Annotated in this window: 50 protein-coding genes (2 of these 50 cut by a window edge); 23 read left to right on the top strand and 27 right to left on the bottom strand. The window is 67.7% G+C overall.

Annotation, left to right across the window (positions count from 1 at the left end; all coding sequences use genetic code 11):
- From CRT60_RS31670 to CRT60_RS31690, 5 genes are all read right to left on the bottom strand, one after another.
- Positions 1-53, bottom strand: partial view of a galactosyltransferase-related protein gene (locus CRT60_RS31670; RefSeq protein ID WP_098740387.1) — the 5' portion only. 745 nt of this gene lie to the left of the window's left edge; the window shows 53 of its 798 coding nt (coding positions 1-53); the start codon lies at positions 51-53; its stop codon lies beyond the left edge, outside the window.
- A complete protein-coding gene (locus CRT60_RS31675) occupies positions 50-2,695 on the bottom strand; it encodes a tetratricopeptide repeat protein (protein WP_098740388.1) in 2,646 nt (881 codons plus the stop codon). Before CRT60_RS31675 ends, CRT60_RS31670 begins: the two co-directional genes overlap by 4 nt.
- A gap of 67 nt (positions 2,696-2,762) precedes the next feature.
- A complete protein-coding gene (locus CRT60_RS31680) occupies positions 2,763-3,485 on the bottom strand; it encodes a hypothetical protein (RefSeq protein ID WP_098740389.1) in 723 nt (240 codons plus the stop codon).
- 31 nt (positions 3,486-3,516) lie between these two features.
- Positions 3,517-4,494: a glycosyltransferase family 10 domain-containing protein gene (locus CRT60_RS31685; RefSeq protein WP_098740390.1), complete on the bottom strand. Its 978-nt coding sequence runs from the start codon at positions 4,492-4,494 to the stop codon at positions 3,517-3,519.
- Positions 4,495-4,732: 238 nt separating this feature from the next.
- Positions 4,733-5,605: a hypothetical protein gene (locus CRT60_RS31690; protein ID WP_143273431.1), complete on the bottom strand. Its 873-nt coding sequence runs from the start codon at positions 5,603-5,605 to the stop codon at positions 4,733-4,735.
- A gap of 521 nt (positions 5,606-6,126) precedes the next feature.
- Here CRT60_RS31690 and ileS point away from each other — a divergent pair.
- The 5 genes from ileS (at position 6,127) to CRT60_RS31720 (ending at position 13,236) form a co-directional block, all read left to right on the top strand.
- Positions 6,127-8,970, top strand: a complete 2,844-nt coding sequence (gene ileS / locus CRT60_RS31695) for an isoleucine--tRNA ligase (protein ID WP_098740392.1) — start codon at positions 6,127-6,129, stop codon at positions 8,968-8,970.
- Between the two features lie 148 nt (positions 8,971-9,118).
- Complete coding sequence (lspA, locus tag CRT60_RS31705) at positions 9,119-9,622, top strand: signal peptidase II (protein WP_098740393.1); 504 nt, start codon at positions 9,119-9,121, stop codon at positions 9,620-9,622.
- A gap of 107 nt (positions 9,623-9,729) precedes the next feature.
- Positions 9,730-10,323 (top strand): DUF3035 domain-containing protein, encoded by a 594-nt coding sequence (locus CRT60_RS31710; RefSeq protein WP_098740394.1) that lies wholly within the window; start codon positions 9,730-9,732, stop codon positions 10,321-10,323.
- Positions 10,324-10,445: 122 nt separating this feature from the next.
- Complete coding sequence (locus CRT60_RS31715) at positions 10,446-11,843, top strand: M16 family metallopeptidase (protein WP_098740395.1); 1,398 nt, start codon at positions 10,446-10,448, stop codon at positions 11,841-11,843.
- Positions 11,844-11,937: 94 nt separating this feature from the next.
- On the top strand, positions 11,938-13,236 hold the full coding sequence (locus CRT60_RS31720) for a M16 family metallopeptidase (RefSeq protein ID WP_244592865.1): 1,299 nt from the start codon (positions 11,938-11,940) through the stop codon (positions 13,234-13,236).
- 41 nt (positions 13,237-13,277) lie between these two features.
- Here the strand turns inward: CRT60_RS31720 and CRT60_RS36560 are convergent, their stop codons facing one another.
- On the bottom strand, positions 13,278-13,445 hold the full coding sequence (locus tag CRT60_RS36560; RefSeq protein WP_167421843.1) for a hypothetical protein: 168 nt from the start codon (positions 13,443-13,445) through the stop codon (positions 13,278-13,280).
- Positions 13,446-13,651: 206 nt separating this feature from the next.
- On the opposite strand from CRT60_RS36560, the gene pgi reads away from it, so the two are divergent.
- Together pgi and CRT60_RS31730 are read left to right on the top strand one after the other, a co-directional pair.
- Positions 13,652-15,304 carry a glucose-6-phosphate isomerase gene (pgi, locus tag CRT60_RS31725; protein ID WP_098740397.1) on the top strand — a complete coding sequence of 551 codons (1,653 nt, stop codon included), beginning with the start codon at positions 13,652-13,654 and terminating at the stop codon, positions 15,302-15,304.
- Between the two features lie 151 nt (positions 15,305-15,455).
- A complete protein-coding gene (locus CRT60_RS31730) occupies positions 15,456-15,707 on the top strand; it encodes a hypothetical protein (RefSeq protein WP_098740398.1) in 252 nt (83 codons plus the stop codon).
- Between the two features lie 4 nt (positions 15,708-15,711).
- Here the strand turns inward: CRT60_RS31730 and CRT60_RS31735 are convergent, their stop codons facing one another.
- The 5 genes from CRT60_RS31735 to CRT60_RS31755 all read right to left on the bottom strand — a co-directional run bounded on the left by CRT60_RS31735 (position 15,712) and on the right by CRT60_RS31755 (position 23,908).
- Positions 15,712-16,602, bottom strand: coding sequence for a LysR family transcriptional regulator (locus CRT60_RS31735; protein WP_098740399.1), 891 nt, complete (start codon positions 16,600-16,602; stop codon positions 15,712-15,714).
- 110 nt (positions 16,603-16,712) lie between these two features.
- A complete protein-coding gene (locus CRT60_RS31740; protein ID WP_098740400.1) occupies positions 16,713-17,897 on the bottom strand; it encodes an acetate/propionate family kinase in 1,185 nt (394 codons plus the stop codon).
- A gap of 14 nt (positions 17,898-17,911) precedes the next feature.
- Positions 17,912-19,300: a bifunctional enoyl-CoA hydratase/phosphate acetyltransferase gene (locus CRT60_RS31745; protein ID WP_098741128.1), complete on the bottom strand. Its 1,389-nt coding sequence runs from the start codon at positions 19,298-19,300 to the stop codon at positions 17,912-17,914.
- Between the two features lie 556 nt (positions 19,301-19,856).
- Positions 19,857-22,142 carry a sensor histidine kinase gene (locus tag CRT60_RS31750; RefSeq protein ID WP_098740401.1) on the bottom strand — a complete coding sequence of 762 codons (2,286 nt, stop codon included), beginning with the start codon at positions 22,140-22,142 and terminating at the stop codon, positions 19,857-19,859.
- Between the two features lie 302 nt (positions 22,143-22,444).
- Positions 22,445-23,908, bottom strand: coding sequence for a hybrid sensor histidine kinase/response regulator (locus tag CRT60_RS31755; protein ID WP_098741130.1), 1,464 nt, complete (start codon positions 23,906-23,908; stop codon positions 22,445-22,447).
- A 260-nt stretch (positions 23,909-24,168) separates the two neighbouring features.
- Here CRT60_RS31755 and CRT60_RS31760 point away from each other — a divergent pair, with 260 nt between their 5' ends.
- The 3 genes from CRT60_RS31760 to CRT60_RS31770 all read left to right on the top strand — a co-directional run bounded on the left by CRT60_RS31760 (position 24,169) and on the right by CRT60_RS31770 (position 27,280).
- Positions 24,169-25,779 (top strand): PAS domain-containing sensor histidine kinase, encoded by a 1,611-nt coding sequence (locus CRT60_RS31760; RefSeq protein ID WP_244592866.1) that lies wholly within the window; start codon positions 24,169-24,171, stop codon positions 25,777-25,779.
- A gap of 156 nt (positions 25,780-25,935) precedes the next feature.
- Positions 25,936-26,427 carry an MmcB family DNA repair protein gene (locus tag CRT60_RS31765; protein ID WP_098740402.1) on the top strand — a complete coding sequence of 164 codons (492 nt, stop codon included), beginning with the start codon at positions 25,936-25,938 and terminating at the stop codon, positions 26,425-26,427.
- An 85-nt stretch (positions 26,428-26,512) separates the two neighbouring features.
- Positions 26,513-27,280 (top strand): response regulator, encoded by a 768-nt coding sequence (locus CRT60_RS31770; RefSeq protein WP_167421845.1) that lies wholly within the window; start codon positions 26,513-26,515, stop codon positions 27,278-27,280.
- A 133-nt stretch (positions 27,281-27,413) separates the two neighbouring features.
- On the opposite strand, the gene CRT60_RS31775 is transcribed toward CRT60_RS31770, so the two are convergent.
- The gene (locus CRT60_RS31775) at positions 27,414-28,679 is read right to left on the bottom strand and encodes a D-alanyl-D-alanine carboxypeptidase (RefSeq protein ID WP_098740403.1); all 1,266 of its coding nucleotides are present in this window, start codon (positions 28,677-28,679) and stop codon (positions 27,414-27,416) included.
- 475 nt (positions 28,680-29,154) lie between these two features.
- Between CRT60_RS31775 and CRT60_RS31780 the strand changes: the two genes are divergently transcribed.
- Entirely contained in the window at positions 29,155-29,916 is a 762-nt protein-coding gene (locus tag CRT60_RS31780; RefSeq protein ID WP_244592867.1) for a hypothetical protein, read from the top strand.
- 38 nt (positions 29,917-29,954) lie between these two features.
- Here CRT60_RS31780 and CRT60_RS31785 read toward each other — a convergent pair whose 3' ends face one another.
- Positions 29,955-30,716: a proteasome-type protease gene (locus tag CRT60_RS31785; RefSeq protein WP_098740404.1), complete on the bottom strand. Its 762-nt coding sequence runs from the start codon at positions 30,714-30,716 to the stop codon at positions 29,955-29,957.
- Between the two features lie 511 nt (positions 30,717-31,227).
- Between CRT60_RS31785 and CRT60_RS31790 the strand changes: the two genes are divergently transcribed.
- Positions 31,228-31,752, top strand: coding sequence for a phasin family protein (locus tag CRT60_RS31790; RefSeq protein WP_098740405.1), 525 nt, complete (start codon positions 31,228-31,230; stop codon positions 31,750-31,752).
- 331 nt (positions 31,753-32,083) lie between these two features.
- Positions 32,084-32,557 carry a phasin family protein gene (locus tag CRT60_RS31795; RefSeq protein ID WP_098740406.1) on the top strand — a complete coding sequence of 158 codons (474 nt, stop codon included), beginning with the start codon at positions 32,084-32,086 and terminating at the stop codon, positions 32,555-32,557.
- A 135-nt stretch (positions 32,558-32,692) separates the two neighbouring features.
- Here CRT60_RS31795 and CRT60_RS31800 read toward each other — a convergent pair whose 3' ends face one another.
- Together CRT60_RS31800 and CRT60_RS35945 are read right to left on the bottom strand one after the other, a co-directional pair.
- The gene (locus CRT60_RS31800; RefSeq protein WP_143273432.1) at positions 32,693-33,373 is read right to left on the bottom strand and encodes a hypothetical protein; all 681 of its coding nucleotides are present in this window, start codon (positions 33,371-33,373) and stop codon (positions 32,693-32,695) included.
- A gap of 154 nt (positions 33,374-33,527) precedes the next feature.
- Positions 33,528-33,761: a hypothetical protein gene (locus CRT60_RS35945; protein ID WP_143273433.1), complete on the bottom strand. Its 234-nt coding sequence runs from the start codon at positions 33,759-33,761 to the stop codon at positions 33,528-33,530.
- A 562-nt stretch (positions 33,762-34,323) separates the two neighbouring features.
- On the opposite strand from CRT60_RS35945, the gene clpS reads away from it, so the two are divergent.
- From clpS to CRT60_RS31815, 3 genes are all read left to right on the top strand, one after another.
- Entirely contained in the window at positions 34,324-34,650 is a 327-nt protein-coding gene (gene clpS / locus CRT60_RS31805; RefSeq protein ID WP_014246998.1) for an ATP-dependent Clp protease adapter ClpS, read from the top strand.
- 8 nt (positions 34,651-34,658) lie between these two features.
- Positions 34,659-36,974, top strand: a complete 2,316-nt coding sequence (clpA, locus tag CRT60_RS31810) for an ATP-dependent Clp protease ATP-binding subunit ClpA (protein WP_098740408.1) — start codon at positions 34,659-34,661, stop codon at positions 36,972-36,974.
- A 173-nt stretch (positions 36,975-37,147) separates the two neighbouring features.
- Positions 37,148-38,014 (top strand): NAD kinase, encoded by an 867-nt coding sequence (locus CRT60_RS31815; protein ID WP_425290421.1) that lies wholly within the window; start codon positions 37,148-37,150, stop codon positions 38,012-38,014.
- A gap of 16 nt (positions 38,015-38,030) precedes the next feature.
- On the opposite strand, the gene CRT60_RS31820 is transcribed toward CRT60_RS31815, so the two are convergent.
- The 3 genes from CRT60_RS31820 to CRT60_RS31830 all read right to left on the bottom strand — a co-directional run bounded on the left by CRT60_RS31820 (position 38,031) and on the right by CRT60_RS31830 (position 40,401).
- The gene (locus CRT60_RS31820; RefSeq protein ID WP_098740409.1) at positions 38,031-39,218 is read right to left on the bottom strand and encodes a PP2C family protein-serine/threonine phosphatase; all 1,188 of its coding nucleotides are present in this window, start codon (positions 39,216-39,218) and stop codon (positions 38,031-38,033) included.
- A gap of 10 nt (positions 39,219-39,228) precedes the next feature.
- Positions 39,229-40,032 (bottom strand): ATP-binding protein, encoded by an 804-nt coding sequence (locus CRT60_RS31825; protein ID WP_098740410.1) that lies wholly within the window; start codon positions 40,030-40,032, stop codon positions 39,229-39,231.
- Between the two features lie 63 nt (positions 40,033-40,095).
- Positions 40,096-40,401, bottom strand: coding sequence for an STAS domain-containing protein (locus CRT60_RS31830; protein WP_098740411.1), 306 nt, complete (start codon positions 40,399-40,401; stop codon positions 40,096-40,098).
- A 303-nt stretch (positions 40,402-40,704) separates the two neighbouring features.
- On the opposite strand from CRT60_RS31830, the gene CRT60_RS31835 reads away from it, so the two are divergent.
- Genes CRT60_RS31835 through CRT60_RS31845 form a run of 3 tightly spaced genes read left to right on the top strand, consistent with a single transcriptional unit; the run spans position 40,705 to position 47,152 of the window.
- Entirely contained in the window at positions 40,705-43,119 is a 2,415-nt protein-coding gene (locus CRT60_RS31835) for an ATP-binding protein (protein WP_098740412.1), read from the top strand.
- Positions 43,116-45,770, top strand: coding sequence for a response regulator (locus CRT60_RS31840; RefSeq protein WP_098740413.1), 2,655 nt, complete (start codon positions 43,116-43,118; stop codon positions 45,768-45,770). The genes CRT60_RS31835 and CRT60_RS31840 overlap by 4 nt, the downstream gene beginning before the upstream one ends.
- On the top strand, positions 45,767-47,152 hold the full coding sequence (locus CRT60_RS31845) for a DUF1329 domain-containing protein (protein ID WP_098740414.1): 1,386 nt from the start codon (positions 45,767-45,769) through the stop codon (positions 47,150-47,152). The genes CRT60_RS31840 and CRT60_RS31845 overlap by 4 nt, the downstream gene beginning before the upstream one ends.
- 45 nt (positions 47,153-47,197) lie before the next feature.
- Here CRT60_RS31845 and CRT60_RS31850 read toward each other — a convergent pair whose 3' ends face one another.
- Positions 47,198-47,845 carry a hypothetical protein gene (locus CRT60_RS31850; protein WP_098740415.1) on the bottom strand — a complete coding sequence of 216 codons (648 nt, stop codon included), beginning with the start codon at positions 47,843-47,845 and terminating at the stop codon, positions 47,198-47,200.
- 72 nt (positions 47,846-47,917) lie between these two features.
- Positions 47,918-48,061: a hypothetical protein gene (locus tag CRT60_RS36565; RefSeq protein WP_167421847.1), complete on the bottom strand. Its 144-nt coding sequence runs from the start codon at positions 48,059-48,061 to the stop codon at positions 47,918-47,920.
- A 121-nt stretch (positions 48,062-48,182) separates the two neighbouring features.
- Between CRT60_RS36565 and CRT60_RS31855 the strand changes: the two genes are divergently transcribed.
- From CRT60_RS31855 to CRT60_RS31865, 3 genes are all read left to right on the top strand, one after another.
- Positions 48,183-48,758, top strand: a complete 576-nt coding sequence (locus CRT60_RS31855; protein ID WP_098740416.1) for an ankyrin repeat domain-containing protein — start codon at positions 48,183-48,185, stop codon at positions 48,756-48,758.
- Positions 48,759-48,792: 34 nt separating this feature from the next.
- Positions 48,793-49,776: a cobalamin biosynthesis protein gene (locus CRT60_RS31860; RefSeq protein ID WP_098740417.1), complete on the top strand. Its 984-nt coding sequence runs from the start codon at positions 48,793-48,795 to the stop codon at positions 49,774-49,776.
- Between the two features lie 204 nt (positions 49,777-49,980).
- Positions 49,981-50,868 carry a DMT family transporter gene (locus CRT60_RS31865; protein ID WP_244592868.1) on the top strand — a complete coding sequence of 296 codons (888 nt, stop codon included), beginning with the start codon at positions 49,981-49,983 and terminating at the stop codon, positions 50,866-50,868.
- A 4-nt stretch (positions 50,869-50,872) separates the two neighbouring features.
- Here the strand turns inward: CRT60_RS31865 and CRT60_RS31870 are convergent, their stop codons facing one another.
- From CRT60_RS31870 to htpX, 3 genes are all read right to left on the bottom strand, one after another.
- Positions 50,873-51,592 (bottom strand): hypothetical protein, encoded by a 720-nt coding sequence (locus tag CRT60_RS31870; protein ID WP_098740419.1) that lies wholly within the window; start codon positions 51,590-51,592, stop codon positions 50,873-50,875.
- A gap of 25 nt (positions 51,593-51,617) precedes the next feature.
- Positions 51,618-52,550: a DHH family phosphoesterase gene (locus tag CRT60_RS31875; protein ID WP_098740420.1), complete on the bottom strand. Its 933-nt coding sequence runs from the start codon at positions 52,548-52,550 to the stop codon at positions 51,618-51,620.
- 112 nt (positions 52,551-52,662) lie between these two features.
- Complete coding sequence (gene htpX, locus CRT60_RS31880) at positions 52,663-53,673, bottom strand: zinc metalloprotease HtpX (protein WP_098740421.1); 1,011 nt, start codon at positions 53,671-53,673, stop codon at positions 52,663-52,665.
- A gap of 116 nt (positions 53,674-53,789) precedes the next feature.
- On the opposite strand from htpX, the gene CRT60_RS31885 reads away from it, so the two are divergent.
- A complete protein-coding gene (locus tag CRT60_RS31885) occupies positions 53,790-53,978 on the top strand; it encodes a DUF1674 domain-containing protein (RefSeq protein ID WP_098741134.1) in 189 nt (62 codons plus the stop codon).
- A 21-nt stretch (positions 53,979-53,999) separates the two neighbouring features.
- Here CRT60_RS31885 and CRT60_RS31890 read toward each other — a convergent pair whose 3' ends face one another.
- The 4 genes from CRT60_RS31890 to ugpB form a co-directional block, all read right to left on the bottom strand.
- Positions 54,000-55,076: a sn-glycerol-3-phosphate import ATP-binding protein UgpC gene (locus tag CRT60_RS31890; RefSeq protein WP_098740422.1), complete on the bottom strand. Its 1,077-nt coding sequence runs from the start codon at positions 55,074-55,076 to the stop codon at positions 54,000-54,002.
- 25 nt (positions 55,077-55,101) lie between these two features.
- Complete coding sequence (gene ugpE / locus CRT60_RS31895) at positions 55,102-55,950, bottom strand: sn-glycerol-3-phosphate ABC transporter permease UgpE (RefSeq protein WP_098740423.1); 849 nt, start codon at positions 55,948-55,950, stop codon at positions 55,102-55,104.
- Positions 55,947-56,831 (bottom strand): sn-glycerol-3-phosphate ABC transporter permease UgpA, encoded by an 885-nt coding sequence (ugpA, locus tag CRT60_RS31900; RefSeq protein ID WP_098740424.1) that lies wholly within the window; start codon positions 56,829-56,831, stop codon positions 55,947-55,949. Before ugpA ends, ugpE begins: the two co-directional genes overlap by 4 nt.
- Before the next feature lie 203 nt (positions 56,832-57,034).
- Positions 57,035-57,334: the 3' end of a sn-glycerol-3-phosphate ABC transporter substrate-binding protein UgpB gene (gene ugpB, locus CRT60_RS31905; protein ID WP_098740425.1), read on the bottom strand. It continues 1,056 nt past the right edge of the window; only the last 300 of its 1,356 coding nucleotides appear in the window; the start codon falls outside the window, past its right edge; the stop codon is at positions 57,035-57,037.

Raw genomic sequence — 57,334 nt, forward strand, 5'->3', positions numbered from 1 at the left:
CGGTAGGGGACGACGATGTGCAGCCGCGCTGCTGTGCTCTCGCCGGTGGTCATGCGCTCTCCCCTTCTCCCTCCATGGCGGATGCCGGACCGCCGGCGTCCTCAGCCGTGACGGCAATCGGGCGCGGCTCCCCGCCGGCCCGGTGAATGTCCCACATCGCCCGGTAGGCCGCCTCCAGATGCCGGGTGAAGCGCGGCGTGTCGAACAGCGGGCAGACCGGCCGGTTGAGCGCCAGCCGCTGCCGCAGGTCGCGGAGCCGTCCGGGCGACCGGGCGAGTGCCACCGCCTCCGCCTCGTAGTCTTCCTGCCCGTCGACGATCAGTTCCGGCAATCCGCCCGCCCGCAGCAGGCTGGCCGCAACGCGCCCGGCGAAGGTCGTCCCGCGCCGGGTCAGCACCGGCAGGCCCGCCCACAGCGCGTCGCTGGCCGTCGTGTGGGCGTTGTAGGGAAGCGTGTCGAGGAACAGGTCGGCCAGCCGGTGCCGCGCCAGATGCTCCGCGTGCGGCAGGGGTTGGGCGAAGACGAGCCGGTGGGGATCGAGGCCGCGGGCCTCGCCCTCGCGGCGCAGGTTGACCGCCACCTGGCGATTGCCGGCATAGAGCCACAGCACGCTGCCCGGCACCGCCGCCAGGATGCGCGCCCAGCCGTCGAACAAAGCGGGCGTCAGCTTGTAGGCGCTGTTGAAGCAGCAGAAGACGAAGCCATCCTCGGGCAACCCGCAGTCCCTGCGCGTCGGCGTGGCCTCGGCGATGGCACGGCGGCGGTCGTTGGGCTGATAGCAATCCGGCAGCCGCACCACCCGCTCGCTGAAGAAGCCGTCCTCGCCCGGCGCGATCACCGTGGGATCGGCGACGATGTAGTCGACATAGCCCGCCCCCAGCGTCCCGGGATAGCCCAGCCAATTGACCTGCACCGGGGCGGGACGGGCCGCCAGGATCGAGGTGCGCGAGAAGGAGGTGAAGCCGGTCAGATCGACCAGGATGTCGATGCCGTCCGCCGCGATTGTCCGCGCCGCGTCGGCGTCGGTGTGGCGGCGCAGGTCGACGAAGCGCTCGATCCCGCGTTGGAACCGCTGGCGCAGCGCGCTGCCGTCGTCGAGGCCGGTCGAATAGGCGGTCACGGCGAAGCGGGACCGATCATGGGTTTCCAGCGCATCGACCATCAGGTGGCCCATGGCATGCTCACGGAAATCCGACGACAGATAGCCGATCCGCAGCCGCCCATCGCCTGCGGCCGCCATCGCCACCGTCGCCGCCGGCCGGGTGGCGGTCAGGGCGCCGCGGGCCTTCGCCGCCGCCCAGCGGGCCGCGGCGGATTGCTGGTCGGCGAGGGTCGAGGCGCAGGACAGGACGTCGAAGGGCGACACCCCCTCCGCCCCGGCGCGCACCTGCCGGAGAAGCTGCGCCTCCAGCCCGTCCAGATCGCGCCAGTCGCACAGAAGCCTCTGCTGATGCACGAGCTGGCCGAGGGCTGCGGCATGGCCGGGAACCAGCCGGAGGACCCGCCGGCAGGCATCCGCCGACTGCGTGCTCCAGCCGGCCATCGCGGCGGCCATCGCCAGATCGGCCTGGGCATCCGGCTCGCCGGGGGCCAGCGCCACCGCCTTGCGCAGAACGGCCACCGCGGCATCGGGGCGGACAGCCTCCGCCAGCACACTGCCCAGCCGCCGCCAGGCCTCGCCGTTCGCCGGCTGGCGGGCCAGCAGGGCCCGCAGGACCGTCAGCGCGCCGTCCGCCTCGCGCAGCCCCGACAGAGCCTGGGCCAGATTGATCTCGGCCACCGGAAAGTCCGGTTGCAGTTCCAGCGCCGCACGGTATTCGGCCACCGCTTCGCGCCAGCGTCCGAGTTCCTGCAATGCACTGGCGAGATTGTTGCGCGCCGCCGGGCTCAACGGCTCCAGCCGGGCCGCGGCCGACGTGGCGCGCCATGCCTCCTCCAGGCGCCGCGCGGCACCGGCGGCATTGCCCAGGGCCAGCCAGTTGCGGGCGCTCCCCGGATCGAGCGCGACCGCAAGACGGCCGGCGGCGAGCGCCTCCGCCGGGCGACCGCAGGCATCGAGCAGGCCGCTCAGGTTGTGCCAGCAGTCGGCATCCTGCGGCGCAAGGCCGAGCGCGTTGCGGAAGGCGGCTTCCGCCTCGGCCCCCTGTCCGATGGCATGGAGCGCCACGCCCAGCTTGGACCAGGACGCCGCGTCGGTGGGATCGATCCGCGCCGCCTCGCGATGGGCGGCGGCGGCCTCCGCGAACCGGCCGAGGTCCTGAAGGGCGACGCCGAGGTTGTTGTGGACCTCTCCCAGATGGGAAAATGCCGCCAGCACCTTGCGGTAATGGGGCTCGGCATCCTGCGGGCGCCCCTGCCGGTGCAGGGCCATCGCCAGACCGTAATGGGCGTCGGCCGATGCGGGGGCGACCCGCAGAGCGGCGGCATAGACCGTCGCCGCCGCATCCCAGCGGGCCATGCCGGCCATCGCCGCGCCGAAATCGAGATAGACCTCCAGGTCCTTGGCGATGGCCAGCGACTTCTGGAACAGCACCACCGCGTCGCGCGGGTTGCCCAGCCGCAACTCCACCACCCCCAGCCGGTGCAGGGCCGCCGGATTCCGCGGCTCGGTCCGCAGGACGTCGAGGTAGCGGGCCCTGGCCTCCTCCAGCCTGCCGGCGTTTTCCGCCGCCACGCCACGGGCAAAACTGGTCATGCGCTGCTGCCGATCGCCGCTGGCGGTTGAGGGAAACGGACCGGGCTTCTGTCTGCCACAACCGGCCCTAGTCGCGCCAGCGCGTGTGTTCCATGATGCGGGGAATTTCGGGCGGACGGCTCCCGTCCCCCCATTGAGAGATGTCGGGAATGGTTGTCACGCGATGGCGGCGGCCGAGCAGGCTGAGGATGCTCTGGTCGTGGCGATGGCCGCGGAACTCCGGATAGTTCGGCAGGCCGCATTCGTTGGGCGCGTCGGTGATCAGCCGGGCATCCTGGGAAAGCCGCAGCCATTGCGCGACGAAGTCCATGGTTTCAGGCCCGCGTTCGCACAGGATGAAGCTGCCCATGATCTGCGACGCCTCGACGACATCGGGCCGGTCCAGCCCCATGTAGTGGAAACAGTCGCGCTTGGTCCAGACACCGTTGCGGTGATCATCGCCCAGCGTGAACAGCAGGATCGGCAGATCGCGCCGCTGCCGGCAAATCTCGATCAGCGGATCGACGCTGTGGACGAAATGGGCGCCGCTGTCGCTGTAGAACAGGATGTCGCCGTCCTTCAGATCCTCGCGCAGCAACCGGTCGATGAAGTAAGGCTTCCACAGCCAATAGCCGGCCCCGCGCGGCTGGTCCAGCACATGCCGGTTCCGCGATGCGAAAGCGGCATCGATGCGCTGGCGCCCCATCATCGCGACGCCGTCGAAGCCGCCGGTCTCCAGGCCGGTCCTGCCATTGTATTTCTGCGCCGTCGTGAAGGCCCCGTCGGCATAATTCAACAGCACCCGCCTCATCGCTCCCCCTCACCCACAGTCAAAGCCACGTTCAAAGACGGCTTTCGATCCATTCGGCCAGACGATAGGCATCGAAGTGGAAATCCTCCGTGCCGAGGAAGGGCGGCGTGCTGCGGTAGCGGCGGTAGGCGCCGTAATCGTCGTCGACGGCCAGGATGGCATCGATGGCCTCCTCGTCGGAGGAGTATCGCGACACGTCGATGAAGCTGCCGGCCGCGACATCGCGCAGGACGCCGGGATCGCCCCAATAGAGCGGCACCGCACCGGCCTGGAAAGCGTCAAGGATCTTCTCGGTCAGATAGCCGGGATGGCTTGCGTTCTCGAAGGCGAACGCGAAGCGGTAGCGGGAGAACACCCGGATCTTCGGCAGCCAGCCCATCTTCACCACGCTGCCGGTGTTGTTCAGCAGCCAGCCCACCGACTCGACATGTCGCCGGGCGCTGAGCATGTGGAAGAAGTCGTTGCGGCGGGCGCAGTTGGGGTTTTTGTAGAGGAAGGCGCAGAATTTCCGCTCCGCGGCCTCCTCCCGCGCCGGCGGCACGGGCGGCAGGACGGAGTGGCAGAAATACGGCGCCGCCCCTTCGCGCAGATGGTCGTAGGCGTGCATGACGTAGAGCGGAAGGCGGAAATGCCGGGGATCGTCGATGCGGTCGAACGACACCGACATGTCGACGCCGTCGAGCGGCGGCCGCACATTCTCGCCGGTGAAGAACATCGACCGGACCGTCCGCGCTTCCCGGTGGCGGGTGCCGAACACCGAGACGATGGCGAGGTCGCTGTCGTTCCCGACCACCGACACCTCGAAGCGGGCGGACAGGATTTCCACGAAGAAGTTCGCGGACGGATCGAACTCCGGCCAGAAATCGAAGAAGGCGACCTTCAGGCGCGGCTTCGCCCCGCGTCGGCCACCGTCCGGTCCCTGCAGAAGGAAACGGTCCAGAACCGCCGGATCCCTGTTGGGGGTGTCGAGGAACTCCGACAGGAAGCCGCTGGTCCGCTGATCGATCATGCCCGCCGAAGCCCTTGCGCGTGCCGCCTGCCCGGAACCGCCGGTCAGGAACTTCCCTGCCCCGTCGTCCGCGGCGCCAACACCCTAAGATTTGCCGCCATCCCGTGACCAGCGGTATTTTCGGACCCTGCCGTGCCCCGGCGGGACTTGGGCCGTCCTGGACCGCACCGCACACGCCGCCGATACACCGCACCCCGCTCGTGGATATGGTCAGGCATTGCCTGGCTGACTGCCGCCGTCAGCCAGGCAGGTAGTGCCCTATCGTCTTCAAAATGCTGATCGCCGAACTGTTGACCCGGTCGTCCATGCCGAAGGAACGGATCGACGCCGCAACCGTGGCCTTGCCATCGTCGGAACCGTCGGTGATCGCGAACAGGCTCGCCCCATCCCGCGCGCCCAGATCGGTCAGGCTGGAGAGCGCTCCATTCCCGATGGCTTTCATCGTTCCGGCCGTAGCCGGGTTGCCGTCCTTCAGGGCGACAAGGGAAAGCTTTCCATCGGGAACCTTCGCTCCGCGATCGAACACAAGATCCATGCGTTTCCCGAAGTCGGGATCGTCGGCCGCAGTGACGCTCATGCCGAAGAGCCCGGTTCGCGATTGGGCATCCACCTCCGTATCGTCCTTCAACAGGCCGCTCTGTTTCAGAATGTCGGGGATCGCCGGCTTCTGGAGGCCATTCTCCTTGGCGAGATTGTCCAGCATGGCGGTCCCGGCTCCGCTGGTCGTGATGCTGACATTGTCACCCAGCCCGAACTGGCTCCGCGCCAGCGCGCTGAGCTTTTCCATGTAACGGCTGCTTTCTTCGACGTGGCGCTGCATCGCCGGAACGATCTTGTCCATGTCCTTGACGGCGGCGGCGACACCGGAATTGGCGGCAGGCCCTGCCGTGAAAGCGTCGGCGCTGCGATCGACGCGCAAGGCACGGCTCGCCTGCTCAGAAAGGAACACGGTATCGACGGGGCCCGCGGCACGACCGCCATCACTCCCATCGGCGTTAGTTCCGGTTGAAGGCTTGGTTGCAGGAGGGGCCGGGGCAGCACCATTCGCCGATCGGGAGATCAGCACGCTATTGACGTCGTATCCCCCCTTTCCTGCTTTCAGCACATCCATTTGTCCGCACCCCCCGAAAACTCCTCGAAACATTTACCCACAGAATATAATGGCGGTCAATTTCAACAAACGATCTCATCGTGCTGCGACAAAATCGACAACCATCATTGCCACGTCGCAATCCTTTCCTTAGATTTCTAATCATTAGAAATATCAGTGATTTGTGCGCATTGACCATTGTCTCCAGATGAAGAAATTTTTACCCGTCAGCGTCAATGCGCCGGCGAATACACACCAGAGAACAACAGCGCCTTGAGGAACGATGCAACCGAATATGTCGGCACGATTTTGAATGCCCCGTGAGGATCGAAATCGCGGCGCGGCAGCAATGCCGCGCCGCATCCTTGACCGCACCGCGCACGCCGCTAATATCGCGCGCGATGACCGGCGTTCCGTGGATCCTTGCGCGAGACGCGCGAATTACCGGCCCGGCTCTCTGAGGAGGGCCGGGATCGAGACCTTATGTGTGTCGGGAGGCGGAAATCGCCGCCCGATCGTGACGCCTTCCCCAGGGATCCGATATGACCCGCGATTACAAATCGACCGTCTTCCTGCCCCGCACCGACTTCCCCATGCGCGGCGGCCTGCCGACCAAGGAGCCCGAGCTGCTGAAGCGCTGGGCCGAGATGGACCTGTTCGGCAAGCTGCGCGCCGGCGCCAAGGGCCGCAAGAAGTTCGTGCTGCACGATGGCCCTCCCTACGCCAACGGCAACATCCACATCGGCCATGCCGTCAACAAGATCCTGAAGGACGTCATCGTCCGCTTCCGCCAGATGCAGGGCTTCGACGCCGACTATGTCCCCGGCTGGGACTGCCACGGCCTGCCCATCGAGTGGAAGATCGAGGAGAAGTACCGCAAGGCGGGCAAGAACAAGGATGACGTGCCGCTCATCCAGTTCCGCGCCGAATGCCGCCAGTTCGCCGAGGAGTGGGTCGGCATCCAGGCCGCCGAGTTCCGCCGTCTGGGCGTGGAGGGCGACTGGAAGCAGCCCTACGCCACCATGACCTTCCCGGCCGAGGCGCAGATCGTCCGCGAGATCCACAAGTTCGCGGTCAACGGCGGCCTCTATAAGGGCTTCAAGCCGGTGATGTGGTCGGTGGTCGAGAAGACCGCGCTGGCCGACGCCGAGGTGGAATACCACGACCACACCTCCACCACCGTCTTCGCCCGCTTCCCCGTCTGGGGGTCGTCGGCGCCGGAGGTGGACGAGGCCAGCATCGTCATCTGGACCACCACCCCCTGGACCCTGCCGGGCAACCGCGCCATCGCCTATGGCGACGAGATCGAATACGCGACCTTCAAGGTCACGGCGGTCGCCGAGGGCTCCAAGGCGGTGGTCGGCGAGCGCCTCGTGCTCGCCACCGCGCTGGCCGAGAGCGTTTTGAAGGAAACCGGCATCACCGAGTGGAAGCAGCTGCACCGCTTCCCCGGCTCGCGCCTCGCCGGCACCTATTGCCGCCACCCGCTGAACGGCAAGGGCTACGACTTCAAGGTGCCGCTGCTGGCCGGCGATTTCGTCACCACCGACGCCGGTTCAGGCTTCGTCCACATCGCCCCCGGCCATGGCGAGGATGACTTCCGCCTGGGCCAGGCCAACAACATCGAGGTGCCGCAGACGGTGGGCGAGGACGGGCGCTATTACGCCCACGTCCCGCTGTTCGCCGGCCTCGCCGTCTACACCGACCAGGGGAAGACCGGCCCGGCCAACAAGGCGGTGCTGGAGGCGTTCGAGGAAGCCGGGTCGCTGCTGGCCAGCAACCGCATCAAGCACAGCTATCCGCACAGCTGGCGCTCCAAGGCGCCGCTGATCTTCCGCACCACGCCGCAGTGGTTCATCTCGATGGAGACGAACGACCTGCGCAAGGTGGCCTTGCAGGCGATCTCCGACACCCGCTGGGTCCCGAGCCAAGGCGAGAACCGCATCCGCTCGATGATCGAGAGCCGCCCGGACTGGTGCATCAGCCGCCAGCGCGCCTGGGGCGTGCCGATCGCGCTGTTCGTCCGCAAGTCGACCGGCGAAATCCTGCGCGACGAGGCGGTGTTCGCCCGCATCGCCGACATCTTCCAGCAGGAGGGTGCCGACGCCTGGTTCGCCCGCGACCCGCAGGACTTCCTCGGCAACTCCTATGCCGCCGAGGATTTCGAGCAGGTCAAGGACATCGTCGACGTCTGGTTCGAGTCGGGCTCCTCGCACGCCTTCGTGCTGGAACAGCGGCTGGAGGAACTGGCCTGGCCGGCCGACCTCTATCTGGAGGGCTCCGACCAGCATCGCGGCTGGTTCCACTCCTCGCTGCTGGAAAGCTGCGGCACGCGCGGCCGGGCGCCCTACAACGCGGTGCTGACCCACGGCTTCGTACTCGACGAGCAGGGCCGCAAGATGTCCAAGTCGCTGGGCAACGTGGTGGCCCCGCAGGAGGTCTGCGACCAGTACGGCGCCGACATCCTGCGCCTGTGGATCATCAACTCCGACTATTCGGAGGATCTCCGCATCGGCAAGGAGATCATCAAGACCCAGGCCGACCTCTACCGCCGCCTGCGCAACACGCTGCGCTACCTGCTGGGCGCGCTCGCCGACTACAGCCCGGCCGAGCGGATCGACGCCGCCGAGATGCCGGAGCTGGAGCGCTGGGTCCTGCACCGCCTGTCGGAGCTGGACACGCTGGTCCGCGAGAAGGTCGAGGCCTACGACTTCCATGCCCTGTTCGTGGCCCTGCACAACTTCTGCGCGGTGGAGCTGTCGGCCTTCTACTTCGACGTCCGCAAGGACAGCCTCTATTGCGATCCGGTCGACTCGGTGCGCCGCCGGTCGGTGCGGACGGTGATGGAGCATCTGTTCTCCAACCTGACCGCCTGGCTCGCGCCCATCCTCTGCTTCACCGCGGAAGAGGCGTGGCTCGCCCGGCCGGAAGGCCTGACGGAGGGTGCGGGCTGGACCGACGAGAGCGTGCATCTGCGCGGCTTCCCGGAGGTGCCGGCGGAGTGGCGCAACGACGCGCTGGCATCCAAGTGGGAGGCGGTGCGCACCGTCCGCCGCGTCGTCACCGGCGCCCTGGAGCTGGAGCGCGCCAACAAGACCATCGGCTCGTCCCTCCAGGCCGATCCGACCGTCTTCGTCGACGCCGCGACCAAGGCCCTGCTGGCCGATGTCGATTTCCAGGACGTCTGCATCACCTCGGCCATCGAGGTGACGGACGCCGCGGCGCCGGAAGGGGCCTTCACCCTGGCCGACGTTCCCGGCATCGCCGTCGCCCCGGCTCTGGCCGACGGCGGGAAGTGCGAGCGCTGCTGGAAGGTCCTGGAAGAGGTCGGCACGGTGCACGACCATCCGACGCTCTGCATCCGCTGCTCCGACGCGGTGGCATGACGCGTTCAGCCACATCCGCGGTCCTATCCCCTCTCCCCCCCGGGGAGAGGGTTAGGGTGAGGGGGTTCGGGCCGCCGGACGCTCCTCGCCGCGCCTCCCCCTCACCCCGACCCTCTCCCCGGGGGGGAGAGGGAGGATGTGTAGGCTTATGAACGCCTTCGTCGCCAACCAATCCCGGTCCTACTGGCTGTTCGGGCTGATCGTCGCCGTACTGGTGGTGGTCCTCGACCAGGGCAGCAAGTGGTGGATCCTCGAGCAGGTCATGCAGCCGGTGCCGCATGTCATCGAGGTGACCCCCTTCTTCAACCTCGTGCTGGTGTGGAACTACGGTGTCAGCTTCGGCACCTTCGCCAGCGGCGGGGCGCTGATGCCCTACATCCTGAGCGCCATCGCCGCGGTGATCGCCGTCTGCCTGGTCTTCTGGCTGCGGCAGGCGGAACGCCGTCTGATCGCCCTGGCGCTGGGCTTCATCATCGGCGGGGCGGTCGGCAACGTGGCCGACCGGATGCTGCACGGGGCGGTCGTCGATTTCCTCGATTTCCATGTCGCCGGCTGGCATTTCTGGGCCTTCAACGTGGCCGACAGCGGAATCAGCGTCGGCGTCGTGCTGCTGCTGATCGACGGACTGTTCGCGGGCCGCGAAAAGTCGTAAGAGTTCCGTCGCCGGTGGCGTTATAACCGCCGGCGAGCGCTGACCCAAGCGGCCTCGACCTTCGGGCCGGGTCGCTACGACGTGACAGACGACGGGATCCTCCGAACGTGACCAGCATCTCCTCCGCCCTCTCCTTTCCCCGGACTCGGCTCCCGCTCATCGGGCTGGCGCTTGCGGCGTTGACACTCGCCGGCTGCTCGGATGTGCGCCGGTCCATCGGTCTCGACCGCCAGAGCCCCGACGAGTTCTCCGTCGTTTCCCGCGCTCCGCTGACCCTGCCGCCCAGCATGCAGGACCTGCCGAAGCCGCGCCCCGGCGCCGCCCGTCCGCAGGACAGCACCCCGACCCAGATGGCCGCCGGCGCCGTGTTCGGCGGCTCTCCGCGCAGCGCCAAGGCTGCTGCGGCAGGCGCAACGGCGGGCGAGAAGTCGCTGGTCGCCCAGGCTTCGGCCCGCGATGGCATCGACCCGAACATCCGCGCCAAGGTCGATCAGGAAACCACCCAGCTGATCGTCGCCGACAAGAGCTGGATCGATTCGCTCCTGTTCTGGCAGACCCAGCAGCCGCCCGTCTCCGTCGTCGACCCGGCAAAGGAGCAGCAGCGCCTGCGCGAGGCCCAGGCCCAGGGCAAGGCGCTGGACGGCGCCGCCACCCCGACGATCGAGCGCAAGCGCAAGGCGCCGCTGGAAGGCCTGTTCTAAGCACGGCCAGTTCCTCAGCCCTTTCGGTCTTGTCCAAGACGCGACATCACACCAGTTTCCGGGGGCGTCCTTCCCATCGAAGGGCGCCCTTTCGATTCGGACCTCCTGATCCGGGAGCCCTCATGCCCGCCTTCATTCCAGCCCGCCGCCTCGCCGCGGCAGGACTTCTCTCCTTGACGATGACCGTCGCGGCCCCCCTGGCACCGATTCCGCTCGGGTTCCAGCCCGCCCACGCGGCGGAAAAGGGGGTGTTCTTCCCCGAGAGCTTCACCCTGTCCAACGGCATGCAGGTGGTGGTCATCCCGAACCACCGCGTGCCGGTCGTGACCCACATGGTCTGGTACAAGGTGGGCGCCGCCGACGAGGAGCGCGGCCAGTCCGGCATCGCCCATTTCCTGGAACATCTGATGTTCAAGGGGACCGATGCGATCCAGCCCGGCGAGTTCAGCCGGATCATCGCCAAGAACGGCGGGCGCGACAACGCCTTCACCAGCTACGACTACACCGCCTATTACCAGAACGTCGCCCGCGACCGGCTGGAGATGGTGATGCGGATGGAGTCGGACCGCATGTCCAACCTCAAGCTGACCGACGCGGTGGTCTATCCGGAGCGCGACGTCATCATCGAGGAGCGGCGCCAGCGCATCGAGAACGAGCCGGCCGACCGCATCGGCGAGCAGATCAACGCCACCCTCTTCGTCCACCACCCCTATGGCACCCCGGTGATCGGCTGGCCGCAGGAGATGTCGGCGCTGACGCGGGAGATGGCGGAGCGCTTCTACAAGACGTGGTACACGCCCAACAACGCCATCCTGGTGGTGTCCGGCGACGTCACCGCGGCGGAGCTGAAGCCGCTGGCCGAGCGCTATTACGGCGCCATCGCCGCCCGCCCGGTGCCGGAGCGCAAGCGGGTCACCGAGCCGCCGCTGACCTCCTCCCGCCAGGTGGTCCTGCGTGACGACGAGGTGCGGCAGCCGTCGGTCCGCCGCATCTGGACCGCGCCGTCCTATCGGCTGGACCAGACCGGCCAGGCCTATGCGTTGCAGGTGCTGGCCGAGATCATGAGCGGCGGCACCACGTCGCGCCTCTACCGCAGCCTGGTGGTGGACCAGAAGCTCGCCACCTCGGCCTGGCTCGGCTATGGGCCGACCGCCTGGGACATGGCGACGCTCAGCGTCGGCGCCAGCCCGGCCGCCGGCGTGCCGATGGACAAGCTCGAATCGGCCCTGTGGACCGAAGTCGACAAGCTGCTGAAATCCGGCGTGACGGAGGAGGAGGTCGCCACCGCGCGCAAGCGCATGCTGGCCTCCGCGGCCTATGCTCGCGACAGCCTGACCGGACCGGCCCAGACGCTGGGCGCGGCGCTCGCCACCGGCCAGAGCATCGACGACGTGGAGAACTGGCCGGTGCGCATCGACGCCGTCACCGCCGATCAGGTCAACGCCGCCGCCCGCGCCGTGCTGAGCCAGACCAACCACGTCACCGGCCTGCTGCTGCCCCCGACCGGAAAGGACAGTTGAGGATGAGCGTGTTTCACGATGTTTCATCTCCTCCCTCTCCCCCCCGGGGAGAGGGGATCTGCGCGTCGGTTTGGCGGCGGTTTTCGTAACGGCTTTGGCGTTCCTCTCGCCCGCCCAGGCCATGGACATCAAGCGGGTGGTCAGCCCCGGCGGGATCGAGGCCTGGCTGGTCGAGGACCACAAGGTGCCGGTCCTGGCGCTGGAATGGGTCTTCGAGGGAGCCGGCGGCACCGACCCGAAGGGCAAGGAAGGGCTGGCGAACATCGCCTCCACCATGCTGGACGAGGGGGCCGGGCCATACGATTCCCAGACCTTCCAGGCGCGCCTGCAGGACAAGGCCATCGCGCTCGGCTTCGAGTCCGGGCGCGACGGCTTCGGCGGCTCGATGCGCACCCTGGCCGACAACCGTGACGAGGCGCTGGAGCTGACCCGGCTCGCCCTGACCGAGCCGCATTTCGCGCCCGAGGCGCTGGATCGCATGCGCGCCTCTGTGATGGCCAGCCTCAGGCGCGACCTCGCCGACCCCAACTATGTCGCGCGGCGGCAGTTCTACGCCACCGCCTTCCCCGACCACCCCTATGGCGGCGAGAGTCGCGGCAGCCTGGAAAGCCTGCCGGCCATCACGCCCGACGACCTCCGCGCCTTCGTGAAGGGGCAGTTCGGCCGCGACCGGCTGGTGGTGGCGGCGACCGGCGACATCTCGCCGGAAGACCTCGGCAAGGCGCTGGACACGGTGTTCGGCGGGCTGCCGGCCAAGACCGAGGCGAAGCCGATCCCCGACGTGACGATGTCCGGGCTGGGCCAGACCATCCTGCTGCCGCGCCCGACGGCGCAGACCGTCATGCTGATGGGTCAGCCCGGCGTGAAGCGCGACGATCCCGACTGGTACGCCGCCACGGTGATGAACTATGTGCTGGGCGGCGGCGGCTTCGGCTCGCGCCTGATGGAAGAGGTGCGGGAGAAGCGCGGGCTCAGCTATGGCGTCTACAGCTACCTGATCCCAATGGACCACACCGCGCTGGTGATGGCCGGCGGCTCCACCGTCAACGCCAAGGCGGGTCAGGCCCTGGACATCATGCGCCAGGAATGGGCGCGCATGGCCAAGGACGGTCTGACCGACCAGGAGATGGCCGACGCCAAGACCTACCTGACCGGCTCCTTCCCACTGCAACTCGGCTCGACCCAGGCCATCGCCCGCATCCTGTTGCAGGTGAAGCGCGACAAGCTTGGCATCGACTATCTGAACCAGCGCGACGGCTACATCAACGCGGTGAGCCAGGAGGACATCAAGCGGGTCGCCCGGCGCCTGCTCGACCCGTCCAAGCTGCTGACCGTCCTGGTCGGCAAGCCGGAGGGCGTGACGCCGACGCGGACCATCGAAGGCGGGAGTTGAGTGAACCGGGGGCGTCGGCGGACGACGCCCCCGGCCTCTCCTCACGCCAAATCCGGCTGGCTCCCCGGAAAGCGCGGATCGCTCGGATCGACCGGGTTGCCCGGCACCTTGCCGGGAATGATCCCGACCTGATCCGGCAGCATCGCATCGTCGCGGTCGCGTTGCTCCTCCCGCTCTTCCAATGGCGGGGCAACGGGCTTGTCCGACATGTTGTCCTCCTGTCGCAGTTCCTCAAAGACCACAACACCCGACCGCCCCACCGGGTTGCACCCTGGCCGCCCCGCATAGGCCGATCAGCAGCGCCGACCGTCGCGTTTTGGCCCGTGGCCGTGGCCGGCGGTCGGTGTTAGGCTCCGCACGCCCCGCAAGATGGGCCGCGTCAAAGGACCGCTGACGTCAAGGAGTCCAAAGCATCATGACCGCGCTGACCCGTTCCCCCGCCTGGGCGGCCCTTGCCCAACACCGCCAGGACATGGCCGGCACGCACATGCGTGACCTGTTCGCCGCCGATCCCGGCCGGTTCAAAGCCTTCTCCATGGAAGCCGCGGGGCTGTTCCTCGACTATTCGAAGAACCGCATCACCCAGGACACGGTCCGCCTGCTGCTCGACCTCGCCCGCCAGCAGGATGTGGAAGGCGCGCGTGCCCGCATGTTCGGCGGCGAGCCGATCAACCTCACGGAAAAGCGCGCGGTTCTGCACACGGCGCTCCGCAACCGGTCCGACCGCGCCGTCACCGTCGATGGCCGCGACGTGATGCCGGGCGTGCGCGCGGTGCTGGAGCGGATGGACGCCTTCGCCAACTCGGTGCGCGACGGCGAGTGGCGCGGCTACACCGGCCAGCCGATCACCGATGTGGTGAACATCGGCATCGGCGGCTCCGACCTCGGTCCCGTCATGGCGACGGAGGCGCTGAAGCCCTTCGCCCACGCCCATGTGGCGCTTCATTACGTCTCCAACGTCGACGGCACCCATCTGGCCGAACAGCTGAAGTGGCTGGACCCGGAGACGACTTTGTTCGTCATCGCCTCCAAGACCTTCACGACGCAGGAGACGCTGACCAACGCCCATTCCGCCCGCCGCTGGTTCCTGGAGACCGCGCAGGACGAGGGGCATGTCGCCAGGCATTTCGTCGCCGTCTCCACCAACGAGGCGGAGGTGCGCAAGTTCGGCATCGACCCGGCCAACATGTTCGGCTTCTGGGACTGGGTCGGCGGCCGTTATTCGCTGTGGTCAGCCATCGGCCTGCCGATCATGATCGCCATCGGCCCGGAACGCTTCGCCGAGATGCTGGCCGGCGCCCACGCGATGGACGAGCATTTCCAGACCGCGCCGCTCGACCGCAACATGCCGGTTCTGATGGCCCTGCTGGGCGTCTGGTACCGCAATTTCTGGGACGCCTCGTCCTACGCGGTGCTGCCCTACGACCAGTATCTGCACCGCTTCCCCGCCTATCTCCAGCAGCTGGACATGGAGAGCAACGGCAAGTCGGTGACCCGCGGCGGCGAGCCGGTGGATTACCAGACCGGCCCGGTGCTGTTCGGCGAGCCCGGCACCAACGGCCAGCATGCCTTCTACCAGTTGATCCACCAGGGCACCTCGCTGATCCCCTGCGACTTCGTGGCGGCGGCGGCCAGCCACAACCCCATCGGGGCCGAGCCCGGCGCCCATCACCGCATCCTGCTGTCCAACGTCTTCGCCCAGGCCGAGGCGCTGATGCGCGGCAAGACCGCCGACGAGGTGCGGGCGGAGATGACCAAGGCCGGCAAGCCGGCGGCGGAGGTCGAGACGCTGGTCCCCCACCGCGTCTTCCCCGGCAACCGCCCGTCCAACACCATCCTGATGCAGAGCCTGACCCCGGCGACGCTGGGCGCCCTGATCGCGCTGTACGAACACAAGGTCTTCGTCCAGGGCATCGTCTGGGACATCAACAGCTTCGACCAGTGGGGCGTCGAGCTGGGCAAGCAGCTTGCCAACACCATCCTGCCGGAGATGGAAGCCGGGCCGGCCGAGGGCGCGCATGACAGCTCCACCACCGGGCTGATGGCATGGTGGCGGGCGCATCAGTAAGGGCAAACTCGCGTCACGCCCAATAATTGTATGTATACGAACGCTATCGGGAGGGGCAGGCTCCCTCCGATGGCGTTCGGAACATTGCGGCTTCGTCTTGGTTGAAGAGGGAAACGGTCTATGCACCAACCCACTTCAGCGGAGCAGCCCCATGTCCACCCGTTTACGCCTCGCCATCCTGATCTACGGCATGATCCAGGGTGTGGTCTTCGGCATCGGCACCGTCCTGGTCCTGGGCATCCCCAGCTTTTCCGAGCAGGCGATGACGCTGATGCCGACCGTGGTGATCCTCAGCGTCATCCTTGCCGCCCCCATCGCCTGGTTCATGGCGCCGCGGCTGCGGCTGCGCTTCTGGCAGCAGCGGGAACAGCAGCGGGCGCCCCGCCGCGTCACCCTGTCCTGACCGCTCAGCCTGCCGATTCTTCCGCGACCATGGCGAAAAGCCAGTCGCGGAAGGCGCGCATGGTCGGTGTCTCCGGCCGCGATTTCAGCGAGGTCAGCCAGTAGCCGCCCTTGCACACGGTGACGGCGAAGGGCTGCTCGATCAGCCCCACGGCGAGCGGCCGGCGGAACATCGCCACCGGGGCCAGCGCCACCCCGGCCCCCTGGATCGCCGCCTCGACCATCAGCGAGGAGGAGTCGAAGACCGGCCCCTTGACCGGCGGCATCGCCGACGGCTCGATCCCGGCGGCGGCGAACCAGCCCGGCCATTCGTCGGACCGGTAGGAGCGCAGCAGGGTCTCGCGTCCGACATCGGCGGGCTCGCGCAGCCGCCGGGCGATCTCCGGCGCGCACAGCACCGACAGCGGCGCGTCGAACAGAGGAATGGCCTCGGTGCCATGCCACGCGCCGTCACCGAAGCGGATGGCGTAGTCCAGCCCCTCCGCCGCGATGTCGACACGGTTGTTGTTGGTGGACAGGCGCAAATCGACGAAGGGATGCGCCTCGCGGAAGCGCGTCAGCCGCGGTAGCAGCCAGCCGACGGCGAAGGTGCCGACGGCGCCGACGGTCAGAACCTCGCGGAACCGCCCACCCTCGAACTGGTCGAGCAATCCGCCGATGCGGTCGAACGCCTCCTCCAGCGTCGGCAGCAGCGCCCTCCCCTCGTCGGTCAGGGCAAGGCCGCGCGGCAGGCGATGGAACAGGCTGGCGCCCAGCCGCTCCTCCAGCAGCTTGACCTGATGGCTGACGGCGGCCTGGGTCACGCACAGCTCGATGGCCGCGCGGGTGAAGCTGAGATGCCGCGCCGACGCCTCGAAGGCACGCAGGGCGTTCAGCGGGAGATAGGGGCGGACCACGGGTTCCCCCGGACGATGCTTGATGCCGGTGGGCGTGCTAGCACCGAATGGGGGGTAAGCTCCAGGGGGATGTGGGGGGCGTCAGCCGGCGCCGCCCCCGCACAAATCGCTCACCGCCCGGTCAGCACCTTGCGGGTGTGCAGCGCGATCATCCGTTCCTCGTCGGTCGGGATGACATAGACCGGCAGGCGGCTGCCGGGGGTCGAGATCTTCGTCGCATTGGCATCGTTGGCCGCCGCGTCGATGTTCACCCCCATCCAGGCCAGCTTGTCGCCGACCCGCGCCCGCACCGGGGCGGAGCGTTCGCCGATGCCGGCGGTGAACACCAGAGCATCGACACCGCCCATCGAGGCGGACAGCGCGCCGGTCTCCTTGGCGATGCGGAAGCAGAACAGCTCGACCGCCTCCTGCGCATGCGGGTCGCTGCTGTCGAGCAGGGCGCGCATGTCGTTGGAGATGCCGGACACGCCGAGCAGGCCGGACTTGTTGTACAGCATCTTCTCGATGGCGCCGGCATCCATGCCCTTGCGCATCAGGTAGATCAGCACGCCGGGGTCGATGGTACCGCAGCGGGTGCCCATCGGCAGGCCATCCAGCGCGGTGAAGCCCATGGTGCTGTCGACGCTGCGCCCGCCATGGATGGCGCACATGCTGGCACCGCTGCCGAGATGGGCGACGACCACCCGAGAATCGCTGAGGTCCGGCGCGATTTCCGGCAGTCGGCGGGCAATGTACTCGTAGGACAGGCCGTGGAAGCCGTAGCGCCGCACGCCTTCCTCGGTCAGTTCCCGCGGAATGGCGAAGGTCTGCGCCTGCCAGGGCTGGTTGCGGTGGAAGGCGGTGTCGAAGCAGGCGACCTGCGGCAGCTCCGGATGCGCCTCGGCCAGCGCGCGGATGGCGGCGAGGTTGTGCGGCTGGTGCAGTGGAGCGAGCGGCACCAGACCGTCCAGTTCGTCCAGCACGGCGGGGGTCAGCAGCACCGGGGCGGCATGGCGGACGCCGCCATGCACCACCCGGTGGCCGGCGGCGATCAGCGTCGCCCCGTCCAGCCGCTCCTCGATCCAGTCGAGCAGGTAGGACAGCAGGGCGGTGCGGTCGCCGGCCTCACCGGCACCCCAGCTCTTTTCGGCGAGCGGACGGCGCTGGGCGTCCTTGGCCTCGAACACCGGCTGGGTGCCGATGCCCGAGATCTGGCCGTTGATCGTGACCACCGGATCCCCGCCGCCATGATCCCGGAAGACCGAGAATTTCAGGCTGGAGGAGCCGGCATTGATGACGAGGATCGCGTTGGACATGGCCCCTGCCCTCCTTACTCGGCTGCCGACGCGGCACCGCGGCGGCGCGCGGCGGCGGACAGGACGGCCACGGCACAGGACGCCAGACGGGTGCGCACATTGTCGGCGCGGCTGGTCAGGATGATCGGCACCCGGGCGCCGAGCACGATGCCGGCGGCATCGGCATGGGCCAGGAAGGACAGCTGCTTGGCCAGCATGTTGCCGGCCTCCAGGTCGGGGACCAGCAGGATGTCTGCCTGACCGGCCACCTCGGACTTGATGCCCTTGGTGATGGCGGCCTCGCGGCTGATGGCGTTGTCGAAGGCCAGCGGGCCGTCGAGGATGCCGCCGGTGATCTGGCCGCGGTCGGCCATCTTGCAGAGTGCCGCCGCCTCCAGCGTCGAGGCGATCTTGGTGTTGATGGTCTCGACCGCCGACAGGATGGCGACGCGCGGCACCTCGGTGCCCAGAACCTTGGCGAGGTCGATGGCGTTCTGGACGATGCTGACCTTGTCCTCCAGCGTCGGGTAGATGTTGATCGCCGCATCGGTGATCAGCAGCGGCCGCGGGTAGGTCGGGACGTTCATCACGAAGACGTGGCTGAGCCGGCGGCCGGTGCGCAGGCCGGTCTCCTTCCTCACCACCTCGCCCATCAGCTCGTCGGTGTGCAGGCTGCCCTTCATCACCGCCTCGCACTCGCCGGTGCGGGCGAGCCGCACGCCGGTCTCGGCCGAGGCATGGCTGTGGGCGACGTCGACGATGCGGTAGCGCGAGATGTCGAGGCCACAAGCGTCGGCCACCGACCGGATCTTCGATTCCGGACCGACCAGCACCGGGTCGATCAGGTTCGCTTCGGCAGCCTCGACGGCGCCGCGCAGCGAGCTTTCGTCGCAGGGATGGACGACGGCGGTCGGCACCGGCGGCAGCGACTCGCACTTCTTCAGCATCAGCTCGTGGCCGTCATGGCGGATCACCTGCACCTGCGGCAGTTCCGCCGCGGCGCGGCACACCTTCTCGGTCGGGGCGATCACCTCGGCCACGCCGGTCGCGACCGTCCGGCCGTCCTGGTTGAGGCACAGGCAGTCGAAGACCACCGTCTTGCGCGCCGCATCCTTGGACCTGGCGGTGACGGTCACGGTGACGATGTCGCCCAGCAGGACCGGACGCTCGAACCGCAGATCCTGGCCGACATAGACGGTGCCGGGGCCGGGCAGCAGGGTGCCGAGGACGGCGGAGATCAGCGAGCCCGACCACATGCCGTGGCCGACCACCTTGTGGTCGACGGCGTAATCCTCGTCCACATGGGACGGGTTGAGGTCGCCGGACACCGTCGCGAACAGCTCGATGTCGGACATGGTCAGACGGCGCGACAGGCTCGCCTGCTGGCCGATGCGGATTTCCTCGAACGTGACGTTTTCGATCATGGGGCTGCCGTTCTTGCCGGTCGGAACGATGCCGCTGCGACCCGCCGGGGCGGCGGAGGGGGCGGCGATGGCGGTGTCCATACTAGAATGCTCCTGAAAAGGATCGCGGCGCCCGACCAACGGACCCCGCCGGAATGGCGAAGACCCGAATGCCGGTGACCGGACCGGATGCCCGTTGGCCGGGGCATCCGTCGCGGCGGCAGGCCGTATCCTCCCAAGTCCGGTTCCCGTCGCCGCCGGCGCCCTTGCCGGGCAGGCCATGGCGACCGGCCGAACTCCGTCTTGTTGGGTTCCTTCGAAACGGAACCTTCGCTTTCCAAGCTTTTCCAAAGGACTGTGCTTGTGCGGAAGCAATAGCCCCTATGGCGAAGGGGCCCAATGACCTACATCAATAAAGTTTCCAAGCCATTGTTGCAGTTGGGTTACTGGGATCGTTTCGGTTCAGTGAGCAGACGCAGCATAACCGAAACTTGCGCAGACCAGGACGGGAAAAGCGGACCGGCCTGCGGAACTGCCACCATTGCGCGCTGCGGAATGGGAAAAGACGGCGGACCGCTCAGTCGGCGGCGGCGCAGCAGGAGCATTGCTGTGCAACGACCGGAATGCTGACGGCGAACATGGTGCCGTGCCCCACCCGCGACCGCACGGTGACGGGATGGTCCAGCATCTCGGCCATGCGCCGGACGATCGACAGTCCAAGGCCGAGCCCGCGGCCGCTGTCGCGCTGGTCGGTGCCGCAGCGGTAGAAATCCTCGAAGATCGCGGCCATTTCCGCCTCGGCGATGCCGGGACCGGTGTCCCACACCTCGATGGACAGGCGCATCCCGCCATCGGCGGTGGACCGGCGCCGGCAGCCCAGCAGGATCCGCCCTTCCGTGGTGTAGCGCAGGGCGTTGACCAGCAGGTTGCGCACCATCCGCTCCAGCAGGATCGGATCGCTCTTCACCCGGACGGAACAAGGGACCATCCGCAGCAGAAGCCCGCGGTCGATGGCCTGGTCGCCGATCTCCACCGCCAGACGGCTCAGGATGTCCTGCACGTCGAATTCGACGACCCGCGGCTTGACGTTGCCGACCTCCAGCGCGGAGGTGTCGAGCAGGGTGGACAGCAGCGTGTTGCCGGCGGTCAGCGCCTCTCCCAGCTTGCCGGCCACCTCCAGCTGATGGGGATCGTCCAGCTTGGACATCAGGATGTGATGGAACAGGCTCATCGCCTGGAAGGGCTGGCGCAGGTCGTGGCTGGCGGCGGCCAGGAAGCGGCTCTTGGCCTGGTTGGCCCGCTCCGCCTCGGCATGGGCGCGGGCCAGCGCCTCGCGGATGTCGGCCGATTCCGTCACGTCGATGGCAGCGCAGATGACGCCGGCCACCGCCCCCGTCTCGTCCCGCATCGGCTCCACCGACAGGTCGAGCACCCGGCGGCAGCCGCAATAGGTCAGCTCAAGCTCGCACCGCGTCCCGACCCCGCTTTCCATCACGGACCGCTTGAGAGCGACCGTCCGCGCCGCCTCCTCCGGCGGAAACAGATCGCCGTCGGTGCGGCCGATCATGCGCTCCGGATTCAGATCCATGCGCGGGCAGTAAATCCACAGGTGCCGCAGATCCCGGTCCTGGCTGAACAGCGTCACCTTGGAATAGCGCAGAGCCATCCGGAACCGCTCCTCGCTCTCGCGCAGGGCGCGGGCCATGGCGGCGCGGGCGCGCGCCTCGGTCTGGAGCAGGCGCCGGGTCCTTCCCTCGCGCAGGACATAGGCCGCGCCGCCGGCAGTCAGCAGAAGCCCGCCGATCAGCATCGTCCAGGCCAGCCGGTCTTCCACGCTGAACAGCCGCGCCGGGGTCGGAACCACATAGAGCCGCCACACCCGGCCACCATAGGCGATGTCGCGGACAATGGCGTATGGCGCCGCCGGGCCGGTCAGCTGTTCGAGGGTGAGTGCATCGACCGGCGGGTGCGGCAGTTCGCCGGGACGGCCGATCGCCCCCTCGGAGGCCAGCAGCCGCGATGGTCCGGAGGCCGTCTGGCCCGGCGGCTCCAGCAGATAGGCATCGCCGACGCTCAGCCCGACCCGGCGGACCGAATCGCGCAGCAGTTGCCCGACATCGAAGCTGGTCCACAGGAAGCCGGTCAGCACATCGCAGACGAGGCGCCCACCGGCGTAGGGACGGCCGTCGTCGGGATCGACCTCACGGGAATAGACCGGCAGATAGATCAGCACGGACCTCCTGCCCAGCTCATACCTCAGCGGCTCGCCGCCGGCCGCGACGATGCGGTTGGCGGTGCAGGAGCGGGCCAGCACGTCGCGCTGGCCGGGAAGGGTGGCCATGTCCAATCCGACCAGCCCGGCAGCGGACCGCGGTTCGGCCAGCACAGTGACGAACCGGGCGGCGGCAAGCTGCCCGGCGGAAGAACCGCCGGCACCGCCATCGGACTCCGCGCTTTCCCCGCCACCGGCGGTGCGGACGGCGAAGGAACTGTGACCCGCAGCGCGCATGGCGCGCTCCAGCAGCGGAACGTCCCGGTCGGCGATCCGGCGCGCCCAGGCGACGGCATGCAGGTTCGGGTAAAGCGGCAGCAGCGGCTCGACGGCCGACGCGAAGCTCGCCTCCGTGACCGGAGCCGGACCGGCCATCGGCCCGCTGAGCGCGCGCAGAAGCACGCTCTGATCCTCGAAATCGGACTTCAGCTGGTCATGGAGCTGAATGGCCTGGCGGTCGGCCAGTGCAAGTTCCGCTCCGCGGGTGGCGCTCCTGATCATCAGAAAGGCCGAAAAGGACAGGAACATTCCGGCGATGACGATCACCGCCAGTTTCCCGGTCCGTCCCCCTTCCCGATAACGTCGGTTCATCCGAACGCCCTCCACCCAATCCGTTCGAACAGCGAGTGCTCCAACCAATCATAGCGAAGGCAAGACATAAAATGGTATGCGAAACTTAAAATTCAAACGAAAGGAGGATAGCGATCTAACCATTGGGAGGGAAAAGGACTATTGCATTGAGAAGAATGGATGAAACTCTGTCGCACTTCGCAGCATGCGCTCCGCCTCTGTTTCAGAAATGTCATTGCGCCACACAAAACCACGATAGTTTCGACACTCTATCTTTTGCATACTTCTCCCGAACCCCTCCAGCGACCGCCTGGTCTTTGTTATCAAAGCGGATCATGCCCGAGCAGGCGGACGACGGCGGCACGCAGGGCAAGCGGGGCCACCGGCTTGTGCAACAGCGGGTAGCCGGACAGCCGCGCCTCGCGCAGCCGCTTGGGATCGGTGTCGCCGGTCAGGATCATTCCCGGAACCGGACGGTCGAACAGCTTGACGATCTGCCGGATCGCAACGATGCCGTTGGCTGCTCCCTTCAGCCGCAGATCGGATATGATGAGATGGAAGTGTTCGGGTGCCGGGCCGAGCCGTTCGACCGCCATGTCGTAGGAGTCCGCGCCAACAACGCTGCATCCCCATTGCCCGAGCAGCGCCTCCAGCGCCGCCAGCACCATGGGGTCGTCCTCGATCACCAGGATGCGGGTGCGGCTGATGTCGGTGGTGCCGCCGTCGGACGCCGGTGACGCAACTGCCGTGCTCTCCGCCTGTACGGACGCGTCCGCCCCTTCGGCACCATGTTCGACGGATATCGGGACAAGGACGGCGAAGACGGTGCCGCGCCCCTCCTCCGCGCAGACCTCCAGCCCGAGGCCGAGCTTGCGGGCGAGGCCACGCACGAGGGTCAGGTCCAGGCCGAGCGCCCCTCCCCCTTCCCCGACCGGTTTCGCCAGTTCAGTCCGCAGTGCCGCCAGCCGCTGCGACGACAGGCCACGGCCGCTGTCCCACACCTCGACGCGCAGGCGGTCGCCGCGCAGGCGGCAGCCCAGCAGAACGCGGCCCCGCACCGTGCCGCGCAGGGCATTGGCGACCAGCCCGTGCAGCAGACGCTCCAGCAGTGCGGAGTCGGTCCGCACCATCGCCGAGCAGGGCATCACGGAGAAGCGCAGACCGCGGTCGGCGAAGCGCGGCGCCACCTCCAGCGCCAGCCGCATCAGGACGCCGTTCACCGCGTGGGTGCGGATGTCGGGCTCCATCAGGCCGCTTTCCAGGCGGACAAGGTCGAAATGGCCATCGACCATGCTGCGCATCGATTCCACCGCCTGGGCCATCGAGTGCAGCAGGTCGCGCCCTTGCCCGGACCGGCTTTCCGCCACTCTGCCTTCCGCCACTCCGGCATCCAGCCGGCCATCCAGCGTGCCGATGAGCAGCGAGAGCGCGGCCAGAGGCTGGCGCAGGTCATGGCTCGCCGCCGCGAACAACCTGTCGGCCGGGTCGGGCATCCGCCGGACCGCAGGGGGGCCGGCATTCGCGGAGATGGAAGAGGCCGACAGGTCGAACCGCCACACCGCCCCCCCGCCGGCAAGCCGCAGCACCTTGCGGTCCGGCACCATGTGCGGTCCGGCGGACGGGAACAGGCTGGCCTCCAGCTCGGCAGCCGGCATGCCGGCGCTCAGGCGTCCGGCAAGCAGCGGAAGGGCTGCGGCGGCCGGCGTCCAGTCGGCAAGCCGTCCGTCGGTCCCGAACACCAGAAGGGCCGGCCCCGCGCTGCCGGCGTCGTCGTGACTGCCCTTCACCGTCACACCTGCATCCCAAGCCTCATGCTCCGATAAGACTAGAGACTATGGAAGGCACGGCCCGTTGCAAAGCCCGCCATTGGGCAGATGGAACGCGAAGATCATAACGGTCACCTCAATCAAACCTTTCGTTGCTTTTTCGGTAAACCCTATGCATTGAAAGGGCTCTTCGTCTGATTTGTTACAATTCGACAAATATTCGGCGACATATTTGGTTCGGCCTTCAGCGTTTTTTAGGAATAGGTCGCAATGATCGCCGGATGGATTGCGACACGCAGACTTGCGCCGACGCCGGGCGGAGCGGGACCGCGGCTGGGGAACTCCCGCCGGCCGATCCTCTGCCGCTCGCCATGCTGCATCTGCCCGACGCGGTTGCATTGCTCAAGGCGCATCACGACTGCACCGGCGCGCTGACCGATCTGGAATGGCTGTCCGCCAATCCAGCGGCGGAGCGGCTGATGGGCATCGCCCCGCTGACGGGCCGGCGGCTGCGCGGCGGCGGCATCGATGCCGCCTGCCCCGGCCTGTTCGCCGCCCTGGCCGACGCCCTGCACGGCCCGGTGGAGCGCACCGTCGCGGCGCGGCGCGGCACGACGCCGGTGCGCTGGCGGGTATCGGCCGGCCCTGTGGCCGGCGGGTTGTGCGCCGTGCTGACCGACCTTGGTCCCGAAACGCCGACGGTGGCCGAGGCGCTGGCCGAAAGCCTGACCGCAGCGCTTGAGCACAGCGCGGAAAGCTTCGCCCTGTTCGACCATGAGGACCGGCTGGTCCATGCCAACGGCCGGCTGAAGAGGGCTCTGCCCGATGTGGCCGACCGGCTGGTTCCCGGCGTTTCGTTCGAAGAGCTGGCCAACCGCTTCGCCCTGACCGACCCGCGCCTGACCACCGAGGAGGAGCGCCGCGCCTGGGTTGCGGTGCGGCTGGAACGCCATCGCCGCCTGGAGCCGCCGGTGGTGGTGCCGCTGCCCGACGGACGCTGGCTGCTCAGCCGCGAACATGCGGTGCCGGGCGGCGTGCTGGTCCACTACACCGACGTCACCACGCTGAAGCTGAACGAGGAGCGGCTGCGCATACGCGAGCTGGAAGCCCAAACCGCCCGCGCCGAGGCGGAAAGCGCCAGCCGCGCCAAAAGCGCCTTCCTGGCCCAGATGAGCCATGAACTGCGGACACCGCTGAACGCCGTCCTCGGCTTTTCGGAGATGCTGCTGTCCGAGGCGTTCGGGCCGCTGGGCAACCCCCGCTACCGCAGCTATGCCGGCGACATCCGCGATGCGGGAACCCATCTGCTGGCGCTGATCGACGACATCCTGGAACTGTCGCGCCTGGATGGCGGCGGCATGCCGATGGCCGAGGAGGGGGTGGACCTCGACATGCTGTCGCTGCGCGTCGTCTCCGCCCTGCAGGAGGTGGCGAAGGAAGGCGACGTGCATTTGCGCCGCGAGGTGCCGGCCGACCTGCCCCTTCTGCGGGGAGACGCCCAGGCGCTGACCCAGATGCTGACCAATCTGCTGTCGAACGCCGTCACCCACACCCGTCCCGGCGGCGAGGTGATGCTGACCGCGCATCGGATGCCGGACGGCGGGATCGGGCTGATGGTGGCCGACACCGGCGTGGGCATCCCGAGCGCCGAGCTTCCGCGCATCCTCCACCCGTTCGAACCGCCGGACTCCACCATCGCCCGCAACTCCCGCGGGACAGGGCTGGGGCTGCCCATCGTCAAGCGGCTGGTCGAGATGCATGGCGGACGGATGGAGCTGACCAGCCAGCCCGGCGTCGGCACCGCGGTCGTGCTGGTCTTTCCCGCCGACCGCAGCCTGCCGCGCGACCGCTGCCGGCCGGCGCCCCTGCCTCCGGTCGTTCTGCCCGGCTAATTCTGCCCTGCTAATTCTGCTGGGCCGATTTTGTTGGGCTGATTTCGCCGCGGCGATTTCCGGCATCCACCTTTTGCCTCTTGGCGGGGGCGGGACGACAGGTCATTGTGGCGCCATGTTCCCCACACGTTCCCGTTTCGATGGTGGCACCGCGCCATGAGCGACGACATTGCCGTTCCGGTTTCCGACACCGAGGCCAGCGTCCCGGCTGTGGGCGCGCCGCCGATCTTCCGCGGCGTCCGGCGGGCGCTGGCGACGCGCGGCTATGCCAGCCTGACCGAATTCCGTTTGGCGAGCGGCCGGCGGGCCGACGTGCTCGCCATCGACGAGGCCGGCAACATCCTGATCGTCGAGGTGAAGAGCGGTGTGCCCGATTTCCGCTCCGACCAGAAATGGTGGGAGTATCGCGAATGGTGCGACGCTTTCTACTTCGCGGTGGATGACGGCTTCCCGACCGAACTGATCCCGGAGGATTGCGGCCTGATCGTCGCCGACGCCTACGGCGCCGAAGTGCTGCGCGAGGCTCCGGTCGCCAAGCTGGCCGCCGCCCGCCGCAAGACCCTGCTGCTGCGCGCCGCGATGACGGGCGCCGGCCGTCTGCACCGGATCGAGGATCCAATGTTTACCCAATCCTCACCGACCGTGTGACCCGGCCACCCGACCGCGGGGATGCGGAGGGGCGCAGAACCGGCTAGACTGCGGCCACCACATCAACCGGGAAGAGCGGACCGGCATGCCGGCGGACCAGATGGGCGCAGCACATCCCTTGCACATCCTGCTGGCGGAGGACGAGACGGTCACCCGCCTTGCCGCCCGCGTCCTGCTGGAACGCGCCGGCCATCGGGTGGTGGCGGTGGAGGACGGACAGGCCGCCGTCGCCGCCGCCGCGGCCGGCAGCTTCGACCTGATCCTGATGGACCTCGGCCTGCCCGGCCTGCCGGGCGACGAGGCGGTTCGCGCCATCCGGCACCAGCCCAGCGGCGGCAGCCCCCGCATCCTGATGCTGACCGCCAGCGCCACCAGCGAAGGCCAGGACCGCTGCGACGGCTGCGGAGCCGATGGCACGCTGATCAAGCCGCTGCGGCTCGACGCCCTGCTGGCGGCACTGAGCCGGGGAGCGCAGGCCAGGACGCCGGCAGCTGAGTCGGCGTCCGAGCCGGCGTTCGACGAGCGCGCCATCGGGACGATGCAGGAGATGCTGCCCGCCGCCCGCGTCGCCGAACTGATCGACAAGACGGTGGCGGTGCTGCGCCAGCATGGGCAGACGCTGGACGAGGCGCTGAAAAACGGGGACCGGACGACCGCCGGGGCAATGGCCCATAAGATCGCCGGCGTGTCGGGCCAATATGGCTGCGTCGCCCTGCGCCGCGCCGCACGCGCTCTGGAGAAGGACCTGGAGGAAAAGGGCGCCGATACGGGCGGCCAGGCCGGTGAATTGGCCGGCATGCTGACGCCCGCGCTTGAATTCCTGGAACGTTGCGCTGCCGCGGCGCGGGGATAACTTACCCCGGCCGGCGACAGTCAGCCTGTTCTTAGGGTCTGTCTGATGCTTATTGAAGCACCAGACAGACCCTAATCTTTTGGTTTTCCGTGTGATTCACGTTTCAAGCGATTCCGCTTGAACCGATCACACTCTAGCCCCGCTCGCCGGGCGAAACGGCGACGCAGTGATGACCGTGCTTGGTCAGGACCGCGCAGGCCTTGCGGGCATCCTTCTCGTCCATGCCGGTCAGACGGGCACGATAGACGGTGTCCTTGCCGGTCTTGGCCTCGACCACGCTGGCCTTTGCGGTGCGCAGCAGGAAAGGCGCCTGCTTGACGGCCTGCGACACCGCCTTGTTGCCAGCGGCCTTGCTGGAGAAGGCGCCGACCTGGACCCCCCAATGCGAGGCGTTGCCGCCACGGGTGGACTTCTCTTCACGGGTTGGTGCGGCGGGGATCGCCGCCGGAACCGCCGCGGTCTGCAGCGAGGCGCGGACCGGCTTGGCCTTGACCTCGACCTCCTCGTCGTCATCGTCCCCTTCGCCGTCGATGGCGTCGGAGCGGGTGGTGTCGAGGCTCGCCATCACCGGCGCATCGTCGCGGCCACGGTTGGGCCGGCCGAAGGCCTGATCGAGCAGCGCCGCCATCCTGTTGTCGCGCGACACCGCAGACTTGCCGCCCAGCACGACGCCGACCAGACGCCGCCCGTCCCGCACCGCCGAGGCGGCGAGGTTGAAGCCGGACGCCACGGTGTAGCCGGTCTTGATGCCGTCCATGCCCTCGTAGCGGGACATCAGGTGGTTGTGGTTGGCCAGGGTACGGCCGCCATAGACGAAGTTGCGGCGGCTGAAATAGGGGTAATATTTCGCGTGGTCGCGCATCAGTGCGCGCGACAGGTAGGAATAGTCGCGAGCGGTCGTCACCTGCTCCATGTTCGGCAGGCCGGAGGCGTTGCGGTAGACGGTGTGCCGCATGCCCAGCTCGCGGGCCTTGCGCGTCATCATCTCGGCGAAGCGCGACTCGGTGCCGCCCAGCGCCTCCGCCAGCACCACGGCGGCGTCGTTGGCCGACTTGGTGACGAGGCCGAGGATGGCCGTCTCCACCTTCAGCGTCTGGCCGGCGCGCAGGCCGAGCTTGGTCGGCGTCATGCTCTCTGCCCAGGACGAGACCGGCAACTGCTGGTCGAGGGTCAGGCGACCGTCCTCCAGCGCGTCGAAGGTCAGATAGAGCGTCATCATCTTGGTCAGCGACGCCGGATGGGTGATCGCGTCGGCGTCCTGGTCGATCAGCACCTGCCCGGTGCGGGCATCGACCACGATGGCGGCGGCCTTGGCCGCCAGCGCCTCGGCGGCGGACAGGCCGGACCCGGCGGCAACCATCCCCAGCAGCGCAGCCGCCGCGAGCAGATGGCGCCCCATACCCGCCGAACTCCGCCCGCCGGCCGTATCCGCCGCGCGAAAGGCGAACGGAAACAATCCGTTACGAACGGTGTTGCGCGTTACACTCATGATGGCCCCGCCAACCGCTAGATCTTGGTGCTTGGTTCAATGGTAAATTCGTGCGAAATCAGTGTCTAGCATGAATTCGTTAATTTACTGCTTTGGCTTTTCGCAGTTTCTGTGGCCAAAATGCTGGTCCTGCATGTAGAGGGTAAGGAACGGCGGGGACGGCACGGCGGAAGGGGTGCGGCACGGCGCGAACGGAAGGGGCAAACGGATTACCGGCGCCCTCGGCAGGCCAAAGCCCACCGGTGTCCGGAGATCGGGTCTTGCCGCCACGTCCTTCGTTCTCCACCTACCAGGGGCCGCCGACGCGAGGCAAGCGACAATGAGCCGTGGTCATCAAAGAACCGTTCCGGTCGCCTTTTTTCCCCGCATGAGTGACCGTCGGACCATGGTCCGCGCAACCGCCAGGATGGCGGGGGTGGCCGCCATGGCGGCCACGCTGCTTACGCTCGCCGGTTGCAGCTCCGTCGGGCCGACCGACAACCCGGCGGCGCGCAAGCTGACCTGGTTCAGCTATCTCAACGGCGACGACCTGCGGTCCCGCTGCGGCAAGGACAGCGCCGACCGCTACCGGCTGATCTTCAACGCCGACTACAATCGGCATGTCCGCACCTACGACATCGTCGGCGACCCGGACCGCGGCGGCGCGGCGGTCGAAGCCCACGTGATCGAGGCGACCGATCTCACCCGCCTGACGCTGGCCGATCCGTTCTCCGCCGCGCGCGGCAACACGGCGACCCTGCAACTGAGCGCCGCCCAGTTCGACAGCTTCGTCGGCCGCCTGCGCGAGGACGGGGTCTTCGACCCGCCGCCCCAGGGGTTGCGGCTGCCGTCCAACGGCTTTTACTGGCTGATCAACGGTTGCCGGGCCGGCCAGTGGTTCTTCACCGCCTACCCCTACCCGTCCAGCCGCTTCACCGACGCCCGGTTCCCGGAGCTGCTGCGCAGCATCGACCCGACCGGCATCGCCTATCCCGGCCTGCCGGCTCCCGACGAGGCTCCGCGCACCCTGCCCTCCTCCGGCCAGCTGGCGGACGGCGGCGTGTTCTTCGAGGTGCAGGTCGGGCGCGACGGGCTGGGCCGCTATGGGCTGGTCGGCCCGACCGCCCCCTTCGGGGCGCTGCTGCTGAGCGCCCTTCCGGGGAAATGAGCCGAACCAAAGATGGCGGTCACGGGTGACCGCCGGGTTCAGACGGTCTCTTCGGCCGGCTGGCGCGGACGCATGTCCTCCGGGACCAGCGTCTCGACCCAGGGGCCGTCCGGCATGCGCCGGGCCAGTTCGGTCAGGTTGCGGTTCCACCACTGGCGCTGTTCGGCGAGGTCGTCATAGTCGTAGTTCGACTGGCGCCAGCTGCGCGATTCGGCATGGTAGGACACCATGTCGATGGGGAAGCCGACATCGTTGCTGGAGAAGCGCGTGCTGTCGAAGGACAGGTAGGCCAGCTTCAACGCCGTCTGCATATCGGTGCCGTAGGTCAGCGCACGGTCCAGGATCGGCTTGCCGTAGGCGGTGGCGCCGATCGACAGATAGGGGGTGCGCTCGTCCACCTCGATCCAGTTGCCCTCCGGATAGATCAGGAACATGTAGGGTTCGCGATCTTCGGCCAGCTGGCCGCCGATGATGGCGTGCAGGTTGAAGTGCAGCTTCGACGCCTCCAGCGACTCCCTGTCCTCCGCGGCGACTTGCCGCAGGCAGGCGGTGAAGGCCGAAACCGCGTCCAGCATGGTCGGATAGGACTCGCCCCGGCGCTTCTGCATGTCGCGGCGCAGATAGGCCAGCGTCTTGTCGCGCACGCTGCGCAGGCCGGAATTCATGATGAAGAAGCGGTCGCCGCCGCTGCCCATCATCGTCACCTTGCGGGCCGACGAGAGCTGCGATCCGCTGGTGATCCGGCCGTCCGACAGACCGATCAGGCCGTCGCGGGTCTTGATGCCAAGGCAATAGGTCATGATCGAAATGGTCCCGAAGATGCGGCCTGAAGAGCGGATGGTCGGGCACGCCGCGTCCAAGCGCCGCACCTGACCTATGGCCGAGGCGAGTCCCGCCCGCGGCCAAGCTACACTTGTCCCAGCGCCGGTAAAGCCTTCGTTAAGGACATCCGCCATCAGGGCCGCTTTCAAGGACTTGCCGACGGTTCCGCGAAGCGGGCGCCGGCCGGCAGCGGAAGCGACGCGGCTGTCATCGGAGCTTCACGCCATGGGGGTATGGTGCGGCGCAAGGGAGTAAGCCGGATACCCGCCGAACGGACTGTTGACACCGCGCCGTGCTTAGCCCATAAAATCCTTATATTGCAGTGCAGCATTTCCTGCGCCGTTTCGCGGCTTGGGGAATCAGGCGGTCAACGGCTGCACAGCGTAAAAACGCAACGCACACCGCTGCCGGCAGGCTGCTCGCGCCAGGCTTTGCGGCGGACGGGGCTCCCAACCAAATGCCGGCATCAGCCAGGAAGGAACGCGCGCCATGAACCAGTTCACGCCGAAGTCGCTCGAAAACGTCGCCGCCCAGGCCAAGGAGCAGTATGAGGGCCTGGTGAAGGCCGGCCAGGAGCAGACAGTCAAGCAGTTCGAGCAGACGGCGACCGCCGCCAAGGAGCAGTTCGAGAAGACTGCCACCCAGCTGCTGAAGAGCTACGAGGACCTGCAAGCCACCGGCAAGGCCAATGTCGAGGCGCTGATCGCCAGCAGCACCATCGCCGCCAAGGGCGCCGAGGATCTGGGCCGCGAAGTCGTTGCCTACGGCCAGTCGGCTCTGGACAAGTCCATCACGACCGGCCGGGCCCTGCTGACCGCCCGCACCATCCAGGAAGTGGTGGAATTGCAGAACGATTTCCTGAAGTCCAGCTTCGACTCGCTGCTGGCCGAGACCACCCGCCTGCAGGAGCTGTCGACCAAGGTCACCAGCGAGGCGCTGGCCCCGCTGAACGCTCGCGTCACCGCGACGGTCGAGACCTTCGCCAAGCCGATTGCCAAGCCGATCGCCGCCTGATCGGCCCCATCGGATGGCATGAGACGGCCGGGGTTCAGCCATGGACCCCGGCATCGCAAACGGCCCGGCAACCTCCACGCGGTTGCCGGGCCGTCTTGCGTTCGGGCCACCGATGGACCTGCCGGATTTTCGCGCGGAAGTTTTTTGTGCAGCGCACAATACGGATTGACTCCGCCCCGCGGATTCCTTATCTTCAGGTCATGTTGCAGTGCAGCATATCTCGGGCGCCCGCTCTGCCGGGGTCCGAGGGTTTCAACCCACTCCGCAATCGGCCGCCGCATCGCCGGGGCCGCGCGGTTGACCCCTTATAGAGAGCGCGAGGAGCATAGCCATGTCCGACCAGATCGCCGCCGTCACCAAGTCCGTCGAAGACGCCATCGCCACTGCCAAGCAGAACCTGGAAGGCCTGGCCAAGGCCCAGCAGGAGCAGATCGAAAAGGCCTCCGCCAAGGTGCTGAAGAGCTATGACGAGCTGACCGTTCTCACCAAGGAGAATGTCGATGCGCTCGTGAAGTCTGGCACCGTCGTCGCCAAGGGCGCGGAAGAGGCCGGCAAGCAGGTCGCCGCCTTCACCCAGTCCTCGCTGGAGAAGAGCGTGTCGAACGCCAAGGCCCTGCTGGCGGTGAAGACGATCCAGGAACTGGTCGAATTGCAGAAGGCCTACACCAAGGCCAGCCTCGACGCGTTCGTGTCGGAGAGCACCAAGCTGCAGGAGCTGACCGTCAAGGTCGCCAACGAGGCGCTGGCCCCGCTGAACGCCCGCGTCAACGCCACGGTCGAGGTTCTGTCGAAGAAGGTCGCTTGAGCCAAACCGACTTGGGGGGGCCGGTCACCGGTCCCTCTGTCACAGACATGAGAATGCCCGGCGCTCTGAACGAGACGCCGGGCATTCTCATGCGCGAGATCCGGAAGCCGGGACGTAACGGAAAAAGGCAGTCGGCTACGTCAATTTAGCCAGTCGAGCCGAAAGTTTCTTTACTTCCAACTCTGCCGCCTCTGCCCGTTTGCGCTCTGCGATGAGCCGGCCATAGAGCGAATAGAGATTCGTCATCAGGCGGGCAATGGTAACCAGGGATTCCGGTTGCGGATCGCGATGACCGAAAATAAAGATCAGATCCTTTGCGATCTTGCCGATTCCCGGTTCGCCGAACGCTTCTGCCGGAAGCTCCAAGAAATGCATCATGGCATTCAAGGCGAAATGTTCATTTAGAATCAAAATGGTCTTGGACGACAACTGCTCCGCATCCACCGAGGCCATTTCCTCGATATAAATCGGCCGGTGCAGCGAAATCAGACGAGCAAGGAACGCAGCGCGACGATTGCGATCGCATCCACCATCGACCGCATGAAACTGCCGCACGGGCTTGAGATCATTTGCGTAAATGAAGCAAATTTCCCACAAAATTGTCTCGTTGAGCCAAAATTTATGATTGCCGACCTTGTCTTTGAAAAATTTTTCAAAGGCGTTATAAACAACCTTCAGCCCTTGGAAGCGATCATCTATAAAAGCAATCTCGTAGTTGCAATATTCCCCCCATACGAGAGGCATCGCTTTGCAAGATGCCTTAGCTTGATAATCGCACTGGCCTCTCTTATCTTGGTCGCAATGAACAGTTGGCAAGACAGACCCCTTGACGAAAGAAATGCTTTTCAGCGCAAGCCTTAACAGCTTGCGCTTGGATTCCCATCTGTACTGAAATGCGAATTTCGCTGTTCAAAAACCTTGAAAGTGCACTTGCAGTTGAAAATTTCCAACTTGCCTTCTGGGACAGAGATCAGTCAGGCTGGTCAGTGCATTGGTACAGCGCAGCCAAACGAGCCTCCAATTGAGATTCCGCCAAGGCTCGATTGTGATTCTCGAAATGATTGGGTTGCTTTTCAGAAATCCGCTCCCGAAAGCCCGGCCGCGCCAGCATATCCCGCGCGGTCACCGGCTTACGGTCCTGCTTGTCGGCAATCGATGGCGATAATGCCGCTCCCGATAAGTAAGGTAGGTTCGTATCCGTCATGGCGGCACCCTTCCCAAACACGTTCTTCTTTGTCTTGAGCACATACACCCGTACGAAAAACATACTATCGTACGCATGAAGGATCAATCAGGCAAAGCCCTATGGCCCTCGAGGGGATACATCCTCAAAGGATAGCGAGTCAACGGTTATTCGCGCAAAACGCTACCTTCCAGCGAACTGCATCACTGGAAATTCACGCCGCCACGAACCGATCGCATCGACGAAAGCCACAAAGTCACCTGCCTCGTCTCGAGACGCGCAGCGTGCCGAACAATCATGGAAGCACCAGGGTCGAACCTGACTTGCTGAGATATGCAGGCTCCCTCTTACTTTCAAGAGGATGGAACGCGAAAGAACCCGGAGGATATACCCAGCCCCGCCACCGCCTATGCCCATCCTCCGGAGCAGAACGGCGAACCGGACAATTGGCCGCACAAAGCGCCGAAACGTGGAAAGAGACCCGCCAAATGGAGGTCGGCTGAAAACGGCCCCTTCCCACCGCGCCCGAAATGACCATATCATTCCCAGTGAAAGTGCATCGCGATGACATTCGACTGGGACCATGGCCGACTCTGACAAGCAGGGCAACGACGGCACTAACAGCGGCGTGGTCGTCAAGGCCAAGCCGAAGACCAAGAAGCCGTCGATGTACAAGGTGTTGATGCTGAACGACGATTACACTCCCATGGAGTTCGTCGTTCTCGTTCTCGAACGCTTCTTCAGCAAATCGCGGGAGGAAGCGACACAGATCATGCTGCATGTGCACCGGCGGGGTGTGGGGTTGTGCGGCGTGTTCACCTACGAGGTGGCGGAGACGAAAGTCACGCAGGTGATGGACTTTGCGCGCCAGAACCAGCACCCGCTGCAATGCACGTTAGAAAAGGATTAGACCCACACATGCTGTCGCGTAACCTGGAACAGACGCTGCACCGAGCCCTGGCCCACGCGAACGAGCGCAGGCATGAATACGCGACGCTCGAACATCTGCTTCTCGCGTTGACCGAAGACTCCGATGCTACCGCCGTCTTGCGCGCTTGCGGGATCGATCTCGACCGACTGCGCGCGGAACTGTCGGATTACCTCGACAATGAGCTGGCGAACCTTATCACGAACAGGCCCGATGATGCCAAGCCGACGGCTGGTTTCCAGCGGGTTCTGCAGCGTGCGGCCATCCACGTCCAGTCGTCGGGACGTGAGGAGGTGACGGGAGCAAATGTGCTCGTTGCCTTGTTCTCTGAACGCGAGAGCCACGCGGTTTACTTCCTGCAGGAGCAGGAGATGACCAGGTTCGATGCGGTCAACTACATCTCTCACGGAATCGCGAAGGCTCCGGGCCGCTCGGAAACAAAGCGTGTCTCGGGCGCTGACGACGAGGCGGCGGCGGAGAAGGTCGTGAAAAAAGGCAGCGAAGCACTGGACGCATATTGCGTCAACCTGAACAAGAAGGCGTCCGGCGGGAAGATCGATCCGCTGATCGGCCGGGAGCAGGAGGTCGAACGGACCATCCAGATCCTGTGCCGGCGGTCGAAGAACAACCCGCTCTACGTCGGCGACCCCGGTGTCGGCAAGACCGCCATCGCAGAGGGCCTCGCCCGCCGCATCGTGCAGCAGGAAGTGCCTGAGGTGCTGCGCAACGCCACCATCTTCGCGCTCGACATGGGCTCGCTGCTGGCCGGCACGCGCTACCGCGGCGATTTCGAGGAGCGGCTGAAGGCCGTCGTGTCCGAACTCGAGGCGACGGAGGGGGCGATCCTCTTCATCGACGAGATCCACACGGTGATCGGCGCCGGCGCCACCTCGGGCGGTGCGATGGATGCCTCGAACCTGCTGAAGCCGGCGCTGGCGTCCGGCTCGCTGCGCTGCATCGGTTCGACCACCTACAAGGAATACCGCAGCTACTTCGAGAAGGACCGGGCGCTGGTCCGCCGCTTCCAGAAGATCGACGTCAACGAGCCGTCGGTCGAGGATGCGATCAAGATCCTCCAGGGGCTGAAGCCCTACTACGAGAAGCACCACAAGGTCACCTACACCGCCGACGCCATCCGCGTCGCGGTGGAACTGTCGGCCAAGTACATCGGCGACCGCAAGCTGCCCGACAAGGCCATCGACATCATCGACGAGGTCGGTGCGGCGCAGATGCTGCTGCCGGAGAACAAGCGTCGCAAGAAGATCGGCGTGAAGGACGTGGAGGCGGTGGTCGCCAAGATCGCCCGCATCCCGCCGAAGTCGGTCAGCCGCGACGACAAGGAAACGTTGCTGAACCTGGAGCGCGACCTGAAGACCATGGTCTTCGGCCAGAACAAGGCGATCGACGCGCTGGTCTCTGCGATCAAGCTGGCGAGAGCCGGCCTGCGCGAGCCGGAGAAGCCCATCGGCAACTACCTGTTCACCGGCCCGACCGGTGTCGGCAAGACCGAAGTGGCCCGTCAGCTCGCCATAACGCTGGGCATCGAGCTGACCCGCTTCGACATGTCCGAGTACATGGAGCGGCACACGGTGTCGCGCCTGATCGGCGCCCCTCCGGGCTATGTCGGCTTCGACCAGGGCGGCATGCTGACCGACGCCATCGACCAGCACCCGCACTGTGTCCTGCTGCTGGACGAGATCGAGAAGGCCCATCCGGACCTGTTCAACATCCTGTTGCAGATCATGGACCACGGCAAGCTGACCGACCACAACGGCAAGATCGTCGATTTCCGCAACGTCATCCTGATCATGACCTCGAACGCCGGGGCCGCCGACATGGCCAAGCCCGCCATCGGCTTCGAGCGTGACCGCCGGGTCGGCGAGGACATCGAAGCGGTCGAGAAGATGTTCACGCCGGAGTTCCGCAACCGTCTCGACGCGATCATCCCGTTCGCGCCGCTGACGCAGGAGGTCATCAACCGCGTCGTCGACAAGTTCATCATGCAGATGGAAGCGCAGCTGGAAGACCGCGGCGTGTCCATCGAGCTGAACGAGGAGGCGCGCGAGTGGCTGGGCAAGAAGGGTTACGACCCGCTCTACGGCGCCCGCCCGCTCGGCCGCGTGATCCAGGAGTACATCAAGAAGCCGCTGGCGGAAGAGCTGCTGTTCGGCAAGCTCAGCAAGGGCGGTCTGGTCAAGGTCACCGTCAAGGACGACAAGCCGGCCTTCGACTATACCGAAGGCAACCGGCCGAAGCGCACCTCCGGCGACGATGACGAGGAGATGGTGTCGGAGATGGTCGAGTAAGTTCGGCCGATCCGCTTCATCCAGCAGTTCCACATCGCAAAAAAAGGGGACCGGCCGCGGTCCCCTTTTTCGTTGTGCGGCCAATGGCTGCGGCCGACGGATGCGCTCTTTTGCATCGGGTCGTCACCGCGCGATACTTTTGCGCGAGGGCCGGACTGCGGTATGGTCGCGCCATGACCGAATCCGCCGCCACGCCGCCCGCCGTCGATCAATCCGGCCTTGTCCAGTCCGCAGATGCGCAGGCGCCGCTGATGCCGGCGCCCGATGCGCTGCGCATCGCCTTTTCCTGCGCCGACACGGACGAGGCGCGCGCCGCCCGCACCCGGCTGGTCCACCGCTACGGCAATGCCTTGGCGGACGAAGCAGACGTCATCGTGGCGCTGGGCGGCGACGGCTTCCTGCTGGAAACCCTGCATCGGGCGCTGACCCGCAACCGGGAACGGCCGACTCCGGTCTATGGCATGAACCGCGGCTCGGTCGGCTTCCTGCTGAACGCCTACCGCGAGGAGGATCTGGCGGAGCGGATCGTGGCGTCCCAGCATGTCCGCCTGCATCCGCTGCGCATGGTGGCGACGCGGGTGAACGGCGAGCGGGTCGAGGCGCTCGGCATCAACGAGGTTTCCCTTCTGCGCGAGACGCGGCAGGCGGCCAAGCTGCGCATCACCATCGACAAGGTGGTCCGGCTGCCGGAGCTGATCTGCGACGGCGCGCTGGTGGCGACGCCGGCCGGCAGCACCGCCTACAACCTGTCGGCCCACGGCCCCATCGTGCCGCTGAATGCCGGCGTCCTGGCCCTGACCCCGATCAGCGCCTTCCGCCCGCGGCGCTGGCGCGGCGCACTGCTGCCGCACACCGCCAAGATCACCTTCGACGTGCTGGAGGAGGGCAAGCGCCCGGTCAGCGCCGTCGCCGACTTCACCGAGGTGCGCGAGGTTCTGCGGGTCGAGGTCCAGGAATGCCGCGAAGTCGGCTTGACCCTGCTGTTCGACCCGGAACTGAACTTCGAAGAGCGCATCCTGAAGGAACAGTTCGCGCCGTAAGGCTCGCGTCCCTCCGTCACGCCCGCCGGGCGACCCACACCGCGGTCAGGTCGTCGCGCAGCGGCAGGCTGGTGCGGGCATAGAAACTGTCCATCATCGGCCGCAGCGGGTGCTGGCGGTCGCGGGCCAGCGCGTCACGGACAAAATCCGGCACGGCGTCCTGCCCCAGCGGGGCATGCTCCTCGCTGCCGCATTCGATCAGGGCATCGCTGTACAGGAACAGGAAGCCGCCGCGCGGCAGGCGGTGGCTCTGGTCGACATACTGCGCCCGGCGCGAGGCGCCCAGCACCAGCCCGGCCGAGTCGAGCAGGCGGATATCCGGCCCGTTTCCCTTCGCGCCGGCCGGCGTTCCCAGCACCGGGTTGGGCGAACCCGCCGCAGCGAAGGTCAGCGTGTCGATGGCGAGGTCGAGGATGCCGAAGAAGGCGGTGGCGAACTGCCCCGTCGGCAGCACGTCCTTCAGCGCGCCGTTCAGCTGGGTCAGCCATTGCGACGGCGCCATATGCTGCATCGGAAAGCGGTCGATCAACGTGTGCAGGCGGAAGGTGTTGATCGCCGCGGTGATGCCGTGCCCGGCGAAATCGATCATCAGAAGCCCCAACCGACGGTCGCCCAGCGGATAGAGGCCCCAGAAATCGCCGCCCAGTTCCGACGAGGTCTCGAAATGGGCGTCCAGCGTCAGGCCGTAGCGGTCCGCCACCTCGGCAAGCTTGCGGGTCTCCGGCAGAAGCGAGGTCTGCATGGCGCGGGCATGCGACAGCTCGCGCTGGACCCGTTCGCGGAAGGCGGCGAGATCGTTGAACAGCTTGCGCTTTTCCAGCTGGTGGCGGACACGCGCCACGCATTCGCCGGGCTTGATCGGCTTGGAGATGAAGTCGCTGCCGCCGGCCTCGAAACAGCGCACCTGCTCCTCGTCGCTGTCCAGCGCGGTCTGGAACAGCACGGGAAGCTGCTCGTGCGTCGCGTTGCGGCGCAGCGCCTCGCACATTTCCCAGCCGTTCATCACCGGCATGTCGACGTCCAGCAGGACGAGGTCGGGGCGGAAACGGTCGACCGCCGCCAGCCCTTCCCGGCCATTCTCGGCGAAGGCGATCTCGGCGATGCCGGCGCGGCGGATCACCAGGGCGAGCGATTTGCGGTTGAATTCGTTGTCGTCGACGATCAGGACGCGGCAGTCCGACAGCGACAGGGCGGGCGCGGCCATGGACGCTCCGTCAGCGGTCGAACTGCAGGACGGTACAGCGCCCGCCGTCGGTCACCGTCACCCGAGAGGCCAGCGTCCGCATGAAGACGAAGCCGCGGCCCGACCGCGCCTTGTTGCCGGTGGTCGCCGGGGCCAGCGCGGTGTCGAATCCGCCGCCCTGGTCCACCACCGCGATGGCGATGCAGCGCCCGTTCCAGCGGCAGAAGATGTCCAGCCGCCGCCGCGTCACGGCGGGATCGCCCAGCCGGTCGCGCATCATCTCGCTGAACCGGCGATAGCCGCCCGGCTCCCCCTTCACCGCGCTGGACAGGCCCAGATTGCCATGGACGATGGCGTTGGCGACGGCCTCGTGCAGGCAAAGCTCCACATTGGACCGGCGCTGCGGATCGAGGGCGCCGCGCCGCACCAGCTCGTCGCAGACCAGCACCGGGCATTGCAGGCCATAGGCGGTGCCGGTGGTCAGCGACAGGTAGAATCCGGGAAGCCCGGGATCGTCCGCCGCGGGCGCGCCCGACCAGTCGTCGAGCGGGGCCGCCGCCTCGTCGGTGCCCTCCCCCAGCTCGACCGTCAGAAAGGGGCTGCGGTCGAAGGCGGCGCGCAGACGGTCGCGGTCGGCCCGCTCCATCAGCAGCGTTTCCACCGCCCGGTCCGGCAGCCCCCGCCCGGTTGCCACGGCATCGTCCCGCTGGTCCTGCACCGTCCCGGCGAAGCGCGACGCGACGCGGGCGGCCATGTCGGCGGGCACCCGGTCGCGCAACAGGCTGAAGCCGCGGAAGATCGGCTCGGCCGGGCAGTCTTGCAGAGCGGCGTCCATGCGGCAAACTCCCCTGGGACAAGGACCGGCAGGTCAGGACTCGGCAGTTCGGAATTCGGCCAATCAGGACTCGATGGTGATGATCTCGCCCAGCCGCGCCAGATCGATCGACCGCTTCACGTCACCCTGGGGATGGCGGACGATCATCTTGATGTTGCGGCTCTCGGTCTCCTCCTGGAGGATCAGCAACATCCCGAGCCCGGCGGAGTCGATGAAGTCCAGCTTCGACATGTCGATGACGAAGCGCCGCGCGTGGGACTGCTCGACCAGCTCGACGATGTCTCGAAGCCGGTCATGGTCGGTGAACTCGAGGCGGCCCGTCAGCCACACCTCCGTCGCATCGACTGTGTTGGTCGTCTTGAAATCCATAGATCCTCTCAAGATCCTCTCGCCCGGTCCACAGCCCTGGCCACACCCATACAAATGCGCGCGAAACCAAAGCCATCCGCCTATGCACAGTAGTGCAAGCACTCAGAGGACCTCAAGCACCGATACCGGACCGGGACAACCGCTCCCCTCGGGCGCGACACTTTTCCTCAGCTTCCCGCCCCTGGGACTCAACCCGCATGGACGGGGGGCGGACGACGGGGTAGAACGTCCTTGGGGAGGTGCGCGCTCCGCGTGCCGCATCGCCGCCAGCCGCCCTACGACGAACCTCCGGAACGGCAAGGCATGACCAGGATCGCTGAGGCATGGCGGCGCATACCGACGGTGTCGGCCAAATTCCTGCTGATCCTGGTGCCCAGCCTCGTGGTCGCGGTTTCGCTGTTCTCGGCCCTGTTCTTCTACGACCGCTACAAGGATTTGCAGGCGGCGCTGCGGGAAAAGGTGGCGACCATCGCCGACATCAACGCGGCGGCGCTGTCCAACAATCTGTGGACCTTCGACGTCCAGGCGATCCGCAATGTCATCCAGGCCATCGGCGCCAACCGGGAGCTTGTCTGCGTCGAGGTGAGCGACGATCTGGCCGACGGGCTGTTCGCCTGGCCGGGACCGAGCTGTCCCTTGAGCAGCGACGCCAACATCGAACGCCGGCCGGTCCGGGTCCAGAACCTCCAGGTCGGCACCATCACCCTGCATTACAGCCACGACGTCGTCCGCGAACAGCTGCGGCAGGAGGTGGTGAACACCGCGGTGCTGCTTCTGCTGATGCTGGCCGGCACCATCGCGGCGGCGCTGGCGGCGCTGCGGCTGACGGTGGGCCGGCCGCTGGGGCGGCTGATCGCCTCCATCCTGGAATCGGAACGGGGCGGCGGGCACCAGCCGGTGGACTGGCGCGCCGCCGATGAGCTTGGGCGGGTGATCCAGGCCCACAACGCCATGCTCGCCCGGCTGGGACAGGAGGAGGCCGCCCTGCGCAAGAGCGAGCAGCGGCTGGCGCTGGCCATCACCGCCACCCGGTCCTCCGTCTGGGATTACGACCTGCACAGCGGGCAATATTGGTGGTCGAAGGAGTTCCCCGCCCTGCTCGGCTATGGTCCGAGCGAGCTGCCGATGACGGCGGAGACCTGGTCCTCGCTGCTGCATCCGGACGAGGCGGAGCGGGTGATGGCGGAGTCGCGGCGCCGGGTGCGCGACCGCGCCATGGCCTACACCGCCGTCTACCGCATGCGCCGGCGCGACGGCCGGTGGGCCTGGATCGAGGACCGCGCCACCGCCCAGCGCGATCCCGACGGCCGCGCCCGCCGCCTGACCGGAACCATGTCCGACGTCACCGAACGGGTGCGGGCCGAGCTGGATCTGGCGCATGAGCGCAACGTGCTGCAGGTCACGCTGGACAACACCGACCAGGGCATCATCAAGGTCGACGGCGACGGACGGGTGGTGACGGCGAACCGCCGCGCCGCCGAGCTGCTGAACATCCGGCCCGAGGTGCTGGCCGGCAACCCGCGCTTCGCCGATGTCGTGGCGCTCCAGCGCCGCCAGGGCGAGTTCGGCGAGATGGGCGACGATCCCGACCTCTATCTCAGCTACGGCATCGGCGCGGGGGGCCGCGGAAGCGGCGCCGACGCCGGTATGGATGGTGGCTTCGCGATGCCGCCGGGCGAGCCGGTGGAGGAGCCGGCGGGGATGATCGACCAGCCCTTCACCTTCAAGCGCCGCCGTCCCGACGGCCGCATCGTCGAGGTGCGCACCAACCCGCTGCCGGAGGGCGGATTCGTCCGCACCCTGACCGACGTGACGGTGGAAGCCCGGTCGGCCGAGGAAATCTTCAATGCGATGCAGGAGCTGGAGCGCGCCTATGCCGACCTGAAGGAGACCCAGGCCAATCTGGTCCAGGCGGAGAAGATGGCCTCGCTCGCCCTGCTGGTCGCCGGCGTCGCGCATGAGATCAACACCCCCATCGGCATCGCCTTCGGCTGCGCAACCCACCTGTCGGGCCGGACCGGGATGCTGGCCGAGGGGTTCGAGCGCGGGACGATGAAGAAGTCGGAGCTTGCCGCCTATGTCGCCACCGCCAGCGAATCCTCCCGGCTGATCGAACAGAACCTGACCCGCGCCGCCGAACTGATCCAGAGCTTCAAGCGCGTCGCCGTCGACCAGACCAGCGAGGAGCGCCGCCGCTTCGACCTGCTGGCCTATCTGGAGGAGGTGGTGACCTCGCTCGGCCCCACCCTGCGCAAGAGCCGCCACCGCGTCGCCATCGCCTGTTCGCCCGGCATCCCGATGGACAGCTTCCCCGGCGCGCTGAGTCAGGTGGTGACCAATCTGGTGATGAACGCGCTGACCCACGCCTTCCCGGCGGACAGCAAGGGGCACATGGTCATCGACGTGGGCGAGGTTGCCGAGGGCGAGGTAGAGATCCGCTTCGCCGACGACGGCGTCGGCATCGCAGCGGAAAACCTGCCCAAGGTGTTCGAGCCCTTCTTCACCACCCGGCGCGGGTCGGGCGGCAGCGGCCTGGGGCTGCACATCGTGTTCAATCTGGTCACCCAGTCGCTGGGCGGGCGGATCTCGGTTGACAGCGTTCCCGGCGATGGAACTACCTTCACCCTGCGCATTCCCAAGACCGTCATGCCCCCCGGCAGTCCTGCCGCCGCCACGCCTTCGCCGACGCCCGTACCGCTGGAGACCGAACCCGCATGAGCACCGGCGCCTACGACGACGACGAAATCCTGTTCGCCGACGAGGAGGCGGACGGCGCTCCACCCGATCCCGGCGAGGCCGCCACCGGCGCGGAGCCGGTCGACCCGGCGGCCCCGCCCTGGGTGATCCTGGTGGTGGACGACGAGTCCGACGTCCATTCCATGACCGGGCTGCTGCTGGCCGATGTCGCCTTCCAGCGGCGGCGGCTGGACCTCGTCAGTTGCTTGACCGCGGCGGACGCCCGCACCGTGCTGGAAAGCCGGCACGACATCGCCGTGATCCTGCTCGACGTGGTGATGGAGGAGGACGATTCCGGCCTGAAGCTGGTGCGCTGGATCAGGGACGGGCTGGGCAACCGCGATGTCCGCATCATCCTGCGCACCGGCCAGCCGGGTCAGGCGCCGCAGCGCGACGTGATCGTCGATTACGACATCAACGACTACAAGCCGAAGGCCGACCTGTCGGCGGAAAGCCTGTTCACCGCGGTGATCGCGGCGCTGCGCGCCTTCGACCAGATCCAGTCCATCGAAACCCGGGTGGCGGAACGCACGCGCGAGCTGCGCGAAAGCCGCGAGCAGGCGGAAGAGGCGACCAAGGCCAAATCCGCCTTCCTCGCCACCATGAGCCACGAGATCCGCACGCCGATGAACGGTGTGCTGGGCATGCTTGGCCTCTTGGAGCGGACGGAGCTGGACGACCACCAGCGCGACACCGTCGGCACCATGCGCGAGTCGGCCAACGCGCTGCTGCGGATCATCGACGACATCCTGGACTTCTCGAAGATCGAAGCCGGGAAGATGGATCTGGAACGGGTGGCGCTGTCGGTCCCGGCGCTGGTGGAGGGGGTGGCGGAAACGCTGGCCCCCGCTGCCGGGGCCAAGGGGCTGACGCTGCTGACCTATGTCGACCCGGCGATCCCGCAGGCGCTGCTGGGCGATCCGGTGCGGCTGCGCCAGATCCTGTTCAATCTGGCCGGCAACGCCATCAAATTCACCGAGACCGGGCGCGTCGTGCTGCGCGCCGAGCTGGAGTCGCCCCAGACAGGGACGGAAACGCTGCTGCGCATCGCCGTCTGCGACACCGGCATCGGCATCGCCGAGGCGACGCGCCAGCGCCTGTTCCAGCCCTTCACCCAGGCGGAAAGCTCCACCACCCGGCGCTTCGGCGGCACCGGGCTCGGCCTGTCGATCAGCCGGCGGCTGGCCGCCCTGATGGGCGGCGAGATCGGGGTGGAAAGCGAGGCGGGCCTCGGTTCCACCTTCTGGCTGCGCCTGCCCCTGACCGGCACGACCGCGCCGGTTTCGGCGGAGGACGGTTCCGACGCCGTCGATCTGGACGGGCTGACCGTCCTGCTGGGCGTGCCCGACGACGCGGAGCGCGGTTTCCTCGCCCGCTATCTGGAGCAGGCCGGCGCCCGCGTGCTGCCCGCCTCCTCCCCGCACGAACTGGCGGCCCAGGCCCGCATCGCGCGCGAAGCCGGCTGCGCGGTCGGCGTCGTCACCATCGACGAGGCGCTGCATGTCCCGGCCGCCGCCTGCGCGCCGGAGGAGCTTGGCCGCCGCAGCGGCGAGGCCCGGCCACCGGTGGTCCTGCTCTGCCATGAGACGGGCGGCATGCCCGGCCCGTCCTCCCACCCCGCGACGCGTGGGGCGGAAGCCGGCACGGTGGTGCTGAGCCGCCCGCTGCGCCGGCTGGTCCTGTTGCGCGCGGTGGCCGTCGCCGCCGGCAGGCTGCATCTCCAGCCGGTCCACCCACAATCCCCCGCCCTGCCATCGTCCGCCGGGGCCAGGACCGCGGCAGGCCCCGCCGCCGGCGCCCCCGGCGTGGAGGAGGCGGAAGCCCAGGGGCGCCTGATCCTGGTTGCCGAAGACAATCCGGTGAACCGCAAGGTTCTGTTGATGCAGTTGCAGGCGCTGGGCTATGCCGCGGAGATGGCGCCCGGCGGAGCCGAGGCGCTGGAGGCGCTCGATGCCATGCGGCAGGGCCGGCGGCGCTTCGCCCTGCTGCTGACCGACGTCCAGATGCCGGAGATCGACGGGTTCGAGCTGACCCGCCGGATCCGCGGCGACGAACCGGCGGCTGACCGCCTTCCGATTGTCGCCATCACCGCCAACGCCGCCCCGGCCGACATCGAACGCTATCGCGCCGCCGGCATGGACGACGTGCTGAGCAAGCCGCTGGAGCTGTCGCAATTGGGGGCGACGCTCGCCCGCTGGATGCCGCCGGCTCCCGCCGCGTCAGCCGAAGTTCCGGCACAGCCGTTGCCGGAGCCGGTGCCCGAGACATTGCACGAACCGTTCATTGAACTTGCCGGCCTGCGCGCGCTGTGCGGCGGCGATGCGGAGATGCTGGCGGAACTGCTGGGCGATTTCATCGCCATCGGCCATGGGGTGATCGCCGATCTGGACAAGGCTCTCGACATCGGCGACCGCGACCGGATGCGGGCATGCGCCCACAATCTGAAGGGCTCCTCCCGCAATGCCGGCGCCAAGCCGCTGGCCGAGGCCGCCCGCGTGCTGGAGCGGTCGGCAGCCGAAGGCGCCCCGCTCCCCCGGCTTACGGAGGAGGCCGGCCGGCTGCGCGACAGCTTCGCCGCGACCTGCACCGCCATCGAACGGGAACTGGCTCTCATGGAGCGGTCGACGGCATGAGCGACCCGACGGATTTCCACCCCGACCGGCGGCAAGCCCTCGGCCTGCTGCTGGGGGCCGCTGCCTCTGCCGTCACCCCCTCTGGCGCTCTCGCTCAAAGCGCCCCGACCGATGTCGGCGTGCCGCGGCTGGGCGAGGAACTGACTTCCTTCGGGGCGGTGCGCGCCGGCAACCGCACGCGGGCGATCCCGCCCTGGACCGGCGGGCTGACCGAGGCGCCGCGCGGCTATGTGCCGGACCGCCCCTCGCCCGATCCCTATATCGAGGACGTGCGCTGGTTCACCGTCGGCGCTGCCGATGTCGAGCGCTACAAGGTCCGGCTGACCGCCGGGCAGCAGGCCCTGCTGGAGAAGTTTCCGGACAGCTTCGAACTGGCGCTGTTTCCCAGCCGCCGCAGCGCCGCGGCACCGCAGCGCATCTATGACGCCTCGCTCGCCAACGCCGACCGCGCCAGGCTGGGCGAGAACGGGCTGGCCCTGCGCGATGCGGCGGTGGGGGTGCCCTTCCCGATTCCGGCGAACGGCGTGCAGGCGATGTGGAACCACAAGCTGCGCTGGCGTGGCGGCACTGTGTCGCGCACCAGCCTGACCGCTGTGCTGTCCGGCGACGGAACCCGGTCGCTGACCCGGCTGCGCGAGGATTTCGCCTCGCCCTATGCCGCTGGGGATGCCGCCGCCCCGCCCCTGCTCTACCGCCGCACCATCCTGGACCCTAAGGAACAGGCGGGCAGCAGCCTGATCGTCCAGGGGACGCTCGACCCCATCGCCGCCCGCACCCGCGCCTGGGTGCGGGAGGGGGAGCGCGGGCGCGTCGTTCCGGCGTCCGACTTCGCCTATGACACGCCCGACCCGGTGACCGGCGGGATCTGTACCGCAGACATGCTGGACATGTTCAGCGGCGCGCTCGACCGCTTCGACTACATGCTGGTGACTCGGCGCGAGATGTACATGCCGTACAACGCCCACCGGCTGACCAACCCCAGCCTGACGATGCGGGACATCCTGTGGCCGCACCATCCCAACCCGCAGTTCCTGCGCTATGAGATGCACCGGGTCTGGGTGGTCGACGCCCGACTGAAGCCGAACTTCAAGCATTCGCTGCCCGACCGCACCTTTTACCTGGACGAGGACAGCTGGCAGATCCTGGCGTCGGAGCATTACAACGGCAAGGGAGAGCTTCTGCGCTACGCCGAAGCGCACCCGCTGCCGGACTGGCAGGTGCCGGCGCTGGTGCCGACGATGGAGTTCGCCTTCGACCTGACGGCCGACCGCTACACCGCCCGCGGCGTGGAGAACGGCCTGCCCCCGCCGCGCTACGATTCCCCGCTGAAGCCGGAGGACTTCACCCCCGACGCGCTGGTCCGCCGCGGACGGCGGGGATAGCCGGGGCGGGGGGAGCCGGGGCGGGGGTGAAGCGGCGGCGGGTCGTCACATCGATCCGGTCTGCCGCACGTCGTGAACCTCGGCCGGCCGGGTGGCGTGGCGGCCCAGGATCTCCAGCGCGATGCGTTCGCGGGCGGCGTCGCCGACATTGACCCACAGCAGGATGCCGCCCTTGTCGAGATGTTGCAGCATCGGCTCGTTGCGCTTGTCGGTGATCCATTGCGACAGGAAGGATCCCGCCGCCCCGCTGCCGACACCCGCGGCAGCGGCGGCGGCGGCGGCGGCCAGGGCGGTGCCGCCGGTGGCGAGCACGGCGCCGGTGGCGATGATGGCGCCGACATAGGCGGGGAAGCCGACCGCGGCCCCCTTGCCGCTGCCGACATCCTCCGGCGAGATGTAGGCCTGCCGCGGCGCGTCGGGGTCGTGGGCAAGGCTGCCGACGTCGCCCGGCACATCGCCCAGCCGCTCGCGGATCGTCTCGTCATTGGCCAGCAGGCTCAACTCGTGACGCTGGAAGCCGGCGAGCGTCAGGTCGTCGATGGCGTTCTGCAGGGCATCGCGGCTGTCGAAGACCGCCACGGCCTCGCGCACCGTCGCATCGGTGCTGCCGGCATCGGTGCCGGCGGTTCCGCTGTCTCCCGTCCAGGCACTGGAATCGATCGTGGTCGGGTTCTGGTCGCGGCTCTCGATCATGCCTCCACCCCTTCGCTTGGCAGGAAGTCCGAACAATCCGAATCCAACCGGAAAGCGGGGGCAAGGTTCCGTTCAGGGTCGCGATGAGGCCGGCGGCGGGACCGCGCCGCGCGGTTCCGGCATGGCCCCCAGGAACCACCACAGGCCCAGCCCGATCAGCACGGCCTTCACCAGCAGGAAAAGCGCGATGTGGCGGGCGAGCGGATTGCGGACCATGGGTTCAACCTGTCGATGCGGACCTGTCGGCGCAGGGTCTGGCGATGAAGGCCGATCTGGCAAAAGCACCGGTGTTCTGGCTAGTATCCGGCACCCATGCTGTCAAGGAAGGATACCCGCCATGAAGCGGCTCCTGCTCGCCACCCTGTTCGCCCCCCTGCTTGCGGCCGGCCTGTCCGTCGGCACCGCCGCCCCGGCCCTCGCCCAGATCAGCCTGTTCCAGGACACCGGCCTGATGCAGGCGGTCAATGACGGCGACGTCACCAAGACGAAGGGCGCCCTGTTGCGGGGCGAGAACCCCAACCAGGCGGACATCCATGGCAAGACCGCCCTGCTGGCTGCCGTCGACCGCTCCAGCCCGGCCATCGCCGCCCTGCTGCTGGACAGCGGCGCCAACGTGAACCGCGCCGACAAGGCCGGCGTCACCCCGCTGCTGGCCGCGGCCGAGAGCGGCAATCCGGAACTGATCGACCTGCTGCTGAAAAAGGGCGCCAAGGTCGACATGGAGAACCGTGAAGGCATGACCCCGCTGATGGTCGCCGCCCGCAACGGCCGGGCCGACGTGGTGGACCGGCTGCTGAAGGCCGGGGCCAAGGTCGACCGTTCCGACTTCACCGGGCGGACCGCGCTGAACTGGGCGCAGGAAAGCCGCAACTCGCGCGTAGGTACGTTGCTGCGCCAGGCTGGCGCCCGCTGACCACCCTCCGCTGATCCTCTGCCCCGGAGACTCCATGTTCGGTTCGGCCTTCGGCGGTCCCGGCCCGCTGCTGCTTCTGCTGCTGGCGTTGGGGATCGACGCGCTGTTCGGCGACTGGCTGGACCGCATCCTGCCCGACCCGGCGGGTCTGGCGCGGCGCTTCTGCAACGCCGCCGATGCCCGGCTGAACCGGGCGGAGCGGGGCAAGCCGGCCCAGCTGTTCCGCGGGGCGCTGGTGGTGCTGGCGCTGGTGCTGATCGCCGCCGCCGCCGGGCTGCTGGTGGAGTGGATCGGCTCCATCGGCCGCGGCTGGATGGTGGAGCTGCTGGCCCTGCTCTGCGGCCTGCGCGGCCGGGCAGCCTGGACCCGCGTGCGGGCGGTGCGCCGGGCGCTGGAAAGCGGCGGAGTCGTCGCCGGGCAGGAGGCGATCCAGTCGCTGACCCGCCGCCATGTCTATGGACTGGACGAGCATGGCATCGCCCGTGCGGCGGTGGAGGCCGCCGCCCGCGCCTTCGACCGCAAGCTGGTGGCTCCTGTCTTCGGCTATGCCCTGCTCGGCGTGCCGGGCCTGTTCGTCTGGACCGCGATGGACGGCGCCGACGCCGCGCTCGGCAGCCCCGGTGTCCGCCATGGCCGCTTCGGATCGACCGCGGCGACGCTGGACGACGCGCTGAACGCCCTGCCCGCCCGTCTGGCCGGTCTGCTCCTGGCGCTGGCCGCCCCCTTCATCGGCACCGCCAAGGCCGGCGGCGCCTTGCGCGCTCTCGGCCGCGACGCGCGCAAGCACCCGTCGCTGAACATGGGCTGGCCCATCGCCGCGATGGCCGGCGCGCTGGGGCTGGCGCTGGGCGGCCCGCACCGCGACGGCGGTGTGGTCATCACCGAGAGCTGGATCGGCGACGGCCGCGCCCGCGTCACCCCCGCCGATATCGGGCGGGCGCTCGCCCTGTCCGCCGTCGCCTCCCTGCTGCTGGTCGGGCTGGTGGCGCTGCTGCTGTGGGGCGTGGCCGGGATCTGAGGTGCCGCAGTCTTGCGCCGTAGCCTCGCGCCCCAGCCCTGCGCCCCGGACACGGCAATGTCCCGCCCTTGTCAGGCCACCGCCCGCGTCCCGTCCATATACTAGTATGGCGAGGCAGGGAAAGCGGGGGCGATGAGTACGGGAGAGAGTGCGCCGGCTGCGGCTGAGGCTGCGCGGGCGGAAGCGGCTTTGGCGGAAAATACTTTGGCCGAGCGGGCCCTGGCGGAACGGCGGTCGGGCCGGGCCGGCATTTTCTGGATGATGCTGACGACGCTGCTGTTCGTCACCCAGGACGCCACCATCCGGGTCCTGACCAAAAGCTACCCGGTGGTTGAGGTCGCCTGGGCGCGCTTCGCCGTGCACATGCTGCTGGTGGGCACGGTCGTCGCGTGGCGCAGCCCGCATCTGATGGTGTCGCACCGGCTGCCGCTGCAACTCGTCCGCTCCTGCCTGCTGCTGGCGACCACGCTGTTCGCCGTGCTGGCCCTGCGCAGCATCCCCTTCGCAGAGGTGCAGGCGATTGCCGCCGCCGTGCCGGTCCTGATCACGGCGCTGTCGGTGCCCTTGCTGGGCGAGAAGGTCGGCTGGCGGCGCTGGGTTGGCGTGCTGGTCGGGATGGCCGGCGCGCTGATCATCGTCGGGCCGGTGGGCGGCACCTTCCAATGGGCGCTGGCCCTGCCGCTGGCCGCGGCCTTCAGCAACGCGCTGTACCAGATCGCCACCCGCAAGCTGCGGGGCGTGGACTCGCCGACGACCACCATCTTCTACACCGGCATGGCCGGGACGGTCGCCTGCACGCTGGCCCTGCCCTTCAACTGGGTGACGCCCGACCTGACGGGCGCGGCGCTGATGATCCTGCTGGGGACGCTGGGCGGCATCAGCCATTTCTGCCTGATCCGCGCCTACAGCGCCGCCCCGGCCGCCACCGTGGCGCCCTTCGGCTACACCACGCTGGTGTGGGCGGCGGTCTATTCGCTGATGCTGTTCGGCGAGGAGCTGCGCCTGTCGACGATCCTCGGCACCGCCGTCATCGTCGGCAGCGGCGTCTACATCTTCTATCGCGAACAGATGCGGTCGCGGCAGTCCTCGTGAACCGTCAGGCCGCTTGTGGCCCGACGTCCTCCACCATGTAGAACGGTCCGCGCCGGTCGCGCTCGACCCGCAGGATGAAGCGGCTGATCCCGCCGGCCTTGATGGTCCAGAGATCGCCGCCGCCGTCCAGCGGACGAAGCTCCAGCTCGTCCGGCACCGGCGCCTCGCCCAGCCGCTTCAGGATGCGGTCGGCGCGGGTGCGGTCGATGCCGGGAAGGCTCTCGGCGGCGCGGGCGTCGAAGCGGTCGCTCTTCACATAGCGGGTGCCGGCGCCCTGGATCGGGCTGGACGGCCGGCCGGGCTGCATCCGCGCCCGCGCCGCCATCAGGCGCCAGCGGGCATTGCCGCAGGCGTGGATCGCGGCGGCATGGACGGCGGCCACCCGCGCGATCAGCTCGGGGAACAGCGGCATCAGCTCGCGGCGCTTGTAGGCCACGCGGCTCATCAGCTCATGAATCGAGCGCTCGCCCGCCGCGGCGGCGTCCGGCAACTCCACCGTCTCCGCCGCCAGCAGGGCCTGGATGGCGTCGAGCGCCGCCCTCTCCACCAGCGCCTCGATGCTGGCCAGCGCCGCCGCCCCTGCCGCATCGGTGCGGGCGATGGCGTCGGCGACCACCGGCCGGGCACGGTCGAGCGCCTCCGTCCTCGGCACCTCGTCGGACAGGGCGGACAGCCAGCCGGCGTCGAACAGGGTGTCGTCGGGAAAAGAAAGAAAGGCGCTCAATCGCTCGAAACCCGGTCGGTGACGCTCAGCCGTCCGCGCGCATGCGGGCGACGATCGCCTCCAGTACCTCTTCGGCCCGGTCGTTGTCGACCTGGCAGGTGCCGGCCGCCTGATGGCCGCCGCCGCCATACTGGAGCATCAACGGGCCGATGTCCGTCTTCGAACTGCGGTCCAGGATCGACTTGCCGCAGGCCAGCACGGTGTTCTGCTGCTTCAGGCCCCACAGGACATGGATCGACACGTTGGTGTCGGGGAACAGCGCGTAGATCATGAAGCGGTTGCCGGCATAGATCGTCTCCTCCTTGCGGAGGTCGAGCACGACGACGTTGCCGTGCACGGTGGCGCAGCGCTTCAGCTGGTCGACGAACAGCTCGGCATGCTGGGTGTAAAGCTCCACCCGCTCCTTCACGTCGGGCAAATCCAGTATCTGCTCGATGGTATGGCTGCGGCAGTAGTCGATCAGATCCATCATCAGCTGGTAGTTCGACACCCGGAACTCGCGGAAGCGGCCCAGGCCGGTGCGCGCGTCCATGATGAAGTTCAGCAGGGTCCAGCCGGTCGGGTTCAGGATGTCCTCGCGCTGGTACTGCGCCGAGTCGGCCTGATCGACCGCTTCCATCATCTCGTCGGAGATGGTGGGAAAACGCTCCTTCCCGCCATAGTAATCATAGACGACGCGGGCGGCCGACGGCGCCTTGGGGTCGATGATGTGGTTGGGCTTCTCGCCGACGCGCATGGTTTCCGACAGGTGGTGGTCGAACACCAGATGGGCGCCGTCGACGTAAGGCAGGTTGGTGGTGATGTCGCGGTCGGTGATCTCGATCTTGCCGTCCTGCATGTCCTTGGGATGGACGAACTTGATCTCGTCGAGGATGCCCAGCTCCTTCAACAGGACGGCGCAGACGAGCCCGTCGAAATCGGAGCGGGTGACAAGGCGGTACTTCGCGGCGTCGGACATGCAAGAAATCCCCTGGCGACCGTCATGATTGAGCGCGTGCCGGAAGGGTAGTCGCCTACCCCTTCGGCGCGCAATGCTTTACCAGAAGCTTGCCGGAGAGATCAGCCCCAGATCAGCCCCAGGGGCCGCGGCGGTTCTGCGGCATGAAGCCGCCCTGGCCGCCCTGCGGCGGCGCGCGCCAGGGCGAGCGGCCGTCGCGCGGCGGGGTCCGGCCGCCTCCACCAAACCCGCCACCGCCGAAACCGCCGGTAAAGCTGCCGGTATGGGCCGCCATCGCGCGGAGCCGTGCCACCCGCTCGCCCATGTCGGGGTGGGTGGAGAACAGGCTGGCCATGCTGGCGCCGCTGAGCGGGTTGGCGATGAACAGGTGGGCGGTCGCCGGGTGCGCCTCCGCCTGATAATTGGGGATGTGGGTGGCGCTGTTGTGGATGTTGGTCAGCGCGTCGGCCAGCCAGTTGGGACGGCCGCAGATCTCCGCGCCGATGCGGTCGGCCTCGAATTCGCGGGTGCGGCTGATCGCCATCTGCACCAGCGTCGCGGCGATGGGGGCGAGGATGGCGGCCAGGATCGCCCCGACCATGCCCAGCGGATTGCCGCCGCGCTCGTCGTTGCTGGAGCCGCCGAAGAACAGGCCGAAATTGCCGAGCATCGACACCGCGCCGGCGATGGTCGCGGTGATCGTCATGATCAGGGTGTCGCGGTTCTTCACATGGGCCAACTCATGTGCCATCACGCCGGCGATCTCCTCCGGCGTCAGGCGCTGCAACAGGCCGGTGGTGGCGGCGACCGCCGCATGGTCCGGGTCGCGGCCGGTGGCGAACGCGTTGGGCTGGTCGTTCTGGATGATGTAGACGCGCGGCATCGGCAAGCCGGCGCGTTCCGCCAGCCGGGCGACGATGCCGTGGAACTCGGGAGCGGAATAGGCGTCGACCTCGCGGGCGCCGTACATCGACAGCACCATGTCGCCCGAATTCCAGTAGCTGAACAAATTCATGCCCAGCGCCATGACGAAGGCGATGATCAGGCCGGTCTTGCCGCCCAGCAGGAAGCCGACCGCCATGAAGATCGCCGTCAGGCCGGCAAGGAGGATGGTGGTCTTCAGATAGCTGGTCATGATCGCCATATCGGTTCAGGATGGGCCGAAGCGGGGTAATCCGCTCCGATCCCGGACATGATCCAGATATGGGTCCGGGGCGCGCCCGCGTTCAAGATGCCTGCCAGTATGCCCACAGTTTCGCGATGGACATGATGACCGAACCGACCAAGCCGCAACAGGATGCCGCCGAGGCGGTGACCGCCGGAACCGCCACCGATGGAACGGAAACCAAGGGCCCGGAACAGAAACCCGGCGAGATCGGCGGCCCGAAGGGGCCGGAGCCGACCCGCTACGGCGACTGGGAGTTCAAAGGCCGCTGTTCGGACTTCTGATCGGAGAGCGGCCGCGCCCGGTCACTCCACCCGGCGGCCGGTCACCGCGTCGAACAGGTGCAGGGCGCCGTCCTGCGGGGTGACCGTCAGCCGGTCGCGCTCGCGCACGGTGGGGATGCCGGCCATGCGGACCAGCAGGCTCTCGCCGTCCGGCAGACGGCCATAGACCACGGTGTCGGCGCCCAGCGCCTCGACCAGTTCGATCTCGATGGAGAAACCGCCGGAGAACCCCTCTGCGGCGACGGTCATGTGCTCCGGCCGGATGCCGAGCTTCACCGGACGGCCCGCGTCGGTCGGGCGCGGCTGCGGCAAGGCCAAGCGCTGGCCGCCGGGCAGCAGCACCGCCTCGCCGCGGTCGTCGATGCGGCCGTCCAGCACATTCATCGGCGGCGAGCCGATGAAGCCGGCGACGAACAGGCTGGCCGGGCGCTGGTAGACCTCCAGCGGCGTGCCGATCTGCTCGGCCACGCCATGGTTCATCACCAGGATGCGGTCGGCCAGCGTCATCGCCTCCACCTGATCGTGGGTGACGTAGAGGCTGGTGATGCCGAGCCGGTCCTGAAGCCGCTTGATCTCCACCCGCATCTGGGTGCGCAGCTTGGCGTCCAGGTTCGACAGCGGTTCGTCGAACAGGAAGGCAGCCGGCTCGCGCACGATGGCGCGCCCCATGGCGACGCGCTGGCGCTGGCCGCCCGACAGCTGGCTCGGCCGGCGGTCGAGGAAGCGGCCGAGTTCGAGGATGTTCGCCGCCTTGTCGACGCGCGCCCGGATTTCCGCCTTCGGAATGCCGCGGATCTTCAGGCCGTAGGCCATGTTGTCGAAGACCGTCATGTGCGGATAGAGCGCATAGTTCTGGAACACCATCGCGATGTCGCGGTCCTTCGGGTCCAGATGGTTGACCACGCGCCCGCCGATGGCGATCTCGCCGCCGGTGATGCCTTCCAGCCCGGCGACCATGCGCAGCAGGGTGGACTTGCCGCAGCCCGACGGGCCGAGCAGGACGAGGAATTCCCCGTCCTGGATCGCGATGTCGATGCCCTTGATCGCTTCGACCGGGCCGTAGGACTTGCGGACGTTGCGGATTTCAACGGTTGCCATTGTTCTTCTTTCCCTTCGCCCGCGCTTACTTTTCGCTGTCCACAAGACCTTTGACGAACCAGCGCTGCATGAACACCACCACCGCCACCGGCGGAAGCATCGCCAGCACCGTGGTCGCCATGATGATGTGCCAGTCGTTGGCCGATTCGCCGGTGCCGATCATCTTGGTGATGCCGGTCACGATGGTTTCCATGTCGCCGCTGCTGGTGACCAGAAGCGGCCAGAGATACTGGTTCCAGCCATAGATGAAGAGGATGACGAAGAGTGCGGCGATGTTGGTGCGCGACAGCGGCAGCACCACGTCGATGAAGAAGCGCACCGGCCCGGCGCCGTCGATCTTCGCCGCCTCCAGCAGCTCGTCCGGAATGGTCAGGAAGAACTGGCGGAACAGCAGGGTCGCGGTGGCCGACGCGATCAGCGGGATGGCGAGCCCGGCATAGGTGTTGATCAGGCCGAGGTCGGCGACGACCTTGTAGGTCGGGATGATCCGCACCTCCACCGGCAGCATCAGCGTGATGAAGATCAGCCAGAAGAAGGCCATGCGCAGCGGAAAGCGGAAGAAGGCCACCGCATAGGCCGACAGGATGGAGATGGCGATCTTGCCCAGCGCGATGGACAGCGCCATCACCAGGCTGTTCAGCATCATGGTGCGGACGGGCGTGTACATGGCGCGGTCGCCGGCCTCGCCCACCCAGGCCTGGGCGTAGTTGGTCGCCCCCTGCCCGCCCGGCCACAGCGGCAGGCCGCCGCGGCCGATGGTGCCGGAATCCCAGGTGGAGCCGATCAGCGTCACATAGATCGGATAGGCGAAGATCAGGACGCCGACGATCAGGACGATGTGCGGCAGCAGATCGATGAAACGGGTCGGCTTCATGAGTAGTGGACCTTGCGCTCGACGAAGCGGAACTGCACCGCGGTCAGCGCGATGACGATCACCATCAGGATCACCGACTGGGCCGACGATCCGCCGAGGTCGTTGTTGACGACGCCGTCCTGATAGACGCGGAAGATCAGCGTCTCCGTCGCCTTGCCCGGCCCGCCCTGGGTCAGGGCGTGGATGGTGCCGAAGGTTTCGAAGAAGGCGTAGACCATGTCGACCACCAGCAGGAAGAAGGTGGTCGGCGACAGCAACGGGAAGGTGATGGTCCAGAACCGCCGCACCGGACCGGCGCCGTCGATGCTGGCCGCCTCCATCACCGAGCGCGGGATCGCCTGCAATCCGGCCAGGAAGAAGATGAAGTTGTAGGACACCTGCTTCCAGCTGGCGGCCATGATCACCATCGTCAGCGCCTGCCCGCCGTTCAGCCGGTAATCCCAGTCATAGCCCAGCGCCCGCAGCGCCCGGCCGAAGGATCCGATGTCGGGGTTGAAGATGAACATCCACAGCACCGCCGCGACGGCCGGCGCCAGCGCGTAGGGCCAGATCAGCAGCGTCTTGTAGGCCCGCGCTCCCTTGAGCTTCGAATCGGCCAGCACCGCCAGCAGCAGCGCCAGCCCCATCGCCAGCACGGTCACCGCCAGGCTGAAGACGACCGTGACCTTCAGCGTGTCGAGATAGTTCGGGTCGCCCAGCACATTGGTGAAGTTCTCGAACCAGACGAACTCGCTGCGGATGCCGAAGGCGTCCTGCAGGTGCACCGACTGCCAGATCGCGTTGGCGGCCGGCCAGATGAAGAACACCAGCGTCACGGCCACCTGCGGCGCCAGCAGCAGGTAGGGCAACAGCCGGTTGTCGAAGGTGACGCGACGCTGCAAAGGATGGTCTTTCGGCGGTTATGCGTGAAGCTCGGCTTCCCCCTCTCCCCCCCGGGGAGAGGGCCGGGGTGAGGGGGAGGCATGGAATGGATTTCGTGGGGAGCGTAGAGTGCGCGATTCTTGAAGATCCTTGCCGCGCATCCCCCTCACCCTAACCCTCTCCCCGGGGGGGGGGAGAGGGGATGCGGGAGTGGTTCAGCAGATCAGCCCTTGTTGGCGCGCTCGAAGTTGCGCAGCACGGTGTTGCCGCGCTTGATCGAGGCGTCCAAGGCCTGCTTGGCGTCCTGCTGGCCCTGGAAGGCCTTCTCAAGCTCTTCCTGGATGATGTTGCGGATTTCCGGCAGGTTGCCCAGGCGCAGGCCCATGCTGTTCTCGGTGGTCGGCGTCCGGGTCAGCTGGGCGGCCGGCACGTCGGCGCCGGGGTTCTTCTCGTAATAGCCCTGCGCCTTGGCCAGTTCGAAGCCCTTCATCGTCACCGGGACGTAGCCGGTGTCCATGTGCCA

Source organism: Azospirillum palustre, assembly GCF_002573965.1.
Lineage (GTDB): Bacteria > Pseudomonadota > Alphaproteobacteria > Azospirillales > Azospirillaceae > Azospirillum > Azospirillum palustre.

Bases quoted from the DNA above. Each gene is read 5' to 3' on its own strand.
- CRT60_RS31675 (WP_098740388.1), bottom strand. From the start codon at position 2,695: ATGACCAGTTTTGCCCGTGGCGTGGCGGCGGAAAACGCCGGCAGGCTG.
- CRT60_RS31680 (WP_098740389.1), bottom strand. From the start codon at position 3,485: ATGAGGCGGGTGCTGTTGAATTATGCCGACGGGGCCTTCACGACGGCG.
- CRT60_RS31685 (WP_098740390.1), bottom strand. From the start codon at position 4,494: ATGATCGATCAGCGGACCAGCGGCTTCCTGTCGGAGTTCCTCGACACC.
- CRT60_RS31690 (WP_143273431.1), bottom strand. From the start codon at position 5,605: ATGGATGTGCTGAAAGCAGGAAAGGGGGGATACGACGTCAATAGCGTG.
- ileS (WP_098740392.1), top strand. From the start codon at position 6,127: ATGACCCGCGATTACAAATCGACCGTCTTCCTGCCCCGCACCGACTTC.
- lspA (WP_098740393.1), top strand. From the start codon at position 9,119: ATGAACGCCTTCGTCGCCAACCAATCCCGGTCCTACTGGCTGTTCGGG.
- CRT60_RS31715 (WP_098740395.1), top strand. From the start codon at position 10,446: ATGCCCGCCTTCATTCCAGCCCGCCGCCTCGCCGCGGCAGGACTTCTC.
- CRT60_RS36560 (WP_167421843.1), bottom strand. From the start codon at position 13,445: ATGTCGGACAAGCCCGTTGCCCCGCCATTGGAAGAGCGGGAGGAGCAA.
- pgi (WP_098740397.1), top strand. From the start codon at position 13,652: ATGACCGCGCTGACCCGTTCCCCCGCCTGGGCGGCCCTTGCCCAACAC.
- CRT60_RS31730 (WP_098740398.1), top strand. From the start codon at position 15,456: ATGTCCACCCGTTTACGCCTCGCCATCCTGATCTACGGCATGATCCAG.
- CRT60_RS31740 (WP_098740400.1), bottom strand. From the start codon at position 17,897: ATGTCCAACGCGATCCTCGTCATCAATGCCGGCTCCTCCAGCCTGAAA.
- CRT60_RS31745 (WP_098741128.1), bottom strand. From the start codon at position 19,300: ATGATCGAAAACGTCACGTTCGAGGAAATCCGCATCGGCCAGCAGGCG.
- CRT60_RS31750 (WP_098740401.1), bottom strand. From the start codon at position 22,142: ATGAACCGACGTTATCGGGAAGGGGGACGGACCGGGAAACTGGCGGTG.
- CRT60_RS31760 (WP_244592866.1), top strand. From the start codon at position 24,169: ATGGATTGCGACACGCAGACTTGCGCCGACGCCGGGCGGAGCGGGACC.
- CRT60_RS31765 (WP_098740402.1), top strand. From the start codon at position 25,936: ATGAGCGACGACATTGCCGTTCCGGTTTCCGACACCGAGGCCAGCGTC.
- CRT60_RS31770 (WP_167421845.1), top strand. From the start codon at position 26,513: ATGCCGGCGGACCAGATGGGCGCAGCACATCCCTTGCACATCCTGCTG.
- CRT60_RS31775 (WP_098740403.1), bottom strand. From the start codon at position 28,679: ATGGGGCGCCATCTGCTCGCGGCGGCTGCGCTGCTGGGGATGGTTGCC.
- CRT60_RS31780 (WP_244592867.1), top strand. From the start codon at position 29,155: ATGGTCCGCGCAACCGCCAGGATGGCGGGGGTGGCCGCCATGGCGGCC.
- CRT60_RS31785 (WP_098740404.1), bottom strand. From the start codon at position 30,716: ATGACCTATTGCCTTGGCATCAAGACCCGCGACGGCCTGATCGGTCTG.
- CRT60_RS31790 (WP_098740405.1), top strand. From the start codon at position 31,228: ATGAACCAGTTCACGCCGAAGTCGCTCGAAAACGTCGCCGCCCAGGCC.
- CRT60_RS31795 (WP_098740406.1), top strand. From the start codon at position 32,084: ATGTCCGACCAGATCGCCGCCGTCACCAAGTCCGTCGAAGACGCCATC.
- CRT60_RS35945 (WP_143273433.1), bottom strand. From the start codon at position 33,761: ATGACGGATACGAACCTACCTTACTTATCGGGAGCGGCATTATCGCCA.
- clpS (WP_014246998.1), top strand. From the start codon at position 34,324: ATGGCCGACTCTGACAAGCAGGGCAACGACGGCACTAACAGCGGCGTG.
- clpA (WP_098740408.1), top strand. From the start codon at position 34,659: ATGCTGTCGCGTAACCTGGAACAGACGCTGCACCGAGCCCTGGCCCAC.
- CRT60_RS31815 (WP_425290421.1), top strand. From the start codon at position 37,148: ATGACCGAATCCGCCGCCACGCCGCCCGCCGTCGATCAATCCGGCCTT.
- CRT60_RS31820 (WP_098740409.1), bottom strand. From the start codon at position 39,218: ATGGCCGCGCCCGCCCTGTCGCTGTCGGACTGCCGCGTCCTGATCGTC.
- CRT60_RS31825 (WP_098740410.1), bottom strand. From the start codon at position 40,032: ATGGACGCCGCTCTGCAAGACTGCCCGGCCGAGCCGATCTTCCGCGGC.
- CRT60_RS31830 (WP_098740411.1), bottom strand. From the start codon at position 40,401: ATGGATTTCAAGACGACCAACACAGTCGATGCGACGGAGGTGTGGCTG.
- CRT60_RS31835 (WP_098740412.1), top strand. From the start codon at position 40,705: ATGACCAGGATCGCTGAGGCATGGCGGCGCATACCGACGGTGTCGGCC.
- CRT60_RS31840 (WP_098740413.1), top strand. From the start codon at position 43,116: ATGAGCACCGGCGCCTACGACGACGACGAAATCCTGTTCGCCGACGAG.
- CRT60_RS31845 (WP_098740414.1), top strand. From the start codon at position 45,767: ATGAGCGACCCGACGGATTTCCACCCCGACCGGCGGCAAGCCCTCGGC.
- CRT60_RS31850 (WP_098740415.1), bottom strand. From the start codon at position 47,845: ATGATCGAGAGCCGCGACCAGAACCCGACCACGATCGATTCCAGTGCC.
- CRT60_RS36565 (WP_167421847.1), bottom strand. From the start codon at position 48,061: ATGGTCCGCAATCCGCTCGCCCGCCACATCGCGCTTTTCCTGCTGGTG.
- CRT60_RS31855 (WP_098740416.1), top strand. From the start codon at position 48,183: ATGAAGCGGCTCCTGCTCGCCACCCTGTTCGCCCCCCTGCTTGCGGCC.
- CRT60_RS31860 (WP_098740417.1), top strand. From the start codon at position 48,793: ATGTTCGGTTCGGCCTTCGGCGGTCCCGGCCCGCTGCTGCTTCTGCTG.
- CRT60_RS31875 (WP_098740420.1), bottom strand. From the start codon at position 52,550: ATGTCCGACGCCGCGAAGTACCGCCTTGTCACCCGCTCCGATTTCGAC.
- htpX (WP_098740421.1), bottom strand. From the start codon at position 53,673: ATGGCGATCATGACCAGCTATCTGAAGACCACCATCCTCCTTGCCGGC.
- CRT60_RS31885 (WP_098741134.1), top strand. From the start codon at position 53,790: ATGGACATGATGACCGAACCGACCAAGCCGCAACAGGATGCCGCCGAG.
- CRT60_RS31890 (WP_098740422.1), bottom strand. From the start codon at position 55,076: ATGGCAACCGTTGAAATCCGCAACGTCCGCAAGTCCTACGGCCCGGTC.
- ugpE (WP_098740423.1), bottom strand. From the start codon at position 55,950: ATGAAGCCGACCCGTTTCATCGATCTGCTGCCGCACATCGTCCTGATC.